This is a genomic window from Kitasatospora sp. NPDC041988 (genome assembly GCF_055588525.1).
Genome location: NZ_JBVJCO010000020.1, coordinates 1 through 57,671, shown reverse-complemented (window position 1 = coordinate 57,671; position 57,671 = coordinate 1). Strand labels below are relative to the sequence as shown.

Sequence of the window (57,671 nt, the reverse complement as noted above, 5' to 3'; positions counted from 1 at the left end):
CCGCCGTCCCAGACGGCCAGCACCTGGGCGGTCTGGCTGCCCTCCTGCTGGTAGTAGGTGGTGAACGAGACCGGGACGCTGCTCAGCCCGGCCACCGGGTACTCCGGGCTGACCAGGGTGGAGTCGTAGCTGCCCTTGAACGTCTTGTCGGCCCACTCGTCGGAGTCGGCGACGGCGAAGACGTTGCGGGAACGGACGTTCAGCTCGCGGAACTGGTCGCGCTGGGTCTTGGTCCAGAACTCGTCGGTGGTGAAGGCCCAGCCGCGCCACTCGGTGACGCCGCCCGTGCCCATCGCGGAGTTGTCGACCGACCAGCCGCTCGGCGGGGTGTGGGTGAAGCCGATGGTGCCGGCCGCGATGCCCGTCTCGTCCACCGGCCCGGTGAGCTGCGGGCGGAGCGCGTCGAAGGCGTCCGGGACGAGGCCGGCGACCGGGCTGCCGTCGAGATTCCAGGCCGGGTCGATCGCGAGCCCGAGGTGGGCGATCGCCGTGGGCGCGATGTCGACCATGCGGACGTCGTGGCGGACCGAACCGGCCGGGAGGCCACCGCCGTTGGCGATCACGAAGGTCTGCCGCTCGCTCCAGGTCGAGCCGCCGTGGCCGCCCGCGTCGGTGTGACCGTGGTCGGCGGTGACCATGATCAGCCAGTCCTCCTGCGCGTACGTGGCGCGCCCCCGGACGGCGGCGACGATCTGGCCGACCTGGCCGTCCACCCCGTGGATCGCGTCCAGGTACGCCTGGCTGGCGGCGCCACTGGCGTGACCGGCGTGGTCCACGTTGTCGAGCTGGACGAAGACGGCGTCCGGGTCGCCGTCGCGCAACTTGGCGACCGCGCGGGAGGTGGTGCCTGCGTCGTACTCGGCGGACGGCGTGGCGACGCGGGTGTCGACCTTGCCGGAGTAGACGGTGTCGGCGATCGGCGCCCAGGAGGCGACGACGTAGGTGGAGAGCGCGGGGGCGGCGGTCTCGATCCGGGTGAGGAAGTCGGGGTAGGCCGCGAACGCGGGGGCGGTGAAGTTGTTGTCCCTGACGTTGTGCTTGTCCGGCCAGACGCCGGTGGCGATGGTCGACCAGCCGGGGCCGGAGGCGGTGGCGGCCATCGGGTTGGCGTAGAGGCTGCTCGCGGCGGTGAAACCGCCGGCCATCAGGGCGTCCAGGTTGGGTGCGTCGGCGTCCTTGATGCGGTTGAGCATGGCGCCGTCCAGGCCGATGACCAGGACCTTCGGGGTTCGGGTCGTGGCCGCGGCGGCGGTGGTTTCGGCGGTGGCGGTGCTCTCGGTGGCGGCGCCGACGGTGGCGGCCACGGCGGTGCGCGCGAGCGGGCCGGCCGCGAGGAGGGTGGCGGCGGCGCCGAGGAACAGGCTGCGGCGGGGGATTCCGGTGGTCACGTCGTCTCCTGATGCTGCGTCACGGAGCTGAAGGGGCGGTGACTACGGTCGGAGCGGCGGGTGGACAGGGGTCGCCGGGGTTTCGTCCCGGGCGTGAACAGCGCTGGAATTCGGTCCAGACCCGTTATCGTTCAGTGATCAAATGGGTGGGCGGGGAGGAGGCGGCCGAGCTCGAGATCGGCCTCGCCCGGGGCGGCCGAGCCAGGGGTCGAACGGGCCCCGGGGGCGGCCGAGCCCGGGGCCCGTTCGTCGCCGTCGCCGTCGCCGCCGCCTGCGACGCCCCCACAGCCGCTGGTCAGTCGGCTTCGAGGCGGGTGGTGAAGCTGAAGCGGTCGCCGCGATACAGCGAGCGCACCCGCTCCAGCGGCGCACCGGCCGCGTCCCTGGTGAGCCGGTGCAGCAGCAGCATCGGCAGGGCGGGCGGCGTCCCGATCAGCAGCGCCTCGCGCGGCGAGGCGAGCACCGTCTCGATCCGCTCGTCGGCCGCGCCGAGCTCGACGCCCGCCTTCTCCTTCAGGAAGGCGTAGAACGACGATCCGGGGTCGAACTCCCGGTCCAGCTCCGGGACCCGCGCCACCGCCAGATAGGTGCTCTCCAGGCCGACCCGCTCACCGTCCGCGAGTAGCACCCGCTCCAGATGCCAGACCTGCTCCCCCACGCCGATGTCCAACTGCCCGGCCAGCAGCGGGTCGGCGGCGAACCGCTCCAGCCCGATCAGGTTGCGGCCCGGCACCCGCCCCTGGCGGCGGACGCCCTCGGTGTAGCTGGCCAGCGACAGCGGCTGCTCCAGCTTGGGCCCGGCCACCACGGTGCTGCGGCCGCGCCGCCGGACCCGCCCCTGGATCAGCAGGTCGCGCAACGCCTGCCGGAGGGTCTCGCGGGCCACCTCGAAGCGGGCGGCGAGGTCACGCTCGGTCGGCAGCACGCCACCCTCGCCGAGCTCGTCGAGCAGCGCCTCCAACTGGCCCTTGACGGAGTAGTACTTGGGTACCCGGCCGTGCTCGGGGATGCCCGCACGGATCGGCGTGCCGAGGCCGGGCAGGGGGTTCGCGGGCCCGGGGGTTTCGTCCATCCGGCCATCCTCGCAGACTCGGGCGGGCGTCCGATTCAGGCCGAATCGGCGGATGTGGCGCGTCGGGGCCGAGGTGCGCCGGGGCTGCTCCGAGGGCACCCCGGGGGTACTTGCGGGTGCCTTGGGGGGCGGGCCAGGGGGGTGTCTTGGGGCCGATCCCGGACAATACGCGGGCCGATCCCGGACCAATCCGCGGTCAACCCCTTGACAGGTATAGACCATTCCGCTTGAGTCTCGGTCAGCCCCGCACCGGCCCGCACCCCGGTCGGCTCGTCCCCCACGACGCGCCCCCGCGCGGGGCAGAGGCCCCCTGGCACCACAGTCCCTGTCCCACCGATGTGCGGCCCCCACCGCACAAGGGGTGATCACGTGTCAACGAAACGCCTGCTCGCGCTGCTCTCCGCCATGGTCACGGCACTCGCGCTCGCGCTGCTGCTGCCCGCCGCCTCCGCCAACGCCGCCGCCTGCGCCGCCCCCTGGAACGCGGCCACCGCGTACACGGGCGGCGCCGCCGTCTCCTACAGCGGCCACAACTGGTCCGCCAAGTGGTGGACCCAGAACGAGGCCCCCAGCACCGCCGGCACCGGGGTCTGGGCCGACCAGGGCGCCTGCGGCAGCGGCCCCACCGACCCGACGCCCACCCCGACCTCGGGCGGCTGCGTCTACCCGGACTGGGCCGCCGGGCACACGTACGCCACCGGGAGTATCGTCCGCTACACCAACGGCGGGCTCTACCGGGCCACCCACGACAACCCGGGGTACGACCCGGTGATCAGCACCTGGTACTGGGAGCCGTACAGCTGCGGCCCGACGCCGACCGGCACCCCGACCACGACCCCGAACCCCGGCGGATTCCCGGTCGGCCAGGCGCAGTTCAACCAGATGTTCCCGAACCGGAACTCCTTCTACACCTACCAGGGCCTGCTCGACGCACTCGGCGCCTACCCCGGCTTCGCCAACACCGGCAGCGACACCGTCCGCAAGCAGGAGGCCGCCGCCTTCCTCGCCAACGTCAGCCACGAGACCGGCGGCCTGGTCTATGTGGTCGAGCAGAACACCGCCAACTACCCGCACTACTGCGACACCTCGCAGCCGTACGGGTGCCCGGCCGGGCAGGCCGCGTACTACGGGCGCGGTCCGATCCAGCTGAGCTGGAACTTCAACTACAAGGCGGCCGGCGACGCCCTCGGCATCGACCTGCTGCACAACCCCGACCTGGTGCAGACCGACCCGGCCGTGGCCTGGAAGACCGCGCTCTGGTACTGGAACACCCAGACCGGCCCGGGCACCATGACCCCGCACAACGCCATGGTCAACGGGTACGGCTTCGGCGAGACCATCCGCAGCATCAACGGCACCCTGGAGTGCAACGGCGGCAACCCCGCGCAGGTGCAGAGCCGGATCAACGCCTACCAGAGCTTCACCCAGATCCTCGGCACCGTCCCGGGCTCGAACCTGAGCTGCTGACGCTTCGACAGCTCTTCGCCTCGCTCCCGTCGGTACGCCCCCGCTTCGCCCCGATACTTCACGGGGAGTAGCGGGGGCGTACCTCGAGCGGAGGACCGGCGGGGGTGCAGAATCATCGTCACGGCGGACGACCGGGTGGATGGCGGAGGCCTAGGCTCGCAGCCATGAACGACCTTGGCAGCCTTGTCCAGCAGACCGCCGACCGGCTCGCCGGCCAGCAGGTCGGCGCCGTGGTCGCCGGCCTGGCCGGCGGCACGGTGGAGATCCGCGGCGCCGGAAGCACCTCCGCCGGCCCGGGCGGCAGCGCGCCCGGAGCGCACACACTGTTCGAAATCGGCTCGGTCACCAAGGTGTTCACCTCGCTCGCCCTGGCCCGGCTGGTGCTCGCGGACTCGGCCGCACTCGACGAACCACTGTCCCACCTGCTGGCGGACGCGCTGCCGCCCGGCGTCACCGTCCCCGCCAAGGGCAGCACACCGATCACCCTGCAACACCTGGCCACCCACACGTCCGGGCTGCCGCGACTCCCCGCCGGAATGCTGCTGCGCGCCCTCGTCACCCCGAACAAACCCGACCCGTACCGCCATTGCACCACCGACGCCCTGCTGTCCGGGCTCGCCCGCACCAGACTGCGCGCGGTGCCCGGCCGCAGCTTCCGCTACTCCAACCTCGGCGCCGGCCTGCTCGGCCTCGCCCTCGCCCACCGGGCCGGCACCGGCTACGAGGAGCTGGTCACCCGGGAGGTCTGCGAGCCGCTCGGCCTCGCCGACACGGTGATCACCATCGACGAGGAGCGCTCCGGCCGCCTCGCCCACGGCCACACGCCGGGCCGCCGCCCCGTCCCCGGCTGGCACCTGGCCGGCCTCGCGGGCGCCGGCGGGCTCCGCTCGACCGCCGCCGACCTGGCGATACTCCTGCGGGCCCAGCTGGCGCCCGCCCCCTCCCCCGCCGCCACCTCCCCCGCCGCCGCCCCCACCACGGCACCGGGCGGCTCATCGCTGGCGCCCGCGATAGCGCTCACCCGGGAGGTCAAGCACCACGTCAACCCGTTCGCCTGGATGCACCTCGGCTGGCTCGCCCACCGGCTCCACCCCCGGCAGGGCGGCCACCTCCAGATCTGGCACAACGGCGAGACGGGCGGCTTCCGCTCCTTCGTCGCCTTCGACCCCGAGAAGCAGGTCGGCGTCATAGTCCTGGCCAACACCCGCCGTTCGGTCGATCCGGCGGGGGTGGCCCTGCTGCGCACCCTGCAGAACGACCACGCGACGGACGGTGGCGGCGCGTAGGCGGGGGCGGGGACGGGGGCTCCCGGCACCCCGCCGGCTACCCGACCCACCCCGGGCCGCCCCCGCGACGCGCAGGCGACGGCCGAGGTGACCACCGGACCGCTGCGGCGCCCGGACGTCGCATGCCGGGCCATGTCGGGGCGACACCGCCCGGCGCCAGGCCAACCCCCGTCCAGGTCGAGCACGCGGATCCCGGGCGGGGAAGCCCACGCTCAGCGGGCCTGACGTACCCACCACGCCCTCGTGAGGGTGCCGCAGCGCCGCCGGATCACCGTTCGGGCTGGGTTGGCCCCGTCATGACCACAGTCGCGCCGGCTGCGGCCGGATCGGCGGCCGCCAGAGTGGCACTCGCTCCGGTGACCCTGCGCACTGCCTTGCCTGAAACGGCCGCCTGCACCACGGGTCCTCCCCAAGCCCGGCAGCGCCGGTCGTGCCGCGCGCGGGGTCGGAAGCAGAGACCGAACGATCACGTCCGGAGAGTGACCCGGACCACAACTTCACAGCATTGGAATTCCAAACTTACTAGTCCTATAGTGAGTTTGCTTTTCCAACCACCCCAGAGGAAGGCGGCCGCCATGCGTGACGCCGTGATCGTCGAAGCCGTCCGTACCCCCATCGGCAAAGGCAAGCCGGGAGGCGCACTCTCGTCCGTCCACCCGGTCGAGCTGCTCGCGCACACCCTCCAGACCCTGATCGGCCGCAGCGGCGTCGACCCGGCGCTGATCGACGACGTGATCGGCGGCTGTGTCGACCAGGTTGGCGAGCAGGCCATGAACACCACCCGGTACGCCTGGCTGGCGGCCGGCCTGCCGGACTCCGTCCCGGCGACCACGGTCGACCGGCAGTGCGGCTCCTCCCAGCAGGCCGTCCACTTCGCCGCGCAGGGCGTGATCGCGGGCGCGTACGACCTGGTGGTGGCGTGCGGGATCGAGTCGATGAGCCGCGTGCCGATGTGGTCCAACGTGCCGCCGGGATCGGACCCGTTCAGCGCCGCGATCGCCGCCCGCTACCCCGGCGGGCTGATCCCGCAGGGCGTCAGCGCGGAGCTGATCGCCGCCAAGTGGTCCGTCTCGCGCGAGGCGATGGACGCCTTCGCCACCGCCTCCCACGCCAAGGCCGCGCACGCCCACGCCACCGGCCTCTTCGAGGCGGAGCTGGCACCGGTCACCACGCCCGCCGGACTCGTCGCCATGGACGAGTCGGTTCGCCCCAGCACCACGCCGGAGATCCTGGCCGGCCTCCGCCCGTCCTTCACCGACCCCGGCTTCGCCGAGCGATACCCGCAGATCGACTGGTCGGTGACGGCCGGCAACAGCAGCCCGATCAACGACGGCGCCTCCGCCGTCCTGATCACCAGCAGCGAGACTGCGGTGCGGCTCGGCCTGCGTCCGCTGGCCCGGCTGCACTCCTTCGCGGTGACCGGTTCGGACCCACTGCTGATGCTGACCGGCGTCATACCCGCCACCGAGAAGGTGCTCCACCGCGCCGGGCTGTCACTGGCGGACATCGACCTGTTCGAGGTGAACGAGGCGTTCGCCAGCGTCGTGCTGGCCTGGCTCCAGGAGACCGGCGCCGACCCCGCGAAGGTGAACGTCAACGGCGGCGCGATCGCGCTCGGCCACCCGCTCGGCGCCAGCGGCACCCGACTGATGACCACCCTGGTGCACGCGATGCGCGAGCACGGCGCGCGGTTCGCACTGCAGACCATGTGCGAGGCGGGCGGCCTGGCCAACGCCACCATCCTGGAGGCGCTGGACTGACACCGGCCCGCCGGGTCAACGCCCGGCGGCCGACCGGGCCCGCTCCTGCCGCGGCTGCGGCTCCGCCGCCGTCCCGACCGGCGCGAGCAGACGGTGCGGGCGGGCCGGCGCGCGTCCGCCCGGATCCGGGCGGACATCGGGCGAGGCACCCGGCCCGGGGGGCTTCTCCACCTCGCCAAACAACCGGAGAACGCGCAACACCAGGCCGCCTCACCCACACAGGAAGTCGGCTCGGCCGACATCCTGGGCGCGAGGGCACGCGCGGGAAGCGGTTGGCATCCGCCGGCCGGCCGGGCCCGGTGCGGTGGGGGTCGGGCCGGCCGGCGTCCTGGGCCGGCGGGGCCCGGGCTCGCACGGTGGTGTGGCCAGGGGCCGGGGGCTGCGGACGGGCTCCGCGGAGCCGGCGCGGGTCGGTGGAACGAGCGGGGCCGTGGGGCCGCGTGGGAAGATGGCAGGGCTGGTGGAAACGATCTCCGGGCGGTTCTCTGGCCATGGTGAACGAGCAGCGTGATGCCGGCGAGCCCAGGCGGCCGCGTCAGGATGCCCTGCTGATGGTGCCGATCGCGACCGCGCTGATCGAGGCCGACGGCCGGATCCTGCACTGGAGCAACGACGCCGAGGCACTGCTCGGTTACACGGCCGAGGAGGCGATCGGCACGCGGGCCGCGCAGTTGCTGGCCTCCGACGAGCAGCGGCCGGAGGTGATGGAGCTGTTCCAGGAGATCCTGGACGGCCGCGGCTGGTCGGGCGTGTTCCCCGTCCGGCACCGGGACGGCCACCACGTCAACCTGGAGTTCCGCACCCACCCGATCTCGGGGCCGGGCGGCAGCCCGTTGGTGCTCGCGGTGGCGTCCGACGTGACGACGCTGCGCCGGATCCAGGCGGATCTCGCCGTCCTCGACGGGTTCTTCACGCAGTCCCCGGTCGGGATGGGCGTGTTCGACACCCGGCTCGCCTTCGTCCGGCTGAACGACGCGCTGGCCCGGGTGAACGGCCTGCCCGCCGACGCGCACCTGGGGCACCGGCTGAGCGAGCTGCTGCCCGGGATCAACGGGGAGGAGAGCGAGGCGGTGATGCGGCAGGTGCTGGAGAGCGGCGAGCCGGTGGTGGACTCGCGCTCGCACGGCCGCACCCTGGGCGATCCGGAGCACGACCACGCCTGGTCGGCCTCGTACTTCCGGTTGGAGGACCCGGCCGGGGAGGTCCTCGGGGTGAGTTCGACGGTCATCGACGTCACCGAGCGGTTCCGCGCGGACGCCCGGGCGGCGCGGGCTCAGGAGCGGCTGTCGCTGCTGGTCGACGCCACGGCGTCGATCGGCACCACGCTGGACCTGCGGCAGACCGCCCGCGAGCTGGCCGACGCGATGGTGCCCAGGGTCTCGGACATCAGCGGCGTGTTCGCGCTGGAGGCCCTGGTCGCGGGGCGCAACGTGGAGCCGCTGGACCCGTCCGCCGCCCAGCTGGTGCGCCGGCTGGCGCTCGCCACCACCGACCCGCTCTACCCGGCCGAGGCGCTGCCGGTGGACACGGTGTACGAGGTGGCACCGGACTCTCCGTACGCGCGGGCCCTGGCGACCGGGCGCACGGTGGTGGTGCCGTCCTGGGAGCTGCCGCTGCTGAGCCAGGGGATCTCCGAGAGCCGCCGCCAGGCATATCTCGGCGACCGGCCGCGTTCGGTGCGGATCACCCCGTTGGTGGCGCGCGGCACCACGCTGGGCATGGTGGTGTACTCGCGGCGCGGCGAGCGGGAGTCCTTCGCCGAGGCTGACATCACCCTCGGTGACGAGCTTGCCTCGCGGGCCGCCGTGGCGATCGACAACGCCCGGCTCTACCTGCGCCAGCACCAGACCGTGCTGGCCCGGCAGCAGGCGCTGCGTGAGGCGAAGGCCGCGCAGGAGCGGCTGGCACTGGTCAACGCCGCCTCGGCGCGGATCGGCACCACACTCGATCTCGCCCAGACCGCCCAGGAGTTGGCCGAGGTGGCGACGCCCCGGCTGGCCGACACCGTGGTGGTGGAGGTGCTGGACGACCTGGTGCGCGGCGAGCGCGAGGCCCGCACGCTGGCGGACGGTTCGGCCGTGCTGCGCCGGATGGCCTTCCACTCGGCGCACGGTTCGACGCTGGAGCCGATCGACCGCACCGGCGGGGTGCAGCGGTTCCGGCCTGGTTCGCCGTACGCGTGGAGCCTGGCGCACCGCAAGCCGGTGCTGGTGCCGCGGATGGACGCGGCGGGCATGGCCTGGTTCACCGACGACCCGGTCCGCACGGCCGCCGCCAGGAAGCAGAACGTGCGCTCGTTCATGGTGGTGCCGCTGATCGCCCGGGGCTCGCCGGTCGGTGTCGCAGCGTTCTACCGGACGGTGGTGGAGCGCCCGTACGAGGACGACGACCTGGCGCTGGCCGGGGAGTTGGCGGTGCGGGCGGCGGTGTCGATCGACAACGCGCTGCTGTTCACCCGGGAGCGCGACGCGGCGGCTGCCCGCCAGCGCGCCCTGGACGAGGCGTGGGCGGCGCAGCAGCGGCTGTCGCTGCTCAACGAGGCCAGTACCCGGATCGGCACCACGCTCGATCTGCACCGCACCGCCGAGGAGTTGGTGGAGGTGGTGATCCCGCGCTTCGCCGACTTCGTCACCGTCGACCTGCGCGAGGCGGTGCTGAGCGGCGACGAGCCCAGCCCCGTCCCGGACGACGGCACGGTACTGCTGCGGGCGGTCGCCGTCGGCGAGGCCAACTCGAACGGGGTGATGGCGAGGGCCGCCGACCAGGTCGGCGCCAACTCCCAGTCCGCGCAGGTGTACGCGGAGAGCCTGCGGACGGGGCGCTCGATCCTGGTGTCGGAGGTGGACGAGGAGGCGCTGCGGCGGATCGTCGCCTCGCCGGACCGGGTGCAGCCGGGCCTGGAGGCCGGGGTGCACTCGTACCTGATGGTGCCGCTGCTGGCGCGCGGACTGGTGCTGGGCGGCGCGGAGTTCATCCGGATCCGCAATCCGGTGCCGTTCGGGCAGGCCGACCGGGCGCTGGCCGAGGAGCTGGCCGCCCGGACGGCGCTGGCGATGGACAACGGCCGGCTCTACCGGCGCGAGCGGGACACCGCGCTCACGCTGCAACGCAGCCTGCTGCCGCAGGAGATCCACCGCACGCTGGGGCTGGAGATCGCCTACCGGTACCTGCCGAGCAGTGTGGTCAGCGAGGTCGGCGGCGACTGGTTCGACGTCGTGCCGCTCTCCTCGGGCCGGGTGGCGCTGGTGGTCGGCGACGTGATGGGCCACGGCATCCGGGCCGCCGCGACGATGGGCCAGCTCCGCACTGTGGCGCGCACGTTGATCACGCTGGAGCTGGACCCGGCGCGGGTGCTGCACCGGCTGGACGAGGCCACCAGCGCCCTCGGGGAGGGCCAGTTCGCGACCTGCGTCTGCGTGGTGTACGACCCGGTGGACCGGCTCTGCACCGCCGCCTGCGCGGGCCACCTGCCGCCGGTGGTCGCCGACGCCGAGGGCGCGGCCCGGCTGCTCGACCTGCCGCCCGGGGCCCCGCTGGGGGTCGGCGGAGTCCCGTTCGAGAGCGTCGAGTTCACGCTCCCGGAGGAGGGCATCCTGGCGATGTACACCGACGGGCTGGTCGAGCGCCGGGGCCGCGACCTCGACGAGGGCCTGGACCAGCTCTGCCGGACCATCGCCGACCGGCGCCGCTCGCTGGAGCAGACCTGCGACGCCGTCCTGGCCGAACTCACCGGCCGCACCAGCGAGGACGACATCGCGATCATCCTGGCGCAGGTCCGGCCGGCCGGCGCCGACCGGATCGCCACCCTGCCGCTCACAGACGACCATGCGATGGTCGCGCACTCGCGCCGGTTCACCCGCGAGACGCTCATCGGCTGGGGGCTCGGCCCGCTCGCCGACTGGGCCGAGCTGCTCACCAGCGAGCTGATCACCAACGCCCTGGTGCACGCCGGATCCCCCACCCAGCTACGGCTGTTCTACAACCGGCTGCTCACCGTGGAGGTCGCCGACCGGGACGCCGAGTCGCCCCGGATGCGGCGCGCCCGCGAGGAGGACGAGGGCGGTCGCGGCATGCACCTGGTCAACGAGCTCGCCCACCGCTGGGGCAGCCGGCGCACCCGGGACGGCAAGGTGGTCTGGTTCGAACTGGAGCTGCCGCCGGGTACGCCAGCCCGCTGATCACCCACGACAACCGCTGTTTGTCGCCGCCGCCGTGCGGTTGTTCGCCCGCGCGCACCCCGAGGGGCTTGGCTTGGTCCCGGCAGAAAGACCGACCCGGAACACCAGGAGCAGACCGTGGACCAGCTCGACCCCCGTACCGTCGTGGAGCGCTACGTCACCGCCATCGCCACCGGCGACCTCCCCACCGCGATTGCCTCGTTCGCGGAGAACGCCACCTGGTCCTACCCCGGCGACCTGCCGCTGTCGCGGGTCTGGAACGGCCGGGACGCCATCGTCGGGGACTTCCTCGGCTCGGTGGGCACCCTGTTCGCTCCCGACGGCGCCCCGCAGGTGACGCTCACCGGCCTGCTGGCGGACGGCCCGCAGGTGGTCGCCGAGTGGACCGCCAAGGGCACAGCGGCCAACGGCACCGCGTACGACAACCAGTGCCTGGGCATCTTCACCGTCGAGAACGGCCTGATCACCGCGGTGCGCGAGTACCTGGACACGCACCACGCGGCACTCACGCTGTTCGCGGACCGGTCCGTCTGAGCCCGGGCCGGGCCGGGCCGTCCGAGCCCCGGACCGGTCGGCCTGGGCCCCGCCCCGGGCGATCGTGCCTAGGCGGGCAGCAGCAGGTTGACGTCGCCGAACTCGTGCCACAGGTAGCGGTGTCGGACCGCCTCCGCGTAGCACCGCGCCAGCAGGGGGCGGCCCGCGACGGCGGCGAGCATGAGCAGGTGGGAGGCGCGGGGCTCGTGCCAGCCGGTGAGGAGGCCGTCCACGGCACGGACGCCGCGGTCGGGGGTGATCACCAACTCGGTCCAGCCGTCGGCCTGGTGGACGGTGCCGTCCGGGGCGGCGGCCGACTCCAGGGCGCGGACGACGGTGGTGCCGACCGCGATCACCCGGCCGCCGCCGGACCGGACGTGGCCGACCAGGCGGGCGGTCGCGGCCGGCACCTGGAACCGCTCGGCGTACGGGGCCTCGTGCGCCTCCGGGGAGGCGACGCCGGTGTGCAGGGTGATCGGCGCGACCAGTACCCCGCGGCCGGCCAGTCGGGCCACCACCTCGGCGGTGAACGGGCGGGCGGCGCTGGGCATTTCGCTGCTGCCCGGAACGGTCGCGAAGACCGTCTGGTACGCCTCGATCGGCCAGTCGCCGTCCACATAGCCGTACCGGATGGCCTTGCCATGGCTGGCCAGGTAGCCCGACAGCGGTGCGGGAAGGTCGAGTCGGGCGTACCAGAGGCGGGCGGTGAACGGCTCGGCCAGCTCGGCCGATCCGCCGCCCGGCAGCGCCACCCGCAGCCCCGGGCGGGCCGGGGACTCCTCCGGCGGGTAGTAGGCGGCGGCCTCGCCGGGCACCGGCCGACGCAACTCCACCAGGAAGGAGCCGCGTCGGTCCGGCTGGGCGGAGGAGAGGTGCAGCGCGACGGGGCTGCCGTCCGGCAGCCGGCCGGTCAGCGCGGCGGGCAGGGTTGCCGAGTTGTTGACCACCAGCAGGTCGCCGGGGCGCAGCACCCCGGGCAGGTCGGTGAAGCGGCGGTGCTCGACGGCGGCGCCGTCGCGGCGGCCGACCAGCATCCGCACGCCGTCCCGGGCGGTGCCGCGGGCCTCCGCGGGTGCGCGGGCGGAGAGTTCGGGCGGGACGGTGACGTCGATCCCGGGGTCGGTGAGTGCGGTCATCGGTCGCCCTGGGCGGCGGCTTCGACGGCGGCGAGCAGGTCGGCGGCCCGGTAGCGGCCGGAGGCGGGACGGTCGCGGAGCAGGCCGAGCAGGGCGGGGGCGACGGTCTCGGGCAGCGGCTCGGCGGAGATGTCCTCGCCCGGGCAGGCCTCCTGGTACATCCTGGTCCGCATGGTGCCCGGGTCGACCGCCCAGACCTTCAACTCCGGCTCCTCCCGGGCCAGTACGGCGGAGGCATGGTCCAGCGCGGCCTTGCTCGCGCCGTAGCCGCCCCAGCCCAGGTAGGCCTCGACGGCCGCGTCGGAGCTGATGTTGAGCAGGGCGCCGGAGTGCGCGCGCAGCTGCGGCAGCAGCAGCTGGGTCAGGGCGATCGGCGCGAGGGCGTTGACCTCGAACATCTCCAGCAGGTCGGGCAACGGGACGTCGGCGAGCCGGGGCAGCGGCTCGCTGTCCGCGTCCGAGCCGTTCAGCGTGCCGGCGTTGTTGACCAGGAGCGTCGCGCCGCCGAGCGCGGCGGCGGCCTCGGCCAGGCGCGCGCGGTGGTCGTCGTCGACGACCGAACCGGCCAGCGCGGTGACCTTGGTGAGAGCGGCCAGCTCGGCCTCGACGGCGGAGAGTCCGGCCCGGTCGCGGGCCGTGATCACCAGCTGCCAGCCGTCGGCGGCCAGCGCCCGGGCCAGCGCCAGACCGAGGCCTCGGGAGGCACCGGTGATCAGGGCGACCGGCTCGGCGGTGTGCGGGGCGACGGGCTGGGCGGTGTGCTGCGATGCGGTGTTCATGGCACCACGATCGCCCCGGACGCCCGCCGCCGGATCGGCCACCGGGCCTGGGACCAGGTCGTCCCTTTGACCTAGATCAAGGGGCCGAGGCGGCGCCCACCCAGCCCCTCCGGGCCCGCCCAGGCGGCCGGGTCCGACCACGCGGCGAGCGTGCGGCGGCTCTCGAAGCGGCGCGGGCGGCCGGTCAGCGGGTCGGTGAACTCCACGGTGGAGGCGAGCAGTTGCAGCGGGCGGCGGAAGTCGTCCGGGGCCGGATCCGGCAGCAGCACCGGGTACACCGGGTCGCCGAGGATCGGCAGGCCGAGGCCGCTCATGTGCAGTCGCAGCTGGTGGGTACGCCCGCTGAGCGGGAGCAGCCGGTAGTGGCCTAGGCCGTCGCGGTGCTCGACCAGCTCGATCCGGCTCTCGCTGTTCGGCGGGGCGTCCAGCTCCCGCGCCGCGATCACGCCGCGCTCCTTGACGATGTGGCTGCGCACGGTGCACGGCAGCGCGAGCGCCGGGTCGTACGGCGCGATCGCCCGGTACTCCTTGCGGACCAGCCGGTCACGGAAGAGCGTCTGGTAGGCACCGCGTTCCTCGGGGCGGACCACGAACATCGCCAGGCCCGCCGTCAGCCGGTCCAGCCGGTGGGCCGGGCTGAGGGCGGGGAGGTCCAGCGAGTGCCGCAGCCGGGAGAGTGCCGTCTCGACGACGTGCCGGCCGCGCGGGGTGGTGGCCAGGAAGTGCGGCTTGTCGACCACGACCAGGTGCTCGTCGCGGTGCACCACCTCCACCTCGAAGGGGACCGGGACCTCGTCCGGCAGCTCGCGGTAGAGCCAGAGGTGCGCCCCCGGCCGGAACGGCTCGTCCGGCCCGATCGGCCCGCCCTGGCCGACGATCTCGCGGCCCTGCAGCAGCGCGTCGATCCGCTCCGGCGCCACGGTGGGCAGCCGCTCGGCCAGGTACGCGCGCACCGTCGGCCACGGCCCCTCGACGGGCAGCCTCAGGTGCACCGGGTCCACCCCGCGGCGCTGGGGAAGGGGGGCGACCGGCTTGCTCTTGCGTCTCATCTCGCCGCCAGCCTAGCCGGGGGCGGCGACGGCACCCCGGGGCGGCCGGCGGGAGGGCGGGGCGCCCCGTCCGACGTGCCGATGGCGGCCGCCGCGGTGGAGAGTGGACGGTGAGGCCCCCGCCGACCCCCACTGGAGGCGTACGCGTGACCGCCGACGGACCGCAGGGCGCGGTGCCGCCGCTGCATCTGCCGCGGCGGACGCGGCTGCTGCTCGCCTGTGCGTACCTCCTGCTGGTCGCGGCCGTGGTGGCCGACCTGGTGTCCGGTCCGGGGACGACCCTCTCCCCCGTGCTCGCGGTGGCGCCGGTGCTGGCCGGGGCGACCACCCGGCGGGCCCGGGTGCCGCTGCTCACGGGAGCGGCCGCCATGGTCGCGGTCGGCCTGCTGGAGGTCTCCAACCACGGGCTGCCCACCTCCGTCCACCTGACCGCGCTGATCACCGTGCTCGCCGCCACGCTCGCCAGCGCCGGGAACGTGGTGCTGGTGGCGGCCCGGGAGCGGGAGCTATTCCAGGTCCGCACGGTGGCCGAGGCGGCGCAGCGGGCGCTGCTGCGGCCGCCGCCGGAGCGGCTCGGGCCGCTGCGGGTGGCGGTGCGGTACGTCGCGGCGGCGGCCGAGGCGCGGATCGGCGGGGACCTGTACGAGGTGGCGCAGGGCCCGTACGGGATCCGGGTCCTGCTGGGGGACGTGCAGGGGCACGGGTTGCCGGCGGTGGAGACGGCGGCGGACGTGCTGGGGGTGTTCCGGGAGGCGGCCCGCACGGAGCCGGAGCTGGCCCGGGTGGCGGAGCGGCTGGACTCGGCGCTGGCGAGCCGCCCGGTGAACGAGCGGTTCGTCACGGCGCTGCTGCTGGGGGTGGACCCGGCGGGCGGCGCGGCGCGGCTGGTCAACTGCGGCCATCCGCACCCGCTGCTGCGCACGGCGGGCCGGGTGAGCGAGCTGGAGCCGCCGCACCACGCCCCGCCGCTGGGGCTGCTCGGCCTGATGGGCGGGGGCTACCGGGCGGGCGGTTTCGAACCCCGTCCGGGCGACCTGCTGCTGCTCTACACCGACGGCGTGTCCGAGGCCCGGAACGCGGCCGGCCGGTTCTTTCCGTTGGCGGAGCGGCTGACGGGGGTGTCCGCGGGGAGCCCGGAGGACGTGCTGGACGAGCTGCTGGCGGAGGTCCGCGCCTGGGTGGGCGTCGCCGGCCTGGCCGACGACGCGGCCCTGCTGGCACTGCGCTGGGAGCACTGAGCGGCGGTCGGCGCCACTGTCGGTGCCGTGTGCAACGCTGTCCGTGCGGTCGGCGGAGCGCCGTCCACGGGCAGGTTCGTCGAGGGGACGGTGTCATGGGGATCAAGGCGGGCGGGGCGTTCGAGGTGACCGCGTTCGAGCCGGAGGAGACGGACGAGCGACCGGGCGCGACGCTCGGCCGGGTCCGGATGACCAAGGAGTTCACGGGCGGCCTGACGGGCAGCAGCGTGGTGCGGATGCTCTCCGTGCTGGGCGGCTCGGGCGCCCCGGCGGGGTACGTCGCGATGGAGCACTTCACCGGTGAGCTGGACGGCCGGAAGGGCTCGTTCGTGCTCCAGCACACGGCGCCGGACAGCCGGGGCGAGCGGCTGGCGATCCGGGTGCTGGCGGGCACCGGCGCGGGCGAGCTGGCGGGGCTGACCGGCACGTTCGAGCTGAACGTGGACGACGAGGGCAGGCACACCTACGCCCTGGAGTACGAGCTGGGCTGATCCGGGCAGGGCCGGCGAACTGGGCCGATCCGATCCGGGCCCGCGAGCTGGGCCGATCCGGGCCGAACCAGGACGGGCCGGACCGATACGGGCCGGCGGGAGTGCCTGCGCGGCGTCGGCGTCGCCCGGCCCGCCGCTGTCACGATGATGCGATCGGCAGACGATCGATCGCGGAAGGTGACGAATGGCCCGGGACATGGCGCACGCGGTTGACGAGGTGATCCACCGGCTGCGCGGGATCGGCGCCGGCCTCCCGGACGGCGACGGTGTCGCGGTGTTCAACCGGATGTACCTCACCGTGACGGAGGCGGTCCGCCGCCACCTCGGCCGCCGCTACTTCGCCGACCCGGCCGCGATGGCCGAACTGGACGTGGTGTTCGCCGGGCGGTACCTGCTGGCCGTGGACGCCGTCGCGGCGGGGCGGCGGCCGCCGGCCTGCTGGCGGCCGCTGTTCGAGCTGCGGGCGGACCCGGACGTGCACCCGATGCAGTTCGCGCTGGCCGGAATGAACGCCCACATCCAGCACGACCTGCCGCTCGCCGTGGTCGACACCTGCCACCGCCTCGGCCGCACGCCCTGGCAGCTAGCCGCCGACTACCACCGGATCAACGGCCTGCTCGCCGCGGTGGAGACGGCCGTGCGGGAGCAGCTGATGCCGGGGCCGGACGTGCTGGAGCGGGCCGAGCCGCTGACGCACCGGGTGGGCGCCTGGTCGGTGGACGCCGCCCGGGACGCGGCGTGGGCGACTGTTCCGAAAGGGACCTCTCAAAACCGTGATGGTGGCGCCCACATCGGCCGCCCGCCTTCAGCGTAGAACTCGGCAGCGTCGGCGTCGATCGACACCCGGCGTCGACCAGCTCGTCACGGACCTCCTCACCCGCGAGCAGTTCGCCCAGGCCAAGCCCATCGCCGAGGCAGCGGTCCAGGAGGCCCGGCAGCCTGCTGGCCGCCGCTCAGGAGGAGACGGCGCTGGCCCGGGTGCCAGCTGTCCAGACGATCCGGGAAGCCTGAGACGCCTCCGGCCTGGACTGGCGGCTGAGCATCGTGAAGCTGGTGGTCGAGCGGGTCACGGTGATCCCGGGCGGCCGACTCGGCAGTAAGACCTGGCGGGATCCGGTTCGACCCGGAATTCATTCAGATCCACTGGAAGCACTGATACCGAGCGAGATCCCAAGCCAATGTTCAGCCCGCCTTCGACGGGCTTTTCGTCGCTAATCGAAGGGAATTCCCTAGGAGCCACATCGAGTTACAGGCGCGGAATTCAAGAAAGTCCTTGCAATTCCCGATGAATTAGTTTATGATGTTCGATTGCGGATCCTTCTCTGCTGAGTGATAGAGGTGGGCCCGGAATATCGGGCCTCCCCTCAAGCAGGAAGGCCGATCACAATGCCAATTGGCTTCGAGAACGACCTCGATGACGACGAAGTCGGACATCCCGAATGGTCGGGCCATTCCGCCATCTACGGCGGCGACCTGACGCTCGATGCTTTTTTCGAGGCACTGAGGCGCGGTACCAGATTTAAGCCCGTAGCAGTAGACCTTGTCGTCTACGAGCAGCTTATCGTTTCTGAGTGGATGGCAGGCCACGAGATCACGATCCAAGTTGTTCCAACGTCCATACGCGCGGTGAGCCCCGACGATTCGCGCGTATACGACTATGAGGTCGAAGGCTGGATACTCGGTGACTACCCAGAGCAAATCTGGGTACGGCTAAAGCTGGACACGCGCGGGGAAGTCGGCATCATCGAGGAAGGTGAAATCCGGGTTATCCCTGCCAGCGAGGCCACCGGCTCAGTTCCGAAGTACTCTGTGCCGGAGGGCGTGCCCGACAGCGACTCAACCGATTAACTCCCAACAGGGTGCAAGGTAACTTGCACCCTTTTCATTTTCCCTCACGGGATGCCCATGAGATAACGAGCCAATGGTAGTAGTGGGGGTCAGGTTGGCGGACGATATGCCGATACGATCCGTCCTGTCGCGGCCGCAGCACTTCCTCCTGCCCTTTCAGTAGCCACGGATCATCCGAACGCCGCCCGGCAAGCACGCGATACGGGCTACATGCAGATTCAAACTTGAGCTGAACGGTCAGTTGAGGAATCTGTGGCAAAGAGTGCATCTTCAGGTTGTAGGCCCCGCCACCCATGAGGGGAGAATCCGAGAAGTCGATTTCATAGCTGTATTGGAATGACTCCTTCGGTTCCGGTACGGAACTAAGTTGGGCGGCAATGTCACCCTCCCCTTAAAATGAACACGTTGTCTCTTTCCAGATAACCGTATACACTACGCAAATCATCCAAAGGAGCGTGTCCAGATGCCAACCGGCCAACCCACCGACTCAAAAATTAAGGCTGGAATTATCACCAAGATCCGTAATGAGGGCCTGAGCGTCGCCGACGCTAGCGTCACCTACGGTTTCCACAGCAAGACCATCTACAACTGGCTCCGCGAGGGCGTAGTGGATGGCAATCGCAACCTCATCTTAGAAAACAACAAGCTGCGGAAAGAACTTGAGATTGCATACCGGATTATTGGCCGAGCCACCGCCGAGATGCAGCGCCCAAAAAGTTAAGCCTCCTGGAAGAAGTCGAACCAGGGTGGCGCGGTCACTTTGCCCGCATCTTGCGAGTTTCTAGAACCAGCTATTACCGCCTGCCTCAGGCACTAGCCGCTCGTGACGCCTTGGCGGTGGCCGCCCTTAAGAAGGCCCACGAGGATCACCAGTTCTACGGCGTTGCACGACTCGCTCTGCACCTAGGCTGGAGCGAGAAGAAAGCCCGACGTATCCGCAACTTAGCCGGTATTGTCATCCAGCGAGCGAGCAAGAAGCGCAGGTACGGCAAATCTGGCCGAGCTGAGATACCAGCGCCAGATAACGCCTTGCGGCCCTATGCCACGTTCAAGGATGTATCCCGGCCCCAGGACGGCATGAGCTATGCCGGCATGACTGATTCAGGTGGCTGGGTGCAAGACTTTACCTACCTGTGGTTTGACCGCAGCTTTCATTACCTGGCGGTAGTTATTAACCTGAAGACACGTCAGGTCATGGGCTGGCAACTCGGTCTGCGTCACACGAGCGAGTTGACCTACGCCGCCGTGCTGGATGCATTGAGCAAGCACCCGGCGCCCACCATCCTGCATTCCGACCAAGGCAGCGGGTACCTAAGCCACAAGCACGAACTGCTATGCGAGCGCATGGAAATCGTTTTGTCGTGCTCTGACAAAGCCAGTCCCTGGCAGAACGGTTTCATGGAACGGTTCTTTGGCACGATTAAGTTAGAGCTGGGGCCACTTGGCGAGTACCGTGACACCCCACATTTATATGAGGCGGTGGCCCTGACGATTTATTATTACAACCACAACCGCATACATACGGCCTTGAAAATGAGTCCAGCGGCTTACGCCGCTACGCTAAAAGTTGAAAGAGACAAGGTGTTGCAGAAAGTGGGAGGTTGACACCGTGGCCGATGCCACGGACTGCCAATGCACCCCCGGAGCCGCGAGGGGCACCACCAAGGGCGTCAGGTGGGTATTGAGGCCAGCCTACGGCCCTCAGTGGCACCGTGGTCGTCGATCCGAATCTGAAGGGCGACATCCGCATGGAGCGGCAGCGGCGTCGGTTGTGTCGAAGCTCGCACAACCGTGCGACTCGTGAGCGTGGTGGTGCGCAAGTCGGATAGAAGGAATTTTGATTGCCACGAGGCCACCGGGGATGTGATCCTGATCACAGAATGGCAGGAGGCGTCATGGCAAAGCCCCGGTGGCACCACATGTTGATGCAGTCTCAACGGCACGCCCTCAAGGCGGTCGATGAGTGGAACTGCTCGGGTGGTGACTACGGAGACTTCCTGACCCACATGCACAAGGCGTGGCACTACCTGCTGCATGCGGAGTTCCACAAGGACGGTGTGGACTACCACTACCGGGACCCCAAAACCGGGCGGCATGCGATCGTCGACGGTGAGCCCAAGGCCTGGGCCCTGGAGGATTGCCTGAAGCGGCGCTACCCCAACTCGGCGGACCCCGTCCGACTGAATGCCGAGCTCTTCGTTCAGCTGCGCAACAAGGTGGAGCACCGCTACGAGCACGGGCTCAAGGTCGTGACGGGCGGCAAGGCCCAGGCGCTCGTCTTCAACTTCGAGCACGAGATGGTGTCCCATTTCGGGCCGCTCTACAGCCTTGCCGATCGGTTGCGGTTCCCGATCTCGCTCCAGCAGCTCACCGCGGCCGGCCGCGACGAACTACGTGCGGCCGCAGCCAAGCTCCCGCGACGGACCCGTGACCTGGTCGCCCGCTACGAGGCGGCGCTCGACCAGGAGGTCCTGGATGATCTTCAGTACGACTACCGCGTTCGACTGGTGCCCATCGTGGGCCCCAAGACCGATGCTGACCTAGCGATCAACTTCGTGAGGCTGGATGAGCTCACCGAGGACGAGCGGAAGATCATGACGGAGGCGGGCCGAAACGGAACCGTTCTCGTTCGCGACCGTCAGGTGGAGGTGGCGGATAAGGGCAAGCTGCTGCCGAGCAAGGTCGTCCAGCTGGTCGACAGCCAGGTGCCGTTCGATTTCAAGATCCATCACCACACCGAACTGTGGCACCGGCTTGGGGTGCGGAAGCCGAAGGGGGCCGCGAAGCCGTACGACACGGACGCCAAGTACTGCGTGTACAGCGAGGCGTTCGGGAACTACGTCTACACCGACGCCTGGGTGAAGCGGATCATCACCGAGGTTGGCACTCCGGAGAAGTACCGCGCGTTCTTTGGGGGTGAGCCGCAGGGGCAGGTGGTCCAGCTGCCCGGCCAATCCAGCGGCGAACACCAGGTCGACAACCTGGCGCAGAAGAAGTCCGCATGACGTTCGATCAGAAGTTCGATGCAGTCCGTGCGGGACAGGGGGTCTGGTCGGACGGCTGACCCTGTTCTGACGGTCTGCGTCGGTACCATCAGCTGATCGGGGTAGCGGGTCGAGCCGACCCGACTGGGGAGGACAGAGGTAGACGTGACTCAGTCAATGCGGGCGCAGCGGATTCACCCCGGGGCCTACGACGCTCTGCGGGAAGCGTTGGCCGCCATCTACTGGTACAAGGGCGATCTTGAGAACTTCATCCGGACCCGCAGCAGCGCCCACCCGGAGCTGGTCGCCGGCCTGGACTTCACCGCCTACAAGATCGTGTTCGCCAAGGCGTTCGTCACTCGGCTCCTGACGGGCGAGGCGCGGTACCGCGACCTCACGCTCAGCATCATGCTCGAAGTGGCCCAGATGGACAGCTTCCCCAGCCTGAAGCGGCACGCCGACGCGGCCACCCTGCTGCCGGCCGCTCAGGAGGCGGTGGCCGCCCTGAAGACCTGGACCCAGCAGCACCAGGGCATCATCGACGAGCGCCAGCGGCTCGCCGCGGATCTGGCCGACCACCGGGCAGCCGCCCAGGCCCAGCAGGGCTTCGCGGCCAAGCTGGTGGCGCTCAAGGACCGGTTCATGGAGCTGAGCCAGATGCCGAACCGGCAGAAGGCCGGTCTGGCGTTCGAACCCTTCCTGAACGAGCTGTTCCACCTGTTCGATCTGGACCCCCGGTTGTCCTACAAACTGGAGACCGAGCAGATCGACGGCTCCCTGTCGTTCGACACCGACGACTACATCGTGGAAGCGAAGTGGTGGAAGGAGCCGATGGAGCGGGAGCACGTGGACATCTTCGACGCCAAGGTGAGGCGCAAGGGCAAGAACGCCCTCGGGCTGTACATCGCCGTCAACGGCTTCACGGCCGGCGCGCTGCGCGAGCATGATCGCCGGACCTCGTTCATCACCATGGACGGCGCGGACCTGTACGCCGTGCTGGAGGGGCGTATCCCGCTCGATGAGCTCCTCAAGCGCAAGAAGCGGTACGCCAACGAGACCGGCAACTGCTACTTCCCGGCGCACCTGGCGCTGGCCGACTAGGCCCGCAATGACTCCTGACTACTTCTTCGAGCCTGTCTATGTGGACGGCCGGCTGCCGCCGCTGCAGGTCTTCCACCTTGGCCGACTTGAAATGGTGAGGCTTGGCATCGACCAAGACAAGTCTGATCTTGATCTGGGACACGCCTTGGCGCGGCTCGTTCACGGTGAGCTGGAGGCCTATGGCACCGACGAGAGGCAGCGGCTGGACGAGGAGCAGATCGCGGCGGCCCTCCGTACCCTTCGGACGGTCCTGGGGCGGCTCGGGATTGACTTCAAGACGCCCTTTCGTGACTTCAAGAGCTTCCGGGGCTACTGGAGCCGCGAGAGCATGGGCGGCGCTGGCGGGTGGGCGGCACGTCGGGGCTACCTGAACGAGCTGTTCGCGCCGATCTGGGAACAGCTGGACGATCTGGAAGACGCGGAGCGGGAGCCGGCTGGGTACCGCGGACCCGACGGCCAGCTGCGGAACGTCATCTTCGCGTCGTCCGACTTCAAGCCGGAGCTCGTATTCGATGACGCGCTCGATAACGTCATCAAGGTCACGAAGAACGCTGAACACTGTCTCATCTACAATCGGCCGCTCGGTAACGCTGGCCTCACCTGGGGTGACCTTGTCGGGTGGTGGCGCCAGGAGCACGGCTTTCGGGACGAAGATGACCGGACGGTAGGTGGCCATCTCTACAACCGGCTGCTCGCCTCACTTCAGGGAAACAAGGTCGAGGAGATCGTCTTCCGCACCTACTGCGAGCGGTACCGCGGGGGAGAATCTGGCAAGCAGCGGCCAGCGTTACTGCCGCAGGTGTACCTGCACTTCGATCCGCTGACCAAGCGGGAACGCCAGCACCTCGGTAAGGGCGATCGCCTGGGGCGCGAGCGTATGGACTTCCTCCTGTTGCTGCCCGGCGGCGTCCGCGTCGTCATCGAGGTGGACGGCGTCCAGCACTACTCGGTGAAAAGGCTTGTCAACCCTAAGCCTGGCCGCAAGATAGACGAGGCATCGCCGCGGATCTACTCGGAGATGGTGGCCGAGGACCGAGCGCTCCGACTTAAGGGCTACGAGGTTTTCCGCTTCGGTGGCTACGAGCTCATGCAACCAGATGCAGTAGCTATGCTTCGGCAGTTCTTTGATGGTCTGGATGCCCACTTCGATCTAAGTCCCACGGCTACCTAGCTTCTTGAGGGAGCCTAGAGCCCGCTACGTCGCCAGATGGCAACCACGGCCGCAGCCGCTGCGACGACCGCAGCTGTGGTCGTCAGGCATGGGATGAGGACTGGCAGGAAGGCTGTAGCAAGCCCAACACCGAGGCCGATGGCAATAATAATCCAGGCGGAGCGAGATGGACGAGTTGGAGGCAAATTCTGGTCTCGTCGAGGACGTGGCCGCAGGTTCATCGGCTGGATCCTTCGCTTGGGGACGCAGGTCAACGAGCCTGCTTCTTGATCCCTTGGATCGCTGGCGTGCTCACATGCATGACATCAGCTGACGACAGGGTCCACCACTATCGCTCCGTTTGCTACAGCTGACAAGCGTCTGCTTCAAAGATCTCTAGTCAGTCGTTTGCATACCGCTTCGAGTTCTGCCCACTTAAAGTAAGGCTCAGCTTGGGCCTCTTTAACCCTCCTTCTATTGCAATTTATTGCATTATGTGCCATAATGCAATATTCCAGACCGAGCCCCTGCTGAGTGATAGGGGTGCGGCCTGGAATCACCAGGCCCTCGATCCCAAATGGGAGACCTGGTGGCAATTGACGTTACGCCTGAGCGCCACAAGAGGCGCATAATAAGCGACACCTCCCGGGCAGATGGTGTCCCTGGTCGCTACAGCCTGGATGATTTCCTCAGCTGCATACGACAGAGCCCCCGCTGGGCACCGAAGGCGCTCGCCTTTAACGTTCGCGGCGAGTTCGTGGGAACCGAGCAGGAAGACGCGGTCACCATCCTGGTGGTCCCGACCTGCATCCGGGCTGTCTATGACCGCCATAGTGTCCCCGAGGCGTTCCACGAGCCGCCAGAGCACGAGTTCGAGGGTTGGCTCATGGGTGATCGCAGCGACTACCCGGAGCAGATCTGGGTAATCGGCTCACTCTTCGGGGATGGAGCAGTTTCACTCTGCCGGCTAGAGCCCGGAGAAGAAACCCCGACGGCACCTAGTCCGCTTCTCAGTCTCTTCAGCGATCTCTTCGGGGAAGATCTCTGATAACCAAGCAGGGCCGCGACATCTGTCGCGGCCTTTTTCATGTTCTTACTCAGCCGCCAGTCACAAGTCTCTCGTCATCCAGAGCAAACCCGAGGTATCGCAGTGGAGTCGGCTTAACCACCTCGAAGCGGTACGCGCCCCGCTCGTCAGGGACTAGCCGCGTTAGCCCAGAAGTTGAGCCGGACCAGAATAGTGGTTCCAGCTTCTGCTCAAAGGAAAACACTTCGCGACTGCGCGTAACCTCTGGCGCGATGACAACCCGCACGCTCACCACTTCATATGGGCGCATCGGACGGATGGTGAAGGTTCCAAAGCGGGATCTCTCGGGACGATTGAACGTCACCACATATCCAAGATCCCTGGCCGTGCCGTGTGGCATCCGCTTAAAGCTAATCACGAGCCGGTTTGACTTGATCGCAGGTGAACATGCGCCACAGATGCAGGAGTACGCTCCACGGCCGACTCCGACAACCTCCTCGGGGTCAACAATGAAGGTCCCTTCATTGAGGGTTGACCTGACGGTTCGGACCGTGTCGAGCCGTTCCAGCGCAAAGGGGTGCGGGCTTTGGCAGCCGGGGTGCTCAGACGCCAAATGGAAGGTGTAGGCCACTTTCTCAGTGCGGGCGCCCTCAACTGCCTGACCCTGCCTTATGAGTTCGTCGGCAAGTATCTCCATTAGGTTCTGCTCCGGGCTGAGAACCCCAGGGTCACCACGATAGGTTCTCTCTCCGCATGTGAGCCCTAAAACTTCTCGCACGCGGGCCCGCCGGAGTGCGGAATCAGATATCGGATTGTCATCCAGCCCGAAAGCCACAAGAAGCCCTTGCCTGACCTGTTTGGCTGGCACCGAAATGGTCTTTCCGGGAACCTTCCCCTTCAGGATTCGGTACTCGCCGCGGAGCGTTGAGGTGGCAACCCTGATCGCTTCATCCACGCCGTTTTGATGGCCGACTACCTTGCCGGTCCTGTCAACGTGAAGCCTGGACCGCACAAGCTCCAGGTCCGCGAGACACTCATAGTCGTTTGTCTTCAGGCACTTCTCGAAAAAATCGCCAGCACATTGCTTGAGCTTAGCGGCTACCGCTAGGCGTGTAGGTGTATCCGGATCAGCATCAGACGACTGCATGGCCACCTCGCACTCGTTGTTGCCTCGGAATTGCCTCGGGACCTTAGACGCACATGTGCTATCGGTCCCATTCTTGAGGCCCGACAGACCTCACGAGCCTCGGCCGGCCAAGGCCGAGGCCAGGTCTCAACTGAAGGGAGCCCGGCGATGAACGGGTTCAACGCGAACGCCTGGGACGACGGCATCGACCAGGCGGCGCGGCAGTTCATGGTGCGGCTCCAGAGAGAGCTGCGCTTCTGGGAGGCGATCAGCGAGGGCGACCCCGTCTTCGTCCGGTCGCTCCACGAGATCGGTTCCATGACGGCCTGGACCTTCCAGCGCCTCGTCGAGAAGCAGGAGACGCACATGAGGAACATCGAGTCCCCCAACCACGGTATCCCCGAGCCGGTGGAGGAGGCCCGCGCGCAGCACAGCCTCGTGCTGGCGCGGGAAGCCGTGGACCAGGCGGAGCATCTGGATCAGCTGGGGGCGGAGGTCGCCGTGGCGCTCGGTGAGCTCGGCGCGCAGGTCGTCGAGCGGGTGACTGTCGACGCCCGGGCGGTGTTCGAGGCCGCCCTGGAGTCCTACGAGCAGCAGCCGCTCGGCGCGACCATCGCGCTGGAGGACGACCTCGCCCAGGCCGCGAGGGCGGTGCTCGAAGAGGTCTGCTTCGTAGAAGGGATGATTCTGGAGGACTGCCTCCGGACGCTGCAGCACTGGGAGTCGACCGTCGGCCTGGAACAGTTGTTCCCGATAGCTAATCGCATTAGCTTCAGCTGGCGCACGGAGTGGACGCAGTTCCAGAAGATCATCGAGGCCAACCGGCTCCTGGACTACCTGCCCGGCCGCGATGAGCTCCTGGGCGCGCCGCCCGATGACCCGGGCACGGTCGTGGACGGCGAGGGGGAGGCGGCGTGACCGGCAACCTGTCCACGCGGGGTACGCCGGATGGTCAGGATGCGTAGCTCCGGCGGCTGGCGCGGGACGCTGGTCTTGATCATCGTCCTGATGATCGTCACCCAGCGTCTCCTGCTCACCTTGATCCCCGTGTTGCCCTGGGTGGTGCTCGGGCTCGTCGCCCTGGCGGTCATCGCCACGGTTGCCGTCGCGATCATCCGGTGGGGCACGCGCTGGTGACGGTGCCGCCGGATGACCTGGCTGCCTGGGTGCGACGGTCACGCAGCGAGCAAGGACTTCCCGCGACAGTCACTGATCCCGACACGGCCGTGACGCTTTGTGAGCTCATCCGGATCGCTCGGGACACCGAGCGGGCCCGGCAGACCGAGCGGCCGACGCGCGGCGAACCGGTCGAGCCCACCGAGTCGCCAGCTGCAGGTTGATCCATCTTCTCGTCGGGGCGGGCTCCGCCCCGGCGATCTTCATTCCCCACTCCCTTTCTTCCTCAAGGAGATTCGCGTGCGCAACCCCCGGTGCCAGCGCCCCCACGGTCGTCGACAGACGGTCGAGGTGATGTGTCCTCGTGACCTGTCCTACGACGCGGTGCTCGGCCTGTTTCGGTCACTCAGCGGCCCCTTGCTGGCCGGTACGCCGCCCCCGACCATCGCCATCGAGGTGGTGGCCGATCGGCTCGGCTTCACCTTCACCGTGAACCTGCCGGAACACCTCCGACCGGCGAGCCAGCAGCTCATCACCACCCTCCTGCCCGGGGCCATCGTCGCGCCGGTCGCCTCGGCGGATGACCGCGTCAGCATGACCGCGTTCAACAAGGTGATCGAGATCGGTCTCACGAGCCAGCACGAACCACTGCGCATCCCGTCTCCGGCCGGAGCGGTGGCATCGTTGCTAAGCGCCTTCACCGGCCTCGGCGACGGTGAGACCCTGGTGCAGCAGTGGATCATTACCGGGGCCCGATCGACGCGCCCGGTGTCCAAGGACGACACCAAGCAGCCTTGGGGCCGGCAGATCGACCCGGCGGCCGACAAGAAGAAGCAGGACGAGCCGGTCTTTCACGTGGTGGGCCGGCTGGCAGCCCGGAGCCACCGGCCCGACGTGCTGCTGGCCCGGTTGCGTGCGCCCTACGCGAGTCTCGGCACCCACGGGGTCCAGTTCAAGCGCCGGTTGGTCTCGCCAGAGACTGCCCGGATGCGCCTCCGTGAGCGATCGGCTCCCGGGGCCAGGGCGTCGATCATGAACGCCGCCGAGCTCGCGATCGTGACAGGGTTGCCCCTGGGCCGCCCAGCGGTCCCCGGCTTGAAGCCCGTGCGGAGCCGCCGCCTGATAGCCGACCACACCATCCCGAGCACGGGTCTGGTGGTGGCGACGTCCAACTACCCCGGAGCCGAGCGTCCCATCGCCCTGCGGCCGCACGACTTGCTCAAGCACGTGCATGTCCACGGTCGTACTGGCGTCGGTAAGTCCGCCTTCATGATCAATCTTGCGGTCCGTCAGATCACAGCTGGCTATGGGGTGTGCTTCATCGACCCGACCGGGGAGGCCGCGGGTCATCTGCTGGAGCGCATCGCGCCCGACCGGCTCGGTGACGTGGTACTGGTCGAGCCGGCCGATGAGGACGGCAGCGGCCTGCACGTCGGTTTCAACATCTTCGATACCACCGCCAAGCCGGATGTTCTGGCCGACCAGGTCATGGCCATCTTTCACGGCATCTACCACGACTCCGGTATCTACACCTCGAACTACCTGCGGGCCGCGATCCAGACGCTGGCGTCGGTACGCGGTTACACACTGGCCGAGATTCCGGAGTTCCTGACGAATCCGGCCTTCCGCGCCCGGATCATGCGGCAGGTGGCCGACCCGATGCTGGACAGCTTCTGGGCACGGTTCGATGAGGCCAAGCCCGCCGAGCAGTTGCGCCTCGTTCAGCCGGCTATCCACCGGGTGCAGCCGCTGCTGCTGCGCGAGAGCGTCAAGCTCACCCTGGGGCAGGCCGATAACCGGCTCGACATGGCCCGGGTGCTGCGCGAGCGCAAGGTCCTGATCGTCTCCATCCCCAAGGGGCTGCTCGGCGAGGAGACCTCAGCCCTGTTCGGCTCGCTCGTGTTCTCGCGGATGTGGCAGGCCGCCATGGCCCGGCCGCGTGACGACCGGCATCCCTACTTCCTGCATGTTGACGAAGCGCAGTCGAGTCTTCACTCAGCGCTACCAATCGCGGATGTGCTGACCGAGGCCCGCAAGTACGGCCTCGGCCTCTGCCTCGGGCACACCCACGACGCCCAGATGCCGGTCCAGGTGCGCGCCGCGATCAATTCGAACACGCGAACGAAAGTTGCCTTCGCCGTCAGTGCGGATGACGCTCACGCCGCCGCCCGCGAACTCGGGCCGCCGGTCGAGCCGGCCGACCTAATCGCTCTGGGCAAGTTCGAAGTGGTCCTCCAGGTGGTGACGGATGATCAGCCGAGCGCACCGGCCACCGCCCGCACCCTGCCCCCGCTGCCGGTCACCAGCTCACCCGTAGAGGTCCGCGCCGCCTCCCGCGCCCGCTGGGCCACCCACCGGAACGTAGTCGAGGCCGCCATCCTGGCCCGGCAGCAGGGGCCGAAGGCCACTGGCCAGGAGCCCCCGCGCGGTTGGGAGGCGTAGCGATGGCCGTGTCAGTCGCCGTAGCGGTCGGGGTACAGGTCGCGCTACACCCCTCCAGCCATCGACCTGGGCAGATGCCCAATCTCGTGTACGGAAGGACTGTCGCCCATGCGTAGTCCTACCTCCGCCCAGTTGTCGCCCCGCGACCGGGCCGTCATCGCCAGCGTCCATCAGCTCGGCCAGGTCTCATCAGGCCAGCTTCAACGGCTCCACTTCGCGGACGGCTCGCCGGCTTCGCGGGGTGCGCGGATGCGCCGCACCATGGCCCGCCTCGTCCGCTGGGGACTGGTCGCCCGACTGCCGCAGCGCTGGATCGGCGGCCACCGCGGCGGCAGCGACGGCTACCTCTACCTGCCGCCGGGCAGCCGGAGCCGGACCTTCCAAGATCACCGGTTCGCCCTGGCCGAGCTGTACGTCGGGCTGGTCGAGGCCGCCCGCGACGGTGTCTTCGCGCTGACCGACTTCGAGGCCGAGCCGACCAGCTACCGGCAGGTCGGGGCGATGACGCTCAAGCCGGACGCCTGGCTGCGCCTCGAATGCAGCGGCCGCGGCCGGCAGGTCTTCATCGAGTTGGACCGGGCCACCGAGTCGGCCGGGCAGATCACCGGCAAGCTCACCACCTACGCGGCGGCCGCTCGATCCTGGCCCGCAGCTGATGGCTCGCTTCCGCTGGTGCTGTTCGTGGTGTCCCACGATCTGCCGACCTGCGAGGCGCGACAGCTGCGGCTGATCCAGCGAGCCATCGAGCGACACCCAGACCGCGACTGGTTCGCCGTCTGCGCCTTCAACGACACCACCGACTGGCTGAGGAGGTAGTCATGTGCGGTCCGCTAGACATCCGCTACTTGGAGCTACGAGGAGACGAACTGTCGGTCTACGAGATCGATCACTTCGGCTGTCCCGCCTTCTTGGTGGGCAGCGGCCACCGGATGGAGCCGCGCAACATCGAGCAGTGGTTCTGGCGGGTGGTGGACAACGTCTCGCCCCCAGCGCCCTACCAGTGCGCCTGCGGTGCTGAATTCATGGGCTGGCCGGCGGTCATGGATCACTGCAACCTCTACCCCTGCCGGGACTGCCAGAGGCCCACTCCGAAGTTTGACGGGTGGAACTTCCGCTGCCCGAGCTGTGACATCGCGGCCAACCCCGACTACCACGAGCGCAACCCGCGGTACTACGGCTGGAGCAGCCAGGAGTGACGATGACCTTGAACTGGCCGCCCCAGCGGCAACGAACGGACCTTTCGGGACCCCCGGTTTGCCTACGGTGGAGCCTCCACCGCCCGAGGCCTGGTGAGGTGTGCCGTGTGGCGACCCCCAACCGATGATCTGTACGCCCGGCTGGGCGTGCCACCCGACGCTGACACGGCCACGGTCCAGCGGGCCTGGAAGGCAAAGATCCGCCAGGTCCATCCAGACGGTCGGGCGGGCGAGGAGCACCGAGCCCACCAAGAGGCAGTGAAGCTCAACGAGGCTCGCGACATCCTGACGGACAGCCTCCGGCGCACGGAGTACAACCTGAGCCGACGGAAGGTGGCCAGCAGCACTGCCTCGGGCCGGCCCCGGCCTGAACCGCCACCGGCTCCGCCCCCGCCGCCGCGGCGTCTGGTTCTGGAGCCCGAGACGATCGACTTCGGCACGGTGTCCGTCGGTGACGTACCGGACACGCAGCAGGTCAGGATCAGCTACAGCGACGGCTCCCGCCTGGGCCGCGTCGCGATGCTCAACCACTGGGGCCGGTTCTGGACGAACGACCAGTACGAGGAGCTGCAGGACGTCACCGCGGCCGTCATCGTGTTCCGCGGCCGGGAGATTTCGACCAGCTTGGAACCCGGTCTGCGGACCGACTGGGTGCAGGTCGCGGTGGACGACGTCCGAGTTGGCATCACCCTGACCGTCACCGTCGCGGAAGCCGTGGTGGTGTCCGAGGCCAGCCCGGCTCCGGCCGCCCCGGCGGACACGCCGTCGCCAGCTGCTGACGCTCCCTCCTCGCAGTCGCGGGTCGTCGTGGGGATCGCGCTCGGCCTGATCTTGGCGGTACTGCTGATCCTGGTCGGCGGCCACATGCTGGGTGGACCGCACGGTCGCCCGGCTGCGCCGCGCCCGACGCCATCGGCGGGGGCGACGGGCCCGGAGACACCTGCGCAGGGGGTGGCTTGGCAGGTGGGGCCGCTGGTGGAGAACATGACCGACGCCACCACCCCGCGGGTGACCGTCGCCGGCCACCTGCTGTACGAGGCCGCCGAAGCCTCCGATGGCCGGACCGCGATCCGAGCCGTTGATCTGGACGCCGGCCGAGCTATTTGGGAGAGCGACCACGCCGCCAGTCCGCCGCAGGCCAACTGGACGTCGCAGGCTGACGCGACCGGCGATGTGGTGGTGAGCGAGAGCAGTACCGGCTTCTTCGGCCTGGATGGTGCCAGCGGCCAGGTGAAGTGGGATCAGCCGTGGCCGTCTGGCACGGCCAGCCCGATCAAGCCGGTGGTGGTGAGTGGCCTGGTCGTCATCGCCGACGGCCCGCAGGGGCCACTCCACGCCTTCCAGGCCGGTACCGGTGTGCCGCAGTGGAGCCGGGGCCTGTCTGGCAAGCAGATCCGCGCGCTGGCCTCGGACGGCCAGACGTTGGTGGCCGTGGAAGACGGGGCCGCTGGCGACATGGCCGTGTCAGCGCTGGACCTGGCGACCGGGCGGATCGAGTGGACGCGGGACCTCGGGCAACTCGGTAGCGGTCCGCAGCTGGCCGGCATCGCTGGCGGCCGAGTGGTCCTCGGCACGAGCGACGGGATCGAGGCGCGGTCACTGAGCTCCGGCCGGGTGCTCTGGCGGGTACCGTTCCCCGGCCACCTGGGCCTGTGGCCCACGCTCTCCGAGCAGGTCGTGCTCGTCCACGTGTGTCTGGGTGGCTGCGCCGACGGGACGCCGCAGCAGGAGATCGCCTACGACGCGGCTACCGGCCGCCAGCTCTGGACCTCCACCGCGGTCTGGTGGGAGATCGACCGGCCGCCGGCCGAGTACCTGACGGGCGGCAGGCTGGTGCGCTGGGCCGATGCGTCGGGCAACCCGGGGCTGTGGCTGGTGGACGGCCTGTCGGGCCAGGTCAGCTGGAGCACCACGCCGCTAGGAGCGCCTGCCTTTGCCACCGCAGATGAACAGCATGCAGTCCTTGTCAAAGCGGACGGCAGCGTGGTGCCTCTACGACGTTGAGGGGGCATGCTCGGTCATCGCGGCTCAGGCGAAGAGGTGCGGCCAGGAGCTGGGGGCTGAAGCTGTGGTGTGGCACTGACGCACGCCGACGATTCCGTCCACCAGCCGGGCGCCGACGAGTCATCGCGCCAGCTCAGCTGTATTGCATGCGCAGTAAGCGACGTTTCAACAAATGGGAGTTGCCACGATGCGGTTTCCCGGACTGCAAGCTGAGGAGCGTGGGTGTGAAATGGAAGTATCTACCTGAGGTGGCCTCCCTGCTCGGGCGCGGTGAGGGCGACTCAGAGTCACGGATGCGAGAGGCAAGAAAGCCATGAATGCCACCTGTATGGCCTGCCGAAAGCCTGCTACCACTGTTCTCTACTTCCAGGGAGACGGCCAACTGCTCGTAGCTGGCTTGGTTAGGCTCGGCATCGAGCCCGACCCGGCAGAGTTTATGATTAGCCGCCTTCTCGAATGTGAGCAAGATGAGGTATTCGAGCATGAGGGAGTATCGGACCCAGTGGCGTTAGTCTGTTGTAAAGAGTGCGCAGGAAAGGCAAAGCTTCCGCTTCCGGTGCAGCCCGGCATGCCAGCACCTATCATTCGCAGCCGCTAGGTTGAGGATCCGATCATGAGCAATCGGCCGGGGTGGGTGCAGTGGCTGATGAGTACCGGATATTGATCTCCAGAAGATGAGCGGTGAGTTGTTCTCTTCGCCGAACAGGGGATCGCCGAGCTCAGCACCTTCAAGAAGGGCACCCCCCTCTTCTGGAGTTCTTAAGCCCCCTTTCTCACCCGCTCGGTAATCTTCCGTCCTGTCTTTAGATCGAGCGGGACATCGCTGGAACCGAAACCTAGGGCTGCAGCGAGAGCAGGACCATGAACGTCAACTGCTGCTTCAGTGAGGCTGGCGAAAGCGTCGATAGAAGCCCGGCCACGGCGCCATCCCGTGAGGCACGTAACCAGTCCGATCACCGCAGCAGGCCACCATTGGATGCCAATCAGAGTGTAGAGCACTCCCCATCCGGCGAGTGTGGCGGCGATCTCAAATTCTGTGCGGGCGGCGTGCAGTTCGTTCCGGGATGACTCTGGCATGATCAACCAGAGGCAAGGCCAAGCGCGCCTCAGCTGCAACCCATATACATTGTCAACTCGGGCGCTGATGGACCCAATCCTGTTGCCCATCCACGTAGCACTCTTGGGTTCTGCCATAGAGAGTTGAAGCTTCTTAGAATTGCTAGTACAACGCTTCCAGCGACTATTGATATTGTTTGTACGTGCTTTGGCTGCCCAGCTGAAGATTCGGGGCCAGTCACCTAGCCACATAGATTGGGTGAAGCTCCCGAGCGCCCTTGCCGTGATACCGACGGCAGCAGCGGCGAGTAACGTCGCGACTGCGAGTAGTCCGATCGTCACCCCCGGCTGCATGCTCAGCTTCTGCCCGAGATCGCGGGACTCGTCGATCAGGTACGTCCAGTCGATCCAGCGGGCCTGCCCCAATATCACCGCGACCGTGCCCGCGGCCAAGAATAGGAGGCCGGGCAACACCAGCAGGGAGAACCACTTCTCGGCCAGCTTCTTGCCCAGCTCGTTGAGGAATCCCTGCACGGCTAATCCCACTCAGCACGGAGTACCTGCCCGCTGATCGCACAGGTAGGCAGTGGTGCGCCCGGCTGATGTTCGCGCCGGCTGCTACAAAGGCCCACCGGGCACACATACACCCCCGGAAGAGGCGGTGGGATTGGTCCATCTAGCGGCTTAAAGCCCATCATACTGTCGATATCAAAGCCGAGACGGGGGCCCAGTACCCTAAGGAGCTCCATGAACTCTCCGCGCTCGCCGGCAACGTTAACGATGTCTGCCAGCTCCTGCACCCTATCGTTGCCCGCGCCCTTCGCTAGTCTGCGGAGGACAGGTAGCTGCTCACACAACCAAGCAGTGTCGTGACGTCGATCAGCCATCTCACTCCCTCGATCGAGCTCGGCACCCAACGACGTGCGTCAGGACGCAGCTCGCGCTAGCGTCGTATACATACCAGGTTTCCCTTCAGTCCGCTTCCGTGGCTCGCCGCATGGGCTCGGTCCTCACTGTCAGTCAAAGCGCAGCCAACACGTTGCGGGTGAGACGCGGGGAGGAAGCATGACCCGGGCGAGTCTGCTAGCCGCAGTGATGGAACGGCTGCAAGAGTTCAACGCAACTGGGGATCCCCAGGTGGTTCTGAGTCAGGAGGCGGCGGCAGAAGCAGCGGCCCTGATGGACAGCCGTACTGATCCAGTGTCCGACGTGGAAGCCTTGTGGGCGGTCGGGTATTTGCACTGGAATCGGTACCTCGTGCTCCCGGAAGAGCAAGGAAGACTGGAGCTGGTGCGGGCCGTCGAGCTCCTGAGTCCGGTCTACCGGCAGGTGCCGGAGCACCCAGAGCTTGTTCCTGACCAGGTTCAAGAGTTCCTCCATCAAGTGACTTCAATGCATGACCATGCTGTCGACCTGCTGGTGGAGGCTGACACGCAGGATCCCAAAGCGATCAATGAAGCGATCGAACTCCTTCGGCAGGCGGTCGACTTCACTTCAGGCATCGATCCCCGCCGCGCGGGCTACCTATCGACCTTGTCCACCGCCTTGATGGACTTGCATCTCAGCGCGTGGGATCTTGACGTGCTCGCGGAGGCCGAGCGAGTAGGCCGGGAAGCAGTCGAAGCCGGCCGGGCAACCGGAGCGAGCGATCCAATGTTGGCCCGCTACCTAGCCAACTGGGGTCAGGCGCTTCATGCGTGGCATGAGCGCGTGGACGACCTGGACGCGCTTGAAGAGGCCATCCGCGGGTTGCGCGAAGCGGCCGAGAAAAGCTCCCCCGAGGACCGTCCGGACTTCGTGTTCGCGCTCAGCAGTGCCCTGCAAGCACGGCATGAGCGTGTGGATGATCTGGAGGCGCTGAATGAGGCCATCAGCCTCGGCAGAGTAGCCCTCGCGGACACCGCTCCCGGTCATTCTCGCCGGTGGTCATCGCTTGGCGGTCTCGCCAACGCCCTGTTGGTCTCGTACAAGCGAACGGGGGACCCAGCCACACTAGAGGAAGCCATCGGCTTCTACCGGGAGGCCGCCGAGGAGACCCGGCTCTACCGGGAGGCCGCCGAGGAGACCCGGCGCGGGCACAAGGGGCGCGGGACCACCTTGTCGGACCTGGGTATCGCCCTGCGCGTTCGATACGACTCGATCGGGGATCTGACCACGCTCAGCGACGCCATCGACATCCAGCGGGAAGCTGTCGCGGCAGAACCAAGTGGCGGGTACTTGAGGCTGGGGTTCCTGACCAATCTCGGCCACACCCTAGTGGTTCGCTATCAGCGCGTACCGGACGAGGCGACGATTGAGGAGGCGGTCGCCGTAAGCCGGGAGGCAGTCGAGGGCGCGTCAGAGAATGATCCCCGAAGGGCTGGATTCCTGGTCAACTTGGGCAGCGCACTTATGACCCAACACGAGCAGACGGGCGACCTCAGGCCCCTCGTCGAGGCGCCGACCGTGTTGAGCAAAGCCGTTGCCGCAACCCCGAGCGGTCACCCCAATCGTGGCATGGTCTTGTCCGGTCTCAGCAGAGCGCTGCAGACCCTGTACGGGCGTACGGGTAACCCACTCGCCCTCGCAGAAGCGGTCCAGGCCGACCGGGACGCGATTGCGGCAACCCCTGCGGACCACCCCGACCTTGCCAAACTCCTGGCAAATTTGGCCAGCGGGTTGAACGCCCAGCAGCAGCACGCTGAACCGGGAGACACCGCAGCGCGCGACGAGGCTGCAATGGCCCTCCGCCAAGCAGCGCACGTGACTGCTGCACCCTCCAGCGTCCGCCTGGAAGCTGCCCGCAGCTGGGGTCGTCTTGAATCCGTGGCCGAGCACTGGCATGAGGCGACTGAAGGACTTGCGACAGCTGTCGAATTGTTGCCGCGCGTTGCTGCACGCCACCTGTGGCCAAGCGACCAAGAACATCAGCTGTCGCGCTTCCCCGGAGTCGTGTCCGACGCCGCCGCAGCCGCATTGCATGCCGGTGACCCGACACGAGCAGTCGACCTCCTCGAACAGGGACGTGGAGTCCTGCTCTCCCAAGCCCTGGAGTCCCGCAGCGACCTGACCGAACTACGCAAGCGCGACCCGAGAGTAGCCGAACAGTTCGACCGGCTCCGTGAAGAACTCGACAGCGACGTCTACTCCTCATCGCTCACAGCCGACACCCTCGAATCGGTTCCGAAGATGAGAGCCGTGGTGGATCGGCGGCATGCGCTAGCCCGCCAGTGGGATCTGCTAATCGAGCAGGAGCCTCAACTCCGGCGCTTCCTGTCGCCCCCGAGTATCGACGAGCTGCTCCGCGCCGCTCAATCGGGCCCGATCATCACGGTCAACGTCAGCGGATATCGTTCTGACGCCATCATTCTGACTCCTGAAGGAGTACATACCGTGCCGCTGCCGGCGCTCACCCCCGAGGCGGTCACCCGACAGGTCGATAGGTTTCTGGATGCTCTGAAAACAGCCCAGGATGACGCGGACGTTGAGAAACGAGTGAACGCCGAGAAACGCGTGGAGAGCACTCTCCGCTGGCTCTGGGATGATCTCGCCGAGCCCGTGCTCACCGATCTCGGCTTGACCACTCGGCTCGAAGATAGTCAACCACCTTCTAGGGTCTGGTGGTCACCAACCGGCCTGCTCAACTTTCTGCCTTTGCACGCAGCCGGCTACCATACCCGCCTTGACGAGACCATGCCGCCGACGGTAATGGACCGGGTGGTTTCCTCCTACACACCCACCGTCCGCGCCCTGAGCCACGCGCGCACCAAAGTGCCGATGGGCGCAAACGTGCAGAAGCTGGTCGTCGCCATGCCACGCACGCCTGGCCAGCCTGACCTTCTTGAGGCTGACGAGGCAGTCAAGATTCTCAACCAGCACTTCTCTGGCAACCTCGAATCTCTTGTCGGGCCGGAAGCGACCCTGGAACGCGTTCTCGCCGCACTCCCGAGCTGTGCGTGGGCACACTTTGCCTGCCATGGGTGGAGCGACACCGATAGCCCGTCAGCCAGTTATCTGGCGCTCCACGACGATGAGCTGTCGGTTCTCAAGGTATCGCAACTCCACAACGATGGCGCTGAGCTTGCGTTCCTGTCAGCATGCAGTACTTTTCATCGCGGGAATCTGACGCTCGCCGACGAGGCCATCCACATCGCTGCTGCCTTCCAGCTCGCCGGCTACACCCATGTCGTCGGCACCCTGTGGCCCATTGGCGTCAATACGGCCATCAAGGTCACTAGTGATCTATATAAATCCCTTCAATCCGACACCTCTGATGGCCCACCAGGAGCCACCCACACAGCGTCAGCCTTAAGCGCCGCTATCCGCCACGTCCGAGACCAAGCTCCCCTCGTCCCTTCACGGTGGGCTTCCTACATACACACGGGACCTTAGCCCTCGTACTCCAGCCGGACTTCCCGCTCCAATAGGGCGCAACACTGCGGCAAGGAACAATCGGCCACCTCTGACACACCGCGCAACGACAGGAGCCGGAAGCCCCCTGAGGCTTCCGGCCCTCGTGCGTATACGAGGCTCAGGTTGTGGCGGGCGCGATCCCAAGCGCCAGGTGCGGGTAGCCGGCGTGGATGCGGTCGCCCAGCTCGATGCCCAGCCCGGCGATGAACGCCTCGATCTTGGCCGTGGCCTCCTCGATGGTGTCGGCCTCGCCCTTGAACTCGAACTCGATGAACTCGCCCAGGCCGGCCACGGTGTCGAAGGCCACCGCGATGCCGTCGGTGACCCACTCCTCGCGGACCTTGTCGACGGTAGTGACGCGAGTGAAGTCGAGCGCGCCCAGCAGCCGGGTGACCGCCTCGGCGTCGGCCACGGTGGTCTCGAACTCGTCGCAGTGGGTCTTGATCGGCTCCTCCAGCGGGTACCACCGCTTGAAGTTGAGCGACGACTCCTCGTCCTCGACCCGGACCCGCAGCCACTCCGAGATGACCTCACCAGCCAGGAAGTCGCGGTGGGGTGCGTTGTAGTAGGTGTCGACCTGGCGCGAGGCGGTGCCGGCCTTGGCCCCGCGGGCCGCCAGGGTGGCCTTGAGGTCGTCCGGCGAGCTGAGGAGCTGGAACTTCTGCTCGACCTCGATGTACTTCATGCGCTGTGCTCCTGAGGGGAGTTGGGGGTGGCGGGTCGGGACGCGGTAAGCATGTCCCGGACGGACGACATGGCGAGCTGAATCGCGCCAATGTCCTCCGAGCTCAAGGGCTCACCCAGACAGGTGAGGTTGCTGCCGATCTGCCGGGCGTTGCGGAAGCCCAGCAGGACGGCGGCGTCAGGGTCGCGCTGGAGCGCATAGCGCACGGCGACGCGGGTGAGATCAGCCCGGCTGCCACCGAAGCGCTGGCTCAGGGTGGCCAGGCCGTCGTGAATGGCCCGTAGCGTTGGCCGAGTGAACAACGAGCCGCCTTGGCGGTGGTCGCCGGTGGGAAAGGCCAGGGGCGAGTTGGGGCTGCGCGCGCCGATGAGCAGGCCCTGGCCCAGCACCTGCTTGAGCAGCAGGCCGACCTGGTGCTGGCGGGCGAAGCTGAAGACGTCGGTCTCATCGGGGCCGTACAGCGGGCTGAGCAGGTTGTAGCGGGCGGTCAGGACATCTGGCTGGATCCGCTCGAACAGGGCCAGGAACCGGGCGCTCTCAGCCGCCTGCGGGTGGTGGGGGCCACTGGCCCACTCGACGGCGAACTCGTGCGGCGCACGCATCCCCACGGCCCGGATCAGGCCGTCGCGCCGCAGCCGCTGGATGGTCTCGACGGCCTCGTCGAGGTAGCGGTCGTCGGGGCCGAAGTCGCTGGAGTGAAGGAAGTACAGGTCGAGGTGGTCGGTGCCGAGGTTGCTCAAGCTGGTGAGCAGTTGCCGCCGGATCTGGGCCGCGGCGTACGGGTGGCTGGCCGTACCGGCGAAGTAGCCCACCTTGCTGGAGATGATCAGGCGGCTGCGGTTGACCTGCTTCAGCAGGCGGCCGAGCAGCCGCTCCGACCGGCCCAGGCCGTAGACATCGGCGGTGTCGTAGAGCGTGACGCCAAGATCGTGCGCCCGGACCAGGCCGGCGAAGGCTTCGTCTTCATCGACCCCGGCCCAGCCAATGGGCACGCCGCGGTTGGTGGCCAGCCCGCCAATCGTCCAGCAGCCGGCCCCGAGGGCTGACACTTCACGATCCAAGCCGGGCAGCTGTCGTCGGTCCATTTTGAGTCCCCTCATCAGGTGCCACACGGGTCGCTGGCGTTGATCGAGCGCCATTCGGTGTTGCGGGCCCAGCGGCCGTGCTCGTAGGCCAGCGTGCGGGCGTGGTCGGGCGGCAAGGTGCGACTGACCTGCTCGACCACGCCGCTCATCCGGTCGGCCAGCAGGGCAACCTCGGCGTTCAGCCACAACCGCAACCCGGCCGACAGCTCATCAGCGCCAGCCTCGGCCCCGACTTCCTGGCTGGTGGCTTCAATCTCGCGGATCATGTGGCCGAAGACGGTGTAGGCGGCGTCCTTGAGCACCACGCGGGCGGCCCGCACGGCGTGGCGCGGGTCGCCGTCGAGGATCTTCTCCAGCGACTTGAAGGTGTAGTCGAGCGCGAAGTTCCGATCCACCCAGAGCTGGGCCCACTCGCTGGCCACGCCGATGCGCCAGTCAGCGAAGCGGGCGTCGACCCGGCCCATGGACGGCCGGACCTCACCCGTCAGGCCGGCGGCCTGGGCCTGCTTGGTGTAGGCCGCCCCAATCAGGCACTCCATCGAGACGAGCATGTAGGAGACGGCCGAGTGGAACGGCCGACCAGTCGAATGAGCCGCCACCCAGTCCGGGTCAACGACGCCCGCCACGATGTCCTCGGGGCTGAGCTCGGGCAGCGGCGACAGCAGCAGATCGGTGCGGCCCTGGTAGGCGTAGGTGGCCTTGAGCTCGTCGAAGGTCATCAGCTGGTCGAAGCTGATGTACGTGAAGCGCGTGGGCACGCCGAGCGCCGACAGCGTCCGGATAGCCACGGCGTTCTGCTCGCCGCCGGTCTCCTTGTTGAACCGCTGCAGAATCGAGTCCACCCCGGATTCGACGCCGAACAGGCAGCGCCGCAGGCCGCGGTCGACCAGGCCGCGCCACATGCTGGCGCGTTCGACGTGCCAGGCCTGGTCACGGTCGGGCCGCGTCACCTGGTCGATGCGGCAGCTGGTTTCCCACTTGAAGCCGGCCGTGTGAAGCGTGCCGGCCATCTCCAGCGCCCGGGGTACGGCGTCCTGGCCCCGGCCGATGAACTCCTCGTCGACCAGGTAGAGCGTTCGCGAGAGGTGGGGGTAGCGGTCGTAGACCCGGCCCATTTCGTCCAGCAGCCAGGGAAAGGCTTCCGGGTGGCCGCCGAACCACTGGCCCTTGTGGCCGCGCGGACAGAACGAGCAGTAGTTGGTGCAGCCGCGCGAGCCTTCCGCCTGGCCGACGCCGTGGTGCTCAAAGGTGTCGGGCAGCAGGTCCAGCTCGGGGAAGATGTCGTCCTGGGAGCTGGACACCGGCTTGGCCGTCCGCCGCCGACCAATGGCCAGCGTGCCGGCGCCGCGGGCGGCGCCGTTGTAGCCGATGCCGCGAATGTCCTCGCGCGGGATGTCGCCGTGCCAGTGGGCCAGCACGTCTTGGATGGTGGCCTCACCAGCGCCCCGGGCGATCAGCAGATCGGGGTACTGCTCCAGCAGCAGCGCCTCGTTGCGGGCGGTCAGGCTGCCACCGGCCACCACCAGCGGCGGCTCGGCCAAGCCGTACGCGGCGTCCAGCAGCTCGGTCATGAGGTCGTGCTGCCCGAAGGTGGCCGAGATGCCCAGAATGTCGGGGGCGTCCTGGGCCACGGCCTTGACCAGATCGGCCATGGTGACGCCGAGCTGCATGTCGGCCAGCGTCACCTCGCCCATCAGGGTCGAGCGGCCAGCCCGGGCCACGTCGCTGATGCCCAGCGGAAATCGTGGCAGCGGGAAGTACTCCGGGTGGTACAGCGCTGCCAGCAGCAGCTGCGGCCGGCTGAAGCGGTGGGCGGCGTAGTCGTCCATGACGGCCAGCGACAGCCAGGAGTCCGGCGACTGGAAGTCCAGGTGGTCGGTAACCCAGCTCGGCCAGTGTCGCGAGTCGTGCGGCTGGCCCGACAGGTCGGCCACCACCCACGTCGCGTCCGGCCGCTCGATAAGCACCAGCCGCCGGTCCAAGGTGCCGGTCACCCGGATACGGCCGACCTGGCCCGCCAGGTGGTGGTCGAGGTGCCGCCGCAGCCGGGGCGGCGCGATGAGGAGCCGGGCAGCGCCAGCAACCACGGCGGCCGGGGCTGCGGGCAGCGCCAGCTGGATCGCTTCAGCCAGCCGGTCGACCTGCGGTACGGGTCGCTGCGTGGTGGCGGTGGTCATTCGAGCCTCGTTTCTCCGATATGAGATGCGGGCATGACGGCTCACCTGGCGGGCGAAAGAGCCCGTCCGGGAGGTGGTGGATGGGAAGATCAGGAAGCGGCCGGGGCCGCCACGGTGGTCAGGGTGATCACCGGTCGGGCCTCGATCTGGAGGCACAGGCCGTCCGAGGGCAACGCCAGCAAGATCGCCTCGCCGTGGAGCAGGCCAAGGACGGCCGCGTGGTAGCCGGCCTCGTCGTCCAACCACTCAGTGGCCAGCCGCTCGGCGTGCTCATCCAGCGTCGGGGCCAGCCGCCGAACCGCTCGACGCAGCCAGCGCACGGCCTGACCGGGCGACTCCGCGAAGTGGCGCAGCGGTAGCCCCCCGGTCACCTGCTCGCCGCCGGTCAGGACGAGCACGTACTGGCAGAGGTAGCTACGTCTGGCGGCCGGTGCCCGTAGCAGGGACGCCAGCTGGTCCGGCGCGAGTGGCTCGTGATGCGCAGTCAGCGCGGATGCCAGCGTCATCTACAGTCCCCGCAGTCCGACGAGCGTCTTGGCCACCAGGAGCGACGAGGCCGGATCCTTCTCGAACGGTGAGCGCTGAAGCCCCGTGGCCGGCGTCGCTGGCTCCACCCCGGTCGGCTCCAACAGCAGCTCGGACCAGACGACCTTGCCGCTGGCCGCGGCCGGGGCGTAGTAACCCCACTGGTTGCTCAGATGGGCCACCAGGAAGACACCGCGGCCGTACTCAGCGTCCAGGCCGACCTCCTTGAGCACGGGCGCCTCGGGTTGGTAGTCGTGCACCAGCAACAGCAGACGGGAGCCTTCCAGCCGCAACGTCAGCGTGATGGTGCTGACCGGCGTGGCGGCCGAGTACGGCGCTGGCTCTTCGCCCGGCTGGAGACGACGGATGGCGTTGGTGGTCAGCTCCGAGACGACCAGCTGGGCCGTGTCAATGAGGCTGGACGAGGCTTGCCAGTGCCGCAGGACTGCAACGGTGTGCCGCCGGGCCCACGGCACGGCGTTGGGGGTATCGGCCAGCGCCAATTGGCTGACGCTGGAGCGTGCTTGTGGCATGGGGGTGCCTCCCAGGTGGGAGCTGGAATCAGATCGGCGTAACGCGAAAGGACGATTGGCTCTACCGAACCGCCTCCGGCTGAGCCGGAACAGAGCAGAATTGCGGTGGCAGTGATGCATCCGTGTCGCAAACCCGGGCGTGACCTGGCGGAACGTCACCGACAATCGATTTGGCGCACCAGGAGCGGGAGCCGATGGCAGGCAAGCGGACGCGGTTCATCCAACGGCGCAAGGCCGTTGGCCACACGCAGGAGTCGCTGGCCGAGCTGCTTCAGATTGACCGCACGACGGTGGGGCGATGGGAAAGCGGCCGCAGTGATCCTCAACCCTGGATGAGACCGCAGCTCGCGCGGGCACTCCGGGTCAACGCCGACGGGTTGGCCGCCCTGCTTGGAGCCGAGGCTGACCTCGCGCCCCAGCCCGGCTCAGCTCCGCCAGCCACGCCCGAATCGATCCTGGTGGAGTCGGCGGCCGGACGGCTAGCCACCGACACAACGGCCCTGACGCTGGTGGAAGCCGTAGCGGTCGATGCCGCCGACTCGGCCCTGTTCCTGCGCTTCGCCAGTCAGTCCAATGTGGATGATCTCGTCCTGGAGCAGCTCGACGCCGACATCGCGCGGTTGGCCACCAGCTTCGTGAGCCAGCCGGTCACCACGCTGTTTCGTGAGATCACGACGCTGCGCCGCCTGGTATTCGAGCTCTTGCAGGGCCACCAGCACCCCTACCAGGCAAGTCAGCTGTACCTGGCCGCCGGTCGGCTGTGCGGCCTGGCCACGCACGTAGCACTGGACCTCGGCCAATTCGCTGCCGCCGCCACCCACTCCCGCACGGCCTGGCGCTGCGCCGAATCCGCCGGCCACAACGAGCTGCGCGCCTGGGTGCGGTCCGTCCAGTCCTTGATCGCCTATTGGCAGCAGGACTACCGCCAAGCCGCCGACCTCGCGCAATCCGGCCTGCGCTATGCCGAGGCTGGCACGATCCGAGCTCGGCTCCTCAGTCTGGCGGCGCGAGCGAACGCTGCCTGTGGTGATCGAACGCAAGCTCTATGGGCGGTGGCGGCGGCCCGGGACGCCCGGCACACCACGGTCGTCTCGTCTGAGCTGCCCGGCGTCTTCACCTTCCCCGAGGCCAAGCAGTGGGCCTACGCCGGAACCGCGCTACTGGCCGTCGGCGGCAAGCAACACGTCCAGCAAGCCATCGACGCCTCGTCGCAGGCGATTGCCTTGTACCAAGCCGCACCCGAGGAAGATCAGTCATCCGGTGACCTGCTGGCAGCCCACCTTGACCTGGCTACCGCCCACCTGGCGGGCGGCGACATCGATGGTGTCTGGGACAAGCTGGCGGTAGTACTGGACGCCTCGCCCGAGCGGCGCACGGCCAGCATCTCCAATCGCTTGCAGGCCTTCGGCGTCCGGCTTGGCGAACCTACCTACGCGGGCTCGACGGTTGCCCGTAGCCTTCGGGAAAGTGTCAGGGAGGCGTGCCGTCGCCCCGCCCTTACGAACCCTCCGGAGCTCGCGCAGTGACCAACACCGAGCAGCAGGACGCTGCCGTCACCGATCCGAAGTTGCTGGCTCATGCCGCCTATGGCGACCAGCGGCATCTGGCCGCCAGGCAGTCCATCTACCGGTGGCAGCAGCCGCAGTACGACTTGCCAGGCCTCGTCGTCCAGGAGCTGGTGGGTACAGACGGCCTGGTGCTCGACGTTGGCTGCGGCAACGGGAAGTTCATCAAGCGACTGCGCCAGGATCGCCCCAACCTCGCGGTGGTGGGTCTCGACATCTCGGCCGGCATCCTGGCCGACGTGCCCGGACCGGTGGTGGTGGCGGACGCCCAGGCCTTGCCCTTTGCCGACCAGACGGCCGACGCCGTCCTGGCGATGCACATGCTGTACCACCTGCGGGACATCGAGGCGACGGTCACGGATCTGGCGCGGGTACTCAAACCGGGTGGCGTGGTGCTGGCCTCGACCAACAGTGACAGCGACAAGCGGGAGCTGGATGAGCTATGGCGACGCGCTGCTGGCGACGTTCTCGGTGTCCCGGATGGGCCGACCCGCGTTTCCCTCAGCTCGCGCTTCTCACTGGAGAAGGCACCCGGCTTCCTCAGCTCGGCCTTCGGTGACGTCCGCGTGCGGGAGTTGCCCGGCGTCATCGAGGTCACCGATCCGGCCCCGATCGTGGCGCATCTGGCCTCGTACGAAGCCTGGGCCGAGCAGCTTGGCGTGCCGTTCGCGGAAACCGTTCAGCGGGCCGAGGAGCTGGCGGCTGCCACCATCCAGGATGAGGGCGTCTTCCGCATCACGTGCTTGGGCGGCATCCTCGTCTGTCGCCAGTAGCGCGCCGCTCCCGAGCCATCTAAAGCAATTAGTAGAGCCCCGGCAGCCAAGATGGTTGCTGGGGCTATCTCGTGCGGGTACGCAAGGCAATGGATCGTCCAACAAAGGACATGCACCCGACTCACCCAGCCCGCTTCGGTGGAGCTGGATCAGGGGAATCCTAGCCGCGCCACTGGATGGCCGACTGGCCGGTCAGATGTCCCACTCGCCCTTGCCGCCACCGCGCCACGTCACGAGGTCGGGGTCGTCGAGGTCGAGGTCAGGCAGCCCAGCTCGACGGGCGAACTCGATCACGTCGCTGGCATTGTGGGCCTTGCCGACCATCACGCCCTTGATCTGGACCCGGCGGAACGGTAGTCGGCCTTCGTTGGCCTCGCCCACCACGATGGGCGGCGGGGTCTCATCGCGGCTGTCGTCCATACCAGCAGGATGCGACGGATCAGGAGCGACCGCTCGCCAGCCACCACTTGTCGATCTCTTCATCCACGCGCCGGACGTTATGGACAGCTGCGGTGGAGAGACCCTCGCGGCGGCGAATCCTGACGGGGAGGTCCTCCAGGGCGAGCCGCACTCCGATCCTGGAGCAAGCGATGCCGGGGGCCACTGTCGTAGCGGCCGCCACCGAAGCAGAGATCGAGCGCGCGATCGTGCACCAAGTGCGCTTCGATGCCCTGGTGATCGACCTGACCTGGGTGGACTACCGCGTCGAGCACGACTTCGACGGCCTCGACGTCTTATCCCTCATCCGGGCCTGCGACCGGACTGCCCCCGTGATCTTCGCAGCCCAGGGCCACGGTATGGAGCGCGAGCACTTCCAGGAAGCCATTCAGGCTGCGGCTTACCGCCTCCCCCTGCCAGCCGCCAACGCTGCGGATCAGTTCAAGCCCGACCCCTAGTCGATCTGCGCGTACTTCAGCCGGCCCCGCGGCGGAGCCACGGCGGCGCGCATCGCCGGAGCCATCGCGGCCGGCCGAGCCACCGATGCCGAGTCACTGGCTGCCGCCACGGAGCTGCCCCTCAACACGGTCAACAAGCTAGTGCAGGTACTCGGACCGCTCATCGAAGCCCGAGGCGAGCATGATCCCAACCTGCGCCTGAACGCTCAGGTCGTCTACCGCTGGTGCGGCCAACACTCGTGCTACATCCGTAGCTGGTACCGACGGCACGAGCCGTGAGATGCAAGCAACATGCCCCGGGGATAGCCTGAGTGAAGGGGGAACAAATGGCCGTTTTAAGAGCATGAAATGGAGTCGCGATTTATTCCACGCGAGAAGCCCAGCACTAAACTGGAACAGAGGCAGCAGTTATGTCCGTTCGACGCGAGCGCGTAATCCGCGACCCGGTGTACGGATACGTTACAATACCGCGAAGCCTTGAAGGTGTTCTCGACCATCCGCTAGTCCAACGGCTCCGTCGAGTTTCACAAAACTCCCGGGCGACCAGCGTGTACCCGTCGATGACGGGAACTAGGTTTGAGCACGCCCTAGGAACGATGCATCTAATGCAACTTGCCTGGCAGGCTGTGTGGAGAAATTCTTCCGATGCGGCAAAGAGAGGGCTGATCGCCTCGATCCAACGCGACCGGCCGTCGCTTCATATCTCCGCAGCAAAATTCCCTGAGATCATGACAGATGCTCTCGCCTGCCTAGCCTTTCTGCATGACATCGGGCATCCTCCATTTTCTCACGCATTGGAGCCATTCTATCTGGACAACCTTGGCATAGCCATTCCTGACCGAGACATAACCGACGTCTCATCTACCCTGCCAAACTTCAGCGAGCTCAAACAGCGCTATGGAGGAAAGCAGTTCCACGAGGTAGCAGGTCACGCGCTGGCTGAAGAAATTGTCACCGAAGCCCAGGGGATGGACAATGTTCGCAGAGCTCTCATTCTAAGACTAAATAGGGCTAAAAGCGGCAGTGGGGCACCATGGACACATACTCTCTATGACCTGCTGGACAGCGAAATCGACGTAGACCGCCTTGACTACTTGATGCGCGACGCGCATCGGGCGGGAAGCGAGTTCGGCGCCATTGACTATCAGCGCCTCTTAGCCTCTCTGGAATTCTTTCCTGGAACAGTCCCAGGACAACCCGCCGACAAAAAAGGGGCAGTAGTCCTCGGATTTAGATCGCGGTCTGCTGCCGAGACCCTTCTCGTGCAGCGATTGCAGGCTTATCGCTGGATTCTCTTCCATCCGTGGGTGGTAGCTTCCGACCTCTTCTTGCTACGTGGTCTTCAGATGATGATCGAGCTGGAAGACGTCTCGGAAAGCAACGGTGTACCCGATACAGTGAGGGCCATATTCGCCCAGCTTCGCCCGAATCTCGATTACGTAAGAAAAGGGCAACCCCTCACCGAGCGCGACATCTTCGGTTCACTCACCGACCATGTGTTAGCGGCCACCGGCCGAAACCCAGCAAGGCATGGAGCCACCGCATCAGATCCCGCAGACAGGGCAGCAGCCGAGCCAGCCGCAGCCATGGCCGGCATCGGGGATAAATGGCTCCAAAAAATGCAGGAACAACAGAGGGCCCTGTTTGACGACTCAACAATCCTTGAATGGTTGAAGCGCGGCACGTTAGTCGCCCAAACCCTCCTAGGGCGAGAATCTATACCAGCCCCGGCATCCTTCTATGCAGAGCGACTGGTCGCCTATCAGGCAGCTTGCATTCACCGCAAAAAGAATTTTGTTATCGCCTGGAAGAATTACGAAGAATACCTAAAGGAGGCGGCGGATCTCAAGGGCGAACTTGTTCCGGTTGTTGAGAATGCATGGAAGAAGATCCGATCCGAGGTTTCCAGAATTGGTGCGGCCAACCTTCTTAACCAGTCCGATTACAGTAGCGTGGAGGCCGAGGCCCTGCGAGTAGCCACCGAAGATGCGAGTCCTGTGCAGCTCCTTAATCACGTTGCCCAGTATGTCGTTGGGAAGAATGGATATGCATTTAGCACAATACTAAATGCTAAAGACCGAAATAGACCAGAGCGCGGGTTCTGGGAGGTCACCTATCGAACCTTCAGGGCAGTAACAGAAGGAGATGAGGAAACGCAACTTGTGCGCGATGCGCGGGATGAGGACAAAAGAGATACCCCGATCACAGAACAGGATTTTCACTCTCTTCGCGCATCCAGCCCGCTGGTGGCCTCGCTCGTGGATGCCGCCGAGGAAAGAGTGAAACTCTTTACTTATTTCATTTCTGTGGGAGAATCTAATGAGGGAACTACCGTTAGGCCATCTCCTCAAGAGATTTGCGATAGCTTCCGAAGCTACTTCCCAGATATCGCCCGCCGACTCTACCTTGCTGAAGTAGCTGGCTATTTTGGGCTCACGGGTATAGCCGTGGATTCCTGAGTCATCTCTAGCCCTCTGAGCTCAGGCATAGACCCTAGCCGTAGACCGGCTTCCTGCCCGTTCTCGCGCCCTCGCAGCCCGAGGGTTTGGGCCACGCTGATGACACGTCAGATGGCAACCCTTCAAAGAATGAGGCTGGCTGATCTTTAAAATCTTGCTCTTCCCGCAACGCCGCTGGTCGACTGCGGTTTTCTCGTGGATCACTCGGTGCTTTGGCTCGCAGCTGTTCGGCCCAGGACGCCCGCACGCATCCATGTGATGTCACGTCAAATGCCAGCCTATCTAGCGGAATTTGGTACCTGACCCACCCGATCAGATGGCCAGCTCACGCCGGTGCTGCTGTGGGCTTCAGTATCCCTACGACCGCGGCCATCATGATCATCGCGATCACAGGGGCTGGCGATCAATACCTGCCGCATGATAGCCTTCGCGAAATTTTTCCTTAAGGGGAACCCTTGGATTCCGTGACTGCCGCATATGCTGCCTATCGTGGCCCGCGAGAAGTATACGCCGGGGCCGCGTTTCTGCATGCGCTTTGTGAGGTACTTCTGGATCTTCAAGACGAAGATGCCTTTGCTTTGGCGGAACTCAAAGACCGCGCTATGCATATTTTCCATCAAGATGAATTGGCGGGACCAGCTGCCTTCCCGGATAATCTGGGAGAGAAGGTTGGCAGTCTTATTGTCGCTGGAACCCTGGAACGACTGCCCGGCAACATGGCCAGGGTCACATCTCAGGGCAAGTCATCGCTTGGGCTGTTTAGCCGAGACTACATCGAAAAGAAGGATCGCTATCGAGCCTTCTTTCAGAGATGAAAGGCCCAAATTGAGCTCCTAGATATCTAGGAGCTTTTTATATTGTGCAACATTTGTGCGAAATTGTAAATGGTTCGCCCGCACGGCGTCGTTGAGCACCACCACGCGGCTTCTTCTCGCACGTCTCTCAGCTAGATGCCAGGTGGTGCCTACAGCTCTCGCACCGTCTTTGCACATCGAGCCTCAGCTACACCGAGGCGAGCCAAGCTCATGGACCCACTCGTTCAGGAAGCTAGTCCGCTGAGCAGCCTCCGCCGCGGCACTCAGGTCCGGCCAGCGCTCGAACAGCCCCGTCAGCGGCTCCCAGCCCCGCGCCCAGATCACCGAGACTTCGATGTCCTGGTACTGCCCGTAGTCGATGCCTTCCGAGACGAAGCCGTCCTGTCGGTTGGCCCACTCCCAGTATGGAAACGCTGGTGTCCACCAGGCCACGAAGGGGTCCTTCTTCGAAGAAGGCGTAGCGGCTGACCACAGGACGTCGCCGACCTTGGTTCTGGACCCCGGATTGGTGCGGTAGTAGTCGGTCACCTGGCCGTGATAGGTGGAGACCGAGCAGTAGCGGTCTGGGTGGGCGCTCTCCCGGGCTGGCAGTTCGTGCTGAGCGTTGACCCTGAGCCCGACCACGACCGATGCCAGGACGAGCAGCAGGCCGGCCAGGCGGCGGCTGACGTGACGGCGCGGCGTGCGGGTCCGGCGAAGTGAAGGCGACGCGTTCGGCGCTGGTGTTGGTGGCTGCTGCGGTGGCAAGGGCCGTCGCGGGGGCGGCAGGTTGATGCAGACCGACTTGGAAAAGCCACAAAACTATTGACAATTCAACCTTTTTCGTGCTATACTAGATGTACAGGTTTGAAATTGAAACAATTTCGATCTGTCAAAATCGCACGCCGCCTGACCGCGGCTTTTTGCGACTTTGGAGGGTGGATGCACCATTAGGTGACCACATGGTCGGTACCGTCTCCAAGAGGTACTGCCCCTCATCAGCGCCGGGCTCCCAGTTGTAATAAACGGAGACCCCGCCAATGAGTGACAGTATTCAGCTCGTCAGTAGCGTCGCCCTGCTAGGTGCCGCAATCGCAATTATTATTCGCCTACGCTTTCGCGACCAGCTGACCCGAGACACCAGCCGACTGACCTACCAACTCGAATTCCCGCGTGACCTGACCATCCAGCAGGTGACGGCCTTCGTGCGCGTCCTCGGACGGTTACGGCCGTCCCGTGGCTGGCTCTTTGGCCGGGACAGCGTGGTCTTCGAGGGCATCGGTCTGCCGGGCCGGATCGAGCACCGCCTGCGGTTGCCTCGGTATGAAGCCGATGTGCTGCTCCGGCAGCTGCGCGGCATCGTGCCCGGACTGCGCCCCACCCTCATCGAAGCGCCGGCCTTGCCCAAGGCCACCTGGCTCCGGCGCATTGGCCTGACCACGCTCCTCCGCCCGCTGCGGACGGAGGTGGCCAAGACCTTTGCCGTCGGACTCATCAACACGCTTCAGCCCGTGTTCCCCGACGAGACGCTGGTCTACCAGCTCGTCGTGTTCCCCGTCCGTACTCCCACGTCGCGGGACGCTGTTCGGTCTGACGCGCAGCTGCTGCCGCCCTGGCTGCACCGCCTGGGTCAGCTGCTCACCGCCGCCCCGCCGGCCGTCATCGACAACCAGGACCTGACCGCCTTCCGTGCCAAGACTGCCGAACCCTGGTTCGGCGTCCACGGCACCGTGGGAGCAGTTGCCCCGGCGCAAGCCGGCGCGCACCTGCTCGTCGGCCGGGTCATGGCCACGCTCCACCTGTTAGATCAGGAGGGTGCCTCTTTGGTGCCGCGGTGGCTGCCGCAGCGCGCGGCCGACTGGCTCACCCGAGGGGCGACCAGCCGACCGCTGTCTGGCCCGATCTACGGCAACGCGCTGGAGACCGCCACCATGCTGGCCTGGCCACTGGGCGGCCCGACGGTTCCAGGCTTGGCGTTGAACGGCGGCCGAGTCTTCCCGCCGACCGTCGAGGTGCCCTCAACCGGTCGCCTCCTGGGCACTGCTGCCTACGACGGCTTGCAGCGGCCCGTGGCCGTACCGCCCGCGGGTGCCTTGATGCACCAGCTGGTCACCGGCTCCACCGGCACCGGTAAGAGCACGTTGTTGCTGAACCAGATCACCCAGGACATGCGGGCCGGCCGCGCCGTGGTCGTCATCGACCCCGGTGGCGACCTGGCCCGCGACGTCGTCGACCGCGTGCCGGCTCATCGCGTCCGCGACCTGATCTACCTTGACGCCGCCAGCGACCAGCCCGTGGGGCTCAACCCCTTGGACTGTGCACCTGCCGACGCCGAACTCGTGGCCGACCAGGTGCTCGAACTTGTCCACGATCAAGCGGAAGGCTGGGGGCCACGCCTCCAAGAAATCCTGAAGAACGCCTTGGTGCTGCTCGCAGCCACCCCTGGCATGACGCTGGTGGAGGTGCCGGCCGTGCTCACGGATCGCCAGTTCCGGGCCTCGCTGCTCCACCGTCTCGACCCCGGCTTCACTCCCACGGTCGGAGCATTCTTCAGCCGCTTCGATGACTGGACCGACGGTGAACGCGACCAGGCGGTCTCAGCCGTGCTCAACAAGGTTTCTCCGCTGACCGACCGCCGCCAGCTGCGCGCCATCGTCGGTCAAGCGAAACCGAGTTGGTCCGTCCAGGAGGTGATCGACCACCGCAAGATCCTGGTGGTGGGCCTGCCGTCCGGCCAGATCGGCTCGCCGGCCGCGGATCTGCTCGGTGGCCTGGTCATGCATATGGTCTGGAACGCCGCGCTCCGGCGTACCGCCATGGCCCGCGAGGAGCGCGAGCAGACGGCCCTGTACATCGATGAGGTCGCTCGCTTCCTGCGCAGCGGGGCCAACCTGGCCGACATGCTGGCCCGCGCCCGCGGCCATGCCCTTGGCCTGGTCGCTGCCCTCCAGCACCTGGGCCAGGCTCCCACCGCGCTACGGAAGGCCTTGCTCAGCGAGGCCCGCACGAGGGTCGCGTTCCAGGCCGGCCCTGACGACGCGGCGATGCTGGCCCGAACCTTCGGCCCTCCGGTTGAGCCGGAAGACCTGCTCGCTCTCGATGCCCACACCGCCCTGGCGTCCATCGTCGCGGACAGCAAGGTCACCCCGGCCGTCACCATCGCCACCAGTCCGCCGCCGAGGCCCACTGGGTACGGAGACGCCGCTCGGGCTGCCTCCCAGGCGGCCTACGGTCGAGCGCTGGCAGATGTCGAGCAGGAAACCGCGGCGCGGCAAACGGTTGCACCGGCCTTACGGCAGCGCTGGGTGCCAACCGGCTCGCGGTAGCGCCTGTCCCTGGGCCTGTCCCAACCTCTCCGGGGTTTGACCCGCAGCCCTATCTGTTGAGCCCGTCCCAACTGCGTATTACATATATACCCCCTCTTTTTCATTTTTATCAATTCTCTAAGGTGGAGATAGACGCTATAGCTTTCACTTCAACCAAACCCCTGTTTCTCTCGTACGCAAGCCAGCTGGCCGCCAGTCTGACACCACGCGAAGAGGCCGTACTCGTTGCCATTGGGCACACCCGCGTAGCCACCGCTGACCAGGTATCCCGAGCAGTCTTCGGTGGAGAAACCCCAGAGACTTCGCGCCGGCTGGCCCATCGGCATCTTCAGCGTCTGATGGATTCGGGCCTGGTTCGCCGGTACCCCAACGTCGCCCCGGTCAGAAAAGGCGGTCGGCCAGGATTCATCCACGTACTCACGCCAAGCGCTCTTCGCATCATTGGGCGCACGAGCAGCCCTGGCATCTCTCAGCGTAAAACCTGGCATCCGGGCCCATCCAAGCTGGCTCATTGGCTCGCCATTGGTGAGATCTATGTTCGCCTGGTGGAGGCCCAACGAGCTGACCTCAGTCTGTCTATCCAGGAGTTCGCCGCCGAAGCCGATGCCAAGCGAATCCACCGCAACGCTGCTGGCCGCTTGCGCGTCCTGCGTCCTGATGTCTATGTGCGGCTCTTCCATGATGGCCAGGACTTGTCTTGGTTCATCGAGATCGACCGCGACACCGAGGGCTTACGCAAGATTGACCAGAAGTGTCGCGCCTATCGTGCCTACGAGCTAACCGACATCGAGTACCAGCAGCACGGTGTCTTCCCCGGCGTCTTGTTTATCGTGCCCGACGAGCAACGCAAGCAGGCCATCGCCCGGGTCATCACCGCCCAGCCGGATGATGCCCGTGGACTCTTCCTGGTCGCCACGGCGGCCGACGCCATAACAACCCTACGCAGCCCCGAATTTTAGTAGACCTCGTCCATAACGTCCGCCCGTAGGTGTGCCCTACGAGAAAGGAGGCTGTGTGCCCAAAACACTCATGCCCGCCCCGAAAGGTAAGGACTTTGACGCTGAGAACCAGCCTCACGCAACAGACGTCGGCGCTTACGTCTACGACCACAAGACACTGTGCCCCAAGTGCACCCGCGAGATCGTCGTGCCGATGTACCGGCTTACGGACTCCCATATTTCTACGGAGAGCCTGCTGAATGAAGCGGCGGCCAAGGCAGGCATCGACCGCTTCAAGGAGAGCACCTTCACGTCGCGGGAGTTCCCTCATGTCATCTACGCCACTGACGTCATCCCCGGATTCGACTACTGCTTCGTCTGTAGCCGCAAACTCTGACCCTCGCCTGGATGGGCGCCCACTCGACCGGCCGTTGCCCGGAAGCCGGCCGGTCGGGCGGGCGCCTGCCCGAAGGGCTTGGCACTGAGCCTCACCGCTGAAATCAGTGCTTGTTCATCTGTTCGGAAGGGAGTCAGCCATGTCTGAGCTGACCACCGAGAAGCTGCGGACCCTTGAGCCGCACGACCTGGCCGCGCTGCTGCCGGCCCCTGTTCAGATTGGCGACCGCACCGGGATGGTGCTGCGGCTGGCCGACACCGAGCTGGTCGAGCTGTACCTCGCCGGAACCATCAGCTTCGTCAGCACCAAGGTGCTGGAGGTTGAGCCTGTCACCGAGCCGGTGCTCCTGGAGGAGACGCTGCGCAACGCCGTGGAGGCGCTGACCATCTGCCGCCGGGTGTCCATCGAGGCACACGCCGAGAAGCTGGCCGCCATCCGCCAGTACGCCATCGACCGGATGGAGCAGGGGGTCATCTGCCAGCAGGGGTTGGATGCTTTCCTGGCCGAGTTCGGCCTCAAGTCGTACAGTCGCCGCACCAAGATCACCTACACGATCTTCGGGTCGTACGAGGTCGATACCAGCCCTGAAGCGGCTGAGCGGGACGCCAAGAACACCATCCGCCCTGACCTGTCGGGTATCTACGAGCTGGACGACGAGACGGCCGGCTACCAATTCTTTGTCGTCAGGGCTGACCCGCGGTAGCGGCTGACTCCACCCAACCCCCGGAGCCCGTGCCCACCAGCATGGGCTCGCCCTACTTGGGCCGAACGGGGGCGAAAACGTCGGAGGCATGGACGCGCCGGGGTCCCTTATCGCCAAGAAAGCTCACAGGGGCACCAGAGCTCCCCTGATGGCTTCCAGGAGACTTTCCTGCAGTCGAGAATTCGCGGCACTGAGACTTTCGTAAGCATCGACGAACTTGTCCGGGTCGAATTTGACGTTCGGATGTCCTTCCTGAAACCTTCGATCATACCGCGGAGTCAGAGCATTCACCGTCGAATCCCATTCCCATTTGACATCCCCGGTGGCCTTGAAGCATTCGGATCGGCGATCCTCCGGCAGGGCTCCGAGCGCGCCAAGCAGATTGAGGCAGAAGCGGACTGAGGAGATCGCCGAGTTGACAGCCTCATCAGCGTGAGCGATACCTCTGGACTCAATCCAGGCCGTTTTCCCTACAAGCTCCGCGTGAGTGCTGATTGTAACCGCCCCACGTTCCAACGATTCGATGATCCCCAGGATTCGATCGCGCAGTCTTTCCCTGTACCTCCGATCACTTTCGAGTTTACTTTTGACCGCCTCGGTATCGCGCTGAAGATCAGCCGTGCGACTTGTAAGGAACTCCTGAAACTTCTCACTGTTGCGCCGAAATCTATTACCCAGGATTGCAACAGAAACTGAAGCGGCGGCGGCAACGCACGCCGCCAACAGCGTTGCAAATGCCTTCGGATCGCCAACAAGATCGGAGGCCAGTGCGGATGTCAACGTCACCCTTCTTTCCTAAAGGGCAGAGTCGCTACATGTAAGCACCCGAATGGGTTGTTCTATCCGGTCCGCCGCCGAACGTCCACCCGGCCAGCCCAGGGCATCCCGCCCTTTAGCTGGCCAGGCGGGCGTTTGCCCGGGGCTACTGAGTGCTGAGCCCAACTTCAAATCAGCGCTTGCACCTTCAGCGTGAAGGAGGGTCAGCCATGACTGACCTGACCGTTCAGATCATGTGCGAGCTTGCCCCGCAGGATCTGGCCGCCATGCTGCCCGCGGTCGTCCAGCTGGGCGACCGCGCTGGCGTCATCCTGCGCCAGGTCGACGCTGCCCACGTCGAGCTGTACCACGCCGCGCAGATCACCCACGTGGCCGTGGCGGCCCTGGACGTCGAGCCCGTCGCCGATCCGGCCACCCAGGCCGCGGCCCTGACGGAAGCCGTCGAAGCCCTGACCATCTGCCGACGGGTCGCCTTCGAGGCTCATGCCGAGCAGCGCCAGGCGCACGATCTCCAGCTGAGCGCCATCCGCCAGTACGCCATCCAGCGGCACGAGGAGGGCGACATCTGCCGTGAAGGGTTGGACCGCTTCCTGGATGAGTTCGAGTTCGAGCCGTACGTCACCCGGGTTCGGGTCGACTACACCATCTCGGGTTCCTACGAGGTGGAAGGCCACGATGCTGGCTTCGCCGAGGAAGACGCCCAGGGCTACCTGCAGCCCGAGCTGTCGAGCCTGGACGACGTGGTCGACGAGTCGTCGACCTACGACGTCACCATCGTCGACATCAGCGAGCTGTAGGCCGTCATGGACCTGTTGCTGCGCATCACCTTCGCTTCGGGCTGCCCGGAGCTGGACATCGAGCTGGCCCGCCACTGGCTGGCCGAGCAGATCCAGTTCTTCACCGGCCTGACGGTCGCCGGCTATGCCGACGTCGTCCACCCGGCCAGCACGTTCGAGGTCTCGGCGCTGGCGTACGTCGACGCCGAGTAGAACCGCACCTTCTCAAGCCGCAGTTCGGGAGTCCACCACCAGGTGGGCTCCCGTTCTCATGCCTTCGGGCAGAGAGGACGGCAGCCATGTCTGCCAATGTGGAATCGATGTTCTCGGTCAGGGAGATGCCCTGGCACCGGGAGGGGCTGGTCCTGGACCAGCACCCGACGACCTGGGACGAAGCCCGCCGGTTGGCCGGCCTCACCTGGGACCCGATCACCGAAGCCGTGTACGAGCTGGTCAGCATCGACGGGCACGGTCAGCCGCTGTACCGGCCCATCGAGGGCTGGCAGCGCATCGCCCGCTCCGACACCAGCGCCACGCTGTGGATCAACCGCGAGAGCTACACCGTGATCGACCACGGCGAGATGGGCGAGATCGTCGAGGCCGTCCTGGCCCAGCCCAACGTCACCTGGGAAACCGCCGGCGTCCTCGACGAGGGCCGCTCGGTCTGGTGCCTGGCCCTGCTCGATGAGCCGATCCAGCTGCCGGGCGACGCGTCCCCGACGCTGCCGTACCTGGCCATCACGAACCGGCACGGCCAACCGGGCGGCTGCACGCTGCGAGCCACCGCGGTGCGCATCGTCTGCGCCAACACCTTCCGGGCCGCCGAACTGGAAGGCGACCGAACCGGCACCACCTTCTCCTTCATTCACAAGCCGGGCTGGCGCAACCGCGTGGCCCAGGCCCGCGAGGCCGTGACCGGCGCTCGTCAGGAGATGCGGGCCTACGAGGCGCTGGCGACCGAACTGCTCGGCATCCGCGTCACGGCCCAGCAGCGCGAGCGGTTCGTGCGGGCCTTCATCCCCTCGCCTCCCGCGGGGTTGGTGACGGACCGGGTCGCCCGGAACGTGGAGGAGGCCCGTGAGGCCGTTCGCTCCATCCTGACCTCACCGACCACCGAGCCGGTGGCCCACACCGCGTATGGCCTCGTTCAAGCAGCCGGCGAGTACCTGGACCACATCCGGCGGTCCCGGACCTGGGAGACGAAGCTCAACCGGACGCTGATCAAGCCCGAGCCGCTGAAGGCGCAGGCGCTGAAGCTCGTGCGGGAGGTGGTCGCAGCCTGATCCCGTAACTCTGTTCACCGCCCGGATTGGCTCATGCCAATCCGGGCTTGCTCTCTCATCCATCTATTGATCCGAAACGCTAAATTTCCGGGATTTCGGTGATGTAGCGGACGTGCGGGCCGTGGAAGTAGCCGCGGACGATGTGCGGCTGCTTCTGTC

The 57,671-nt window shown here is 67.2% G+C and carries 49 protein-coding genes (1 of these 49 running past the window's edge); 34 read left to right on the top strand and 15 right to left on the bottom strand.

Annotated features, from left to right (window positions below):
- Positions 1-1,388 carry the 5' portion of an alkaline phosphatase family protein gene (locus tag ACZ6NC_RS20975; RefSeq protein WP_465734868.1) on the bottom strand. The gene continues 157 nt to the left of window position 1, outside the view, so the window shows 1,388 of its 1,545 coding nt (coding positions 1-1,388); its start codon is at positions 1,386-1,388; the stop codon falls past the left edge of the window.
- A gap of 295 nt (positions 1,389-1,683) precedes the next feature.
- Positions 1,684-2,460, bottom strand: coding sequence for a GntR family transcriptional regulator (locus tag ACZ6NC_RS20970; RefSeq protein WP_465734866.1), 777 nt, complete (start codon positions 2,458-2,460; stop codon positions 1,684-1,686).
- A 369-nt stretch (positions 2,461-2,829) separates the two neighbouring features.
- Between ACZ6NC_RS20970 and ACZ6NC_RS20965 the strand changes: the two genes are divergently transcribed.
- The 5 genes from ACZ6NC_RS20965 to ACZ6NC_RS20945 all read left to right on the top strand — a co-directional run bounded on the left by ACZ6NC_RS20965 (position 2,830) and on the right by ACZ6NC_RS20945 (position 11,685).
- Positions 2,830-3,927, top strand: coding sequence for a glycoside hydrolase family 19 protein (locus tag ACZ6NC_RS20965; RefSeq protein ID WP_465734864.1), 1,098 nt, complete (start codon positions 2,830-2,832; stop codon positions 3,925-3,927).
- A 164-nt stretch (positions 3,928-4,091) separates the two neighbouring features.
- Positions 4,092-5,213: a serine hydrolase domain-containing protein gene (locus tag ACZ6NC_RS20960; RefSeq protein ID WP_465734862.1), complete on the top strand. Its 1,122-nt coding sequence runs from the start codon at positions 4,092-4,094 to the stop codon at positions 5,211-5,213.
- 575 nt (positions 5,214-5,788) lie between these two features.
- Positions 5,789-6,973: a thiolase family protein gene (locus tag ACZ6NC_RS20955; RefSeq protein ID WP_465734860.1), complete on the top strand. Its 1,185-nt coding sequence runs from the start codon at positions 5,789-5,791 to the stop codon at positions 6,971-6,973.
- Between the two features lie 551 nt (positions 6,974-7,524).
- Positions 7,525-11,151 (top strand): SpoIIE family protein phosphatase, encoded by a 3,627-nt coding sequence (locus tag ACZ6NC_RS20950; protein WP_465734858.1) that lies wholly within the window; start codon positions 7,525-7,527, stop codon positions 11,149-11,151.
- 117 nt (positions 11,152-11,268) lie between these two features.
- The gene (locus ACZ6NC_RS20945) at positions 11,269-11,685 is read left to right on the top strand and encodes a nuclear transport factor 2 family protein (protein ID WP_465734856.1); all 417 of its coding nucleotides are present in this window, start codon (positions 11,269-11,271) and stop codon (positions 11,683-11,685) included.
- Positions 11,686-11,753: 68 nt separating this feature from the next.
- Here the strand turns inward: ACZ6NC_RS20945 and ACZ6NC_RS20940 are convergent, their stop codons facing one another.
- The 3 genes from ACZ6NC_RS20940 to ACZ6NC_RS20930 form a co-directional block, all read right to left on the bottom strand.
- Complete coding sequence (locus tag ACZ6NC_RS20940; RefSeq protein ID WP_465734854.1) at positions 11,754-12,821, bottom strand: S-adenosylmethionine:tRNA ribosyltransferase-isomerase; 1,068 nt, start codon at positions 12,819-12,821, stop codon at positions 11,754-11,756.
- Positions 12,818-13,600 carry an SDR family NAD(P)-dependent oxidoreductase gene (locus tag ACZ6NC_RS20935; RefSeq protein ID WP_465734852.1) on the bottom strand — a complete coding sequence of 261 codons (783 nt, stop codon included), beginning with the start codon at positions 13,598-13,600 and terminating at the stop codon, positions 12,818-12,820. Before ACZ6NC_RS20935 ends, ACZ6NC_RS20940 begins: the two co-directional genes overlap by 4 nt.
- 71 nt (positions 13,601-13,671) lie before the next feature.
- Positions 13,672-14,649, bottom strand: coding sequence for a pseudouridine synthase (locus tag ACZ6NC_RS20930; protein WP_465734850.1), 978 nt, complete (start codon positions 14,647-14,649; stop codon positions 13,672-13,674).
- Between the two features lie 146 nt (positions 14,650-14,795).
- On the opposite strand from ACZ6NC_RS20930, the gene ACZ6NC_RS20925 reads away from it, so the two are divergent.
- The 10 genes from ACZ6NC_RS20925 to ACZ6NC_RS20880 all read left to right on the top strand — a co-directional run bounded on the left by ACZ6NC_RS20925 (position 14,796) and on the right by ACZ6NC_RS20880 (position 24,509).
- Positions 14,796-15,887, top strand: coding sequence for a PP2C family protein-serine/threonine phosphatase (locus tag ACZ6NC_RS20925; RefSeq protein ID WP_465734848.1), 1,092 nt, complete (start codon positions 14,796-14,798; stop codon positions 15,885-15,887).
- A gap of 95 nt (positions 15,888-15,982) precedes the next feature.
- Entirely contained in the window at positions 15,983-16,378 is a 396-nt protein-coding gene (locus ACZ6NC_RS20920; protein WP_465734846.1) for a DUF3224 domain-containing protein, read from the top strand.
- A 196-nt stretch (positions 16,379-16,574) separates the two neighbouring features.
- Complete coding sequence (locus ACZ6NC_RS20915) at positions 16,575-17,192, top strand: DUF5995 family protein (RefSeq protein WP_465734844.1); 618 nt, start codon at positions 16,575-16,577, stop codon at positions 17,190-17,192.
- 572 nt (positions 17,193-17,764) lie between these two features.
- Positions 17,765-18,226 (top strand): hypothetical protein, encoded by a 462-nt coding sequence (locus ACZ6NC_RS20910; protein WP_465734842.1) that lies wholly within the window; start codon positions 17,765-17,767, stop codon positions 18,224-18,226.
- A 463-nt stretch (positions 18,227-18,689) separates the two neighbouring features.
- Positions 18,690-18,947 (top strand): hypothetical protein, encoded by a 258-nt coding sequence (locus tag ACZ6NC_RS20905; RefSeq protein WP_465734840.1) that lies wholly within the window; start codon positions 18,690-18,692, stop codon positions 18,945-18,947.
- 50 nt (positions 18,948-18,997) lie between these two features.
- Positions 18,998-19,831 (top strand): IS3 family transposase, encoded by an 834-nt coding sequence (locus ACZ6NC_RS20900; protein ID WP_465734838.1) that lies wholly within the window; start codon positions 18,998-19,000, stop codon positions 19,829-19,831.
- A gap of 290 nt (positions 19,832-20,121) precedes the next feature.
- Positions 20,122-21,231 (top strand): DUF3644 domain-containing protein, encoded by a 1,110-nt coding sequence (locus ACZ6NC_RS20895; protein ID WP_465734836.1) that lies wholly within the window; start codon positions 20,122-20,124, stop codon positions 21,229-21,231.
- Positions 21,232-21,375: 144 nt separating this feature from the next.
- Positions 21,376-22,311 carry a restriction endonuclease gene (locus tag ACZ6NC_RS20890; RefSeq protein ID WP_465734834.1) on the top strand — a complete coding sequence of 312 codons (936 nt, stop codon included), beginning with the start codon at positions 21,376-21,378 and terminating at the stop codon, positions 22,309-22,311.
- Positions 22,312-22,318: 7 nt separating this feature from the next.
- The gene (locus tag ACZ6NC_RS20885; protein ID WP_465734832.1) at positions 22,319-23,482 is read left to right on the top strand and encodes a hypothetical protein; all 1,164 of its coding nucleotides are present in this window, start codon (positions 22,319-22,321) and stop codon (positions 23,480-23,482) included.
- Between the two features lie 568 nt (positions 23,483-24,050).
- A complete protein-coding gene (locus ACZ6NC_RS20880) occupies positions 24,051-24,509 on the top strand; it encodes a hypothetical protein (protein ID WP_465734830.1) in 459 nt (152 codons plus the stop codon).
- Positions 24,510-24,558: 49 nt separating this feature from the next.
- On the opposite strand, the gene ACZ6NC_RS20875 is transcribed toward ACZ6NC_RS20880, so the two are convergent.
- Positions 24,559-25,641, bottom strand: a complete 1,083-nt coding sequence (locus ACZ6NC_RS20875; protein ID WP_465734828.1) for a hypothetical protein — start codon at positions 25,639-25,641, stop codon at positions 24,559-24,561.
- A 141-nt stretch (positions 25,642-25,782) separates the two neighbouring features.
- Between ACZ6NC_RS20875 and ACZ6NC_RS20870 the strand changes: the two genes are divergently transcribed.
- The 6 genes from ACZ6NC_RS20870 to ACZ6NC_RS20845 all read left to right on the top strand — a co-directional run bounded on the left by ACZ6NC_RS20870 (position 25,783) and on the right by ACZ6NC_RS20845 (position 32,372).
- Positions 25,783-26,532 (top strand): hypothetical protein, encoded by a 750-nt coding sequence (locus tag ACZ6NC_RS20870; RefSeq protein WP_465734826.1) that lies wholly within the window; start codon positions 25,783-25,785, stop codon positions 26,530-26,532.
- Positions 26,533-26,622: 90 nt separating this feature from the next.
- On the top strand, positions 26,623-26,751 hold the full coding sequence (locus ACZ6NC_RS20865; RefSeq protein WP_465734824.1) for a hypothetical protein: 129 nt from the start codon (positions 26,623-26,625) through the stop codon (positions 26,749-26,751).
- A gap of 279 nt (positions 26,752-27,030) precedes the next feature.
- Positions 27,031-29,172, top strand: a complete 2,142-nt coding sequence (locus tag ACZ6NC_RS20860) for a type IV secretory system conjugative DNA transfer family protein (protein WP_465734822.1) — start codon at positions 27,031-27,033, stop codon at positions 29,170-29,172.
- Between the two features lie 108 nt (positions 29,173-29,280).
- Positions 29,281-29,988 carry a replication-relaxation family protein gene (locus tag ACZ6NC_RS20855; RefSeq protein ID WP_465734820.1) on the top strand — a complete coding sequence of 236 codons (708 nt, stop codon included), beginning with the start codon at positions 29,281-29,283 and terminating at the stop codon, positions 29,986-29,988.
- Between the two features lie 2 nt (positions 29,989-29,990).
- The gene (locus ACZ6NC_RS20850) at positions 29,991-30,368 is read left to right on the top strand and encodes a hypothetical protein (protein ID WP_465734818.1); all 378 of its coding nucleotides are present in this window, start codon (positions 29,991-29,993) and stop codon (positions 30,366-30,368) included.
- Positions 30,369-30,461: 93 nt separating this feature from the next.
- Positions 30,462-32,372 (top strand): outer membrane protein assembly factor BamB family protein, encoded by a 1,911-nt coding sequence (locus tag ACZ6NC_RS20845; protein ID WP_465734816.1) that lies wholly within the window; start codon positions 30,462-30,464, stop codon positions 32,370-32,372.
- Positions 32,373-33,131: 759 nt separating this feature from the next.
- Here the strand turns inward: ACZ6NC_RS20845 and ACZ6NC_RS20840 are convergent.
- Positions 33,132-33,962 carry a hypothetical protein gene (locus tag ACZ6NC_RS20840; RefSeq protein WP_465734814.1) on the bottom strand — a complete coding sequence of 277 codons (831 nt, stop codon included), beginning with the start codon at positions 33,960-33,962 and terminating at the stop codon, positions 33,132-33,134.
- A 561-nt stretch (positions 33,963-34,523) separates the two neighbouring features.
- On the opposite strand from ACZ6NC_RS20840, the gene ACZ6NC_RS20835 reads away from it, so the two are divergent.
- On the top strand, positions 34,524-37,799 hold the full coding sequence (locus tag ACZ6NC_RS20835) for a CHAT domain-containing protein (RefSeq protein WP_465734997.1): 3,276 nt from the start codon (positions 34,524-34,526) through the stop codon (positions 37,797-37,799).
- A 139-nt stretch (positions 37,800-37,938) separates the two neighbouring features.
- Here the strand turns inward: ACZ6NC_RS20835 and cyaB are convergent, their stop codons facing one another.
- From cyaB to ACZ6NC_RS20810, 5 genes are all read right to left on the bottom strand, one after another.
- Complete coding sequence (gene cyaB / locus ACZ6NC_RS20830) at positions 37,939-38,505, bottom strand: class IV adenylate cyclase (RefSeq protein ID WP_465734812.1); 567 nt, start codon at positions 38,503-38,505, stop codon at positions 37,939-37,941.
- Positions 38,502-39,554 (bottom strand): aldo/keto reductase, encoded by a 1,053-nt coding sequence (locus ACZ6NC_RS20825; protein WP_465734810.1) that lies wholly within the window; start codon positions 39,552-39,554, stop codon positions 38,502-38,504. The genes cyaB and ACZ6NC_RS20825 overlap by 4 nt, the downstream gene beginning before the upstream one ends.
- 50 nt (positions 39,555-39,604) lie before the next feature.
- The gene (locus ACZ6NC_RS20820) at positions 39,605-41,767 is read right to left on the bottom strand and encodes a B12-binding domain-containing radical SAM protein (RefSeq protein ID WP_465734808.1); all 2,163 of its coding nucleotides are present in this window, start codon (positions 41,765-41,767) and stop codon (positions 39,605-39,607) included.
- Positions 41,768-41,856: 89 nt separating this feature from the next.
- Positions 41,857-42,273 carry a hypothetical protein gene (locus tag ACZ6NC_RS20815; RefSeq protein WP_465734807.1) on the bottom strand — a complete coding sequence of 139 codons (417 nt, stop codon included), beginning with the start codon at positions 42,271-42,273 and terminating at the stop codon, positions 41,857-41,859.
- On the bottom strand, positions 42,274-42,825 hold the full coding sequence (locus ACZ6NC_RS20810) for an ATP-binding protein (RefSeq protein ID WP_465734805.1): 552 nt from the start codon (positions 42,823-42,825) through the stop codon (positions 42,274-42,276).
- Positions 42,826-43,019: 194 nt separating this feature from the next.
- Here ACZ6NC_RS20810 and ACZ6NC_RS20805 point away from each other — a divergent pair, with 194 nt between their 5' ends.
- On the top strand, positions 43,020-44,351 hold the full coding sequence (locus ACZ6NC_RS20805) for a helix-turn-helix transcriptional regulator (RefSeq protein WP_465734803.1): 1,332 nt from the start codon (positions 43,020-43,022) through the stop codon (positions 44,349-44,351).
- Positions 44,348-45,163 (top strand): class I SAM-dependent methyltransferase, encoded by an 816-nt coding sequence (locus tag ACZ6NC_RS20800; RefSeq protein WP_465734801.1) that lies wholly within the window; start codon positions 44,348-44,350, stop codon positions 45,161-45,163. The genes ACZ6NC_RS20805 and ACZ6NC_RS20800 overlap by 4 nt, the downstream gene beginning before the upstream one ends.
- A 192-nt stretch (positions 45,164-45,355) precedes the next feature.
- Here the strand turns inward: ACZ6NC_RS20800 and ACZ6NC_RS20795 are convergent, their stop codons facing one another.
- Positions 45,356-45,583, bottom strand: coding sequence for a hypothetical protein (locus ACZ6NC_RS20795; protein ID WP_465734799.1), 228 nt, complete (start codon positions 45,581-45,583; stop codon positions 45,356-45,358).
- Between the two features lie 170 nt (positions 45,584-45,753).
- Between ACZ6NC_RS20795 and ACZ6NC_RS20790 the strand changes: the two genes are divergently transcribed.
- The 3 genes from ACZ6NC_RS20790 (at position 45,754) to ACZ6NC_RS20780 (ending at position 49,333) form a co-directional block, all read left to right on the top strand.
- Positions 45,754-46,059 (top strand): hypothetical protein, encoded by a 306-nt coding sequence (locus ACZ6NC_RS20790; RefSeq protein ID WP_465734797.1) that lies wholly within the window; start codon positions 45,754-45,756, stop codon positions 46,057-46,059.
- A 605-nt stretch (positions 46,060-46,664) separates the two neighbouring features.
- Entirely contained in the window at positions 46,665-48,518 is a 1,854-nt protein-coding gene (locus tag ACZ6NC_RS20785; RefSeq protein WP_465734795.1) for an HD domain-containing protein, read from the top strand.
- 464 nt (positions 48,519-48,982) lie between these two features.
- A complete protein-coding gene (locus ACZ6NC_RS20780; RefSeq protein WP_465734793.1) occupies positions 48,983-49,333 on the top strand; it encodes a hypothetical protein in 351 nt (116 codons plus the stop codon).
- Positions 49,334-49,516: 183 nt separating this feature from the next.
- On the opposite strand, the gene ACZ6NC_RS20775 is transcribed toward ACZ6NC_RS20780, so the two are convergent.
- A complete protein-coding gene (locus tag ACZ6NC_RS20775; protein ID WP_465734791.1) occupies positions 49,517-49,861 on the bottom strand; it encodes a hypothetical protein in 345 nt (114 codons plus the stop codon).
- Between the two features lie 491 nt (positions 49,862-50,352).
- Here ACZ6NC_RS20775 and ACZ6NC_RS20770 point away from each other — a divergent pair, with 491 nt between their 5' ends.
- From ACZ6NC_RS20770 to ACZ6NC_RS20755, 4 genes are all read left to right on the top strand, one after another.
- The gene (locus ACZ6NC_RS20770; protein WP_465734789.1) at positions 50,353-52,638 is read left to right on the top strand and encodes a type IV secretory system conjugative DNA transfer family protein; all 2,286 of its coding nucleotides are present in this window, start codon (positions 50,353-50,355) and stop codon (positions 52,636-52,638) included.
- A gap of 122 nt (positions 52,639-52,760) precedes the next feature.
- Entirely contained in the window at positions 52,761-53,597 is an 837-nt protein-coding gene (locus ACZ6NC_RS20765; RefSeq protein WP_465734787.1) for a replication-relaxation family protein, read from the top strand.
- Positions 53,598-53,652: 55 nt separating this feature from the next.
- Entirely contained in the window at positions 53,653-53,973 is a 321-nt protein-coding gene (locus ACZ6NC_RS20760) for a hypothetical protein (RefSeq protein WP_465734785.1), read from the top strand.
- 139 nt (positions 53,974-54,112) lie between these two features.
- Positions 54,113-54,676 carry a hypothetical protein gene (locus ACZ6NC_RS20755; protein WP_465734783.1) on the top strand — a complete coding sequence of 188 codons (564 nt, stop codon included), beginning with the start codon at positions 54,113-54,115 and terminating at the stop codon, positions 54,674-54,676.
- Positions 54,677-54,799: 123 nt separating this feature from the next.
- Here ACZ6NC_RS20755 and ACZ6NC_RS20750 read toward each other — a convergent pair whose 3' ends face one another.
- Complete coding sequence (locus ACZ6NC_RS20750; protein WP_465734781.1) at positions 54,800-55,462, bottom strand: hypothetical protein; 663 nt, start codon at positions 55,460-55,462, stop codon at positions 54,800-54,802.
- 200 nt (positions 55,463-55,662) lie between these two features.
- On the opposite strand from ACZ6NC_RS20750, the gene ACZ6NC_RS20745 reads away from it, so the two are divergent.
- The 3 genes from ACZ6NC_RS20745 to ACZ6NC_RS20735 all read left to right on the top strand — a co-directional run bounded on the left by ACZ6NC_RS20745 (position 55,663) and on the right by ACZ6NC_RS20735 (position 57,512).
- Complete coding sequence (locus ACZ6NC_RS20745) at positions 55,663-56,250, top strand: hypothetical protein (RefSeq protein WP_465734780.1); 588 nt, start codon at positions 55,663-55,665, stop codon at positions 56,248-56,250.
- Positions 56,251-56,256: 6 nt separating this feature from the next.
- Positions 56,257-56,442: a hypothetical protein gene (locus ACZ6NC_RS20740; RefSeq protein ID WP_465734778.1), complete on the top strand. Its 186-nt coding sequence runs from the start codon at positions 56,257-56,259 to the stop codon at positions 56,440-56,442.
- An 86-nt stretch (positions 56,443-56,528) separates the two neighbouring features.
- Positions 56,529-57,512 (top strand): DUF932 domain-containing protein, encoded by a 984-nt coding sequence (locus tag ACZ6NC_RS20735; RefSeq protein WP_465734776.1) that lies wholly within the window; start codon positions 56,529-56,531, stop codon positions 57,510-57,512.
- Positions 57,513-57,671: the final 159 nt, after the last annotated feature.

Bases quoted from the DNA above. Each gene is read 5' to 3' on its own strand.
- ACZ6NC_RS20930 (WP_465734850.1), bottom strand. From the start codon at position 14,649: ATGAGACGCAAGAGCAAGCCGGTCGCCCCCCTTCCCCAGCGCCGCGGG.
- ACZ6NC_RS20795 (WP_465734799.1), bottom strand. From the start codon at position 45,583: ATGGACGACAGCCGCGATGAGACCCCGCCGCCCATCGTGGTGGGCGAG.
- ACZ6NC_RS20935 (WP_465734852.1), bottom strand. From the start codon at position 13,600: ATGAACACCGCATCGCAGCACACCGCCCAGCCCGTCGCCCCGCACACC.
- ACZ6NC_RS20835 (WP_465734997.1), top strand. From the start codon at position 34,524: ATGGAACGGCTGCAAGAGTTCAACGCAACTGGGGATCCCCAGGTGGTT.
- ACZ6NC_RS20955 (WP_465734860.1), top strand. From the start codon at position 5,789: ATGCGTGACGCCGTGATCGTCGAAGCCGTCCGTACCCCCATCGGCAAA.
- ACZ6NC_RS20790 (WP_465734797.1), top strand. From the start codon at position 45,754: ATGCCGGGGGCCACTGTCGTAGCGGCCGCCACCGAAGCAGAGATCGAG.
- ACZ6NC_RS20870 (WP_465734826.1), top strand. From the start codon at position 25,783: ATGAACGGGTTCAACGCGAACGCCTGGGACGACGGCATCGACCAGGCG.
- ACZ6NC_RS20745 (WP_465734780.1), top strand. From the start codon at position 55,663: ATGACTGACCTGACCGTTCAGATCATGTGCGAGCTTGCCCCGCAGGAT.
- ACZ6NC_RS20855 (WP_465734820.1), top strand. From the start codon at position 29,281: ATGCGTAGTCCTACCTCCGCCCAGTTGTCGCCCCGCGACCGGGCCGTC.
- ACZ6NC_RS20810 (WP_465734805.1), bottom strand. From the start codon at position 42,825: ATGCCACAAGCACGCTCCAGCGTCAGCCAATTGGCGCTGGCCGATACC.
- ACZ6NC_RS20905 (WP_465734840.1), top strand. From the start codon at position 18,690: ATGCCAACCGGCCAACCCACCGACTCAAAAATTAAGGCTGGAATTATC.
- ACZ6NC_RS20865 (WP_465734824.1), top strand. From the start codon at position 26,623: ATGATCGTCACCCAGCGTCTCCTGCTCACCTTGATCCCCGTGTTGCCC.
- ACZ6NC_RS20755 (WP_465734783.1), top strand. From the start codon at position 54,113: ATGTCTGAGCTGACCACCGAGAAGCTGCGGACCCTTGAGCCGCACGAC.
- ACZ6NC_RS20815 (WP_465734807.1), bottom strand. From the start codon at position 42,273: ATGACGCTGGCATCCGCGCTGACTGCGCATCACGAGCCACTCGCGCCG.
- ACZ6NC_RS20735 (WP_465734776.1), top strand. From the start codon at position 56,529: ATGTCTGCCAATGTGGAATCGATGTTCTCGGTCAGGGAGATGCCCTGG.
- ACZ6NC_RS20915 (WP_465734844.1), top strand. From the start codon at position 16,575: ATGGCGCACGCGGTTGACGAGGTGATCCACCGGCTGCGCGGGATCGGC.
- ACZ6NC_RS20920 (WP_465734846.1), top strand. From the start codon at position 15,983: ATGGGGATCAAGGCGGGCGGGGCGTTCGAGGTGACCGCGTTCGAGCCG.
- ACZ6NC_RS20970 (WP_465734866.1), bottom strand. From the start codon at position 2,460: ATGGACGAAACCCCCGGGCCCGCGAACCCCCTGCCCGGCCTCGGCACG.
- cyaB (WP_465734812.1), bottom strand. From the start codon at position 38,505: ATGAAGTACATCGAGGTCGAGCAGAAGTTCCAGCTCCTCAGCTCGCCG.
- ACZ6NC_RS20895 (WP_465734836.1), top strand. From the start codon at position 20,122: ATGGCAAAGCCCCGGTGGCACCACATGTTGATGCAGTCTCAACGGCAC.
- ACZ6NC_RS20910 (WP_465734842.1), top strand. From the start codon at position 17,765: ATGCCAATTGGCTTCGAGAACGACCTCGATGACGACGAAGTCGGACAT.
- ACZ6NC_RS20885 (WP_465734832.1), top strand. From the start codon at position 22,319: ATGACTCCTGACTACTTCTTCGAGCCTGTCTATGTGGACGGCCGGCTG.
- ACZ6NC_RS20785 (WP_465734795.1), top strand. From the start codon at position 46,665: ATGCAACTTGCCTGGCAGGCTGTGTGGAGAAATTCTTCCGATGCGGCA.
- ACZ6NC_RS20740 (WP_465734778.1), top strand. From the start codon at position 56,257: ATGGACCTGTTGCTGCGCATCACCTTCGCTTCGGGCTGCCCGGAGCTG.
- ACZ6NC_RS20770 (WP_465734789.1), top strand. From the start codon at position 50,353: ATGAGTGACAGTATTCAGCTCGTCAGTAGCGTCGCCCTGCTAGGTGCC.
- ACZ6NC_RS20960 (WP_465734862.1), top strand. From the start codon at position 4,092: ATGAACGACCTTGGCAGCCTTGTCCAGCAGACCGCCGACCGGCTCGCC.
- ACZ6NC_RS20805 (WP_465734803.1), top strand. From the start codon at position 43,020: ATGGCAGGCAAGCGGACGCGGTTCATCCAACGGCGCAAGGCCGTTGGC.
- ACZ6NC_RS20850 (WP_465734818.1), top strand. From the start codon at position 29,991: ATGTGCGGTCCGCTAGACATCCGCTACTTGGAGCTACGAGGAGACGAA.
- ACZ6NC_RS20940 (WP_465734854.1), bottom strand. From the start codon at position 12,821: ATGACCGCACTCACCGACCCCGGGATCGACGTCACCGTCCCGCCCGAA.
- ACZ6NC_RS20950 (WP_465734858.1), top strand. From the start codon at position 7,525: ATGGTGCCGATCGCGACCGCGCTGATCGAGGCCGACGGCCGGATCCTG.
- ACZ6NC_RS20820 (WP_465734808.1), bottom strand. From the start codon at position 41,767: ATGACCACCGCCACCACGCAGCGACCCGTACCGCAGGTCGACCGGCTG.